The 55,297-nt window shown below is 70.4% G+C and carries 49 protein-coding genes (2 of these 49 running past the window's edge); 26 read left to right on the top strand and 23 right to left on the bottom strand.

Features of this window, described 5'->3' with window-relative positions; all coding sequences use genetic code 11:
• A protein-coding gene (locus AC2EBS_RS11805) for a fasciclin domain-containing protein (RefSeq protein ID WP_484728618.1) crosses the window boundary here: on the top strand, positions 1 to 436 show its final stretch. 485 nt of this gene lie to the left of the window's left edge; the window shows 436 of its 921 coding nt (coding positions 486-921); its start codon lies beyond the left edge, outside the window; its stop codon occupies positions 434 to 436.
• 46 nt (positions 437 to 482) lie between these two features.
• Here AC2EBS_RS11805 and AC2EBS_RS11800 read toward each other — a convergent pair whose 3' ends face one another.
• The gene (locus AC2EBS_RS11800; RefSeq protein ID WP_484728617.1) at positions 483 to 1,253 is read right to left on the bottom strand and encodes a substrate-binding periplasmic protein; all 771 of its coding nucleotides are present in this window, start codon (positions 1,251 to 1,253) and stop codon (positions 483 to 485) included.
• Positions 1,254 to 1,301: 48 nt separating this feature from the next.
• Here AC2EBS_RS11800 and apaG point away from each other — a divergent pair, with 48 nt between their 5' ends.
• Positions 1,302 to 1,676 (top strand): Co2+/Mg2+ efflux protein ApaG, encoded by a 375-nt coding sequence (gene apaG / locus AC2EBS_RS11795; protein WP_484728616.1) that lies wholly within the window; start codon positions 1,302 to 1,304, stop codon positions 1,674 to 1,676.
• Entirely contained in the window at positions 1,673 to 3,700 is a 2,028-nt protein-coding gene (locus AC2EBS_RS11790; protein ID WP_484728615.1) for a site-specific recombinase, read from the top strand. The genes apaG and AC2EBS_RS11790 overlap by 4 nt, the downstream gene beginning before the upstream one ends.
• A gap of 21 nt (positions 3,701 to 3,721) precedes the next feature.
• On the opposite strand, the gene AC2EBS_RS11785 is transcribed toward AC2EBS_RS11790, so the two are convergent.
• Entirely contained in the window at positions 3,722 to 3,874 is a 153-nt protein-coding gene (locus AC2EBS_RS11785) for a hypothetical protein (RefSeq protein WP_484728614.1), read from the bottom strand.
• On the opposite strand from AC2EBS_RS11785, the gene mltA reads away from it, so the two are divergent.
• The 3 genes from mltA (at position 3,873) to AC2EBS_RS11770 (ending at position 6,182) form a co-directional block, all read left to right on the top strand.
• The gene (gene mltA / locus AC2EBS_RS11780; protein ID WP_484728613.1) at positions 3,873 to 5,147 is read left to right on the top strand and encodes a murein transglycosylase A; all 1,275 of its coding nucleotides are present in this window, start codon (positions 3,873 to 3,875) and stop codon (positions 5,145 to 5,147) included. The genes AC2EBS_RS11785 and mltA overlap by 2 nt on opposite strands.
• Before the next feature lie 2 nt (positions 5,148 to 5,149).
• Entirely contained in the window at positions 5,150 to 5,431 is a 282-nt protein-coding gene (locus AC2EBS_RS11775) for a hypothetical protein (protein WP_484728612.1), read from the top strand.
• Between the two features lie 88 nt (positions 5,432 to 5,519).
• The gene (locus AC2EBS_RS11770) at positions 5,520 to 6,182 is read left to right on the top strand and encodes a hemerythrin domain-containing protein (protein ID WP_484728611.1); all 663 of its coding nucleotides are present in this window, start codon (positions 5,520 to 5,522) and stop codon (positions 6,180 to 6,182) included.
• 23 nt (positions 6,183 to 6,205) lie between these two features.
• Here AC2EBS_RS11770 and AC2EBS_RS11765 read toward each other — a convergent pair whose 3' ends face one another.
• From AC2EBS_RS11765 to AC2EBS_RS11755, 3 genes are all read right to left on the bottom strand, one after another.
• Positions 6,206 to 7,600 carry a GAF domain-containing protein gene (locus tag AC2EBS_RS11765; protein ID WP_484728610.1) on the bottom strand — a complete coding sequence of 465 codons (1,395 nt, stop codon included), beginning with the start codon at positions 7,598 to 7,600 and terminating at the stop codon, positions 6,206 to 6,208.
• A gap of 8 nt (positions 7,601 to 7,608) precedes the next feature.
• A complete protein-coding gene (locus tag AC2EBS_RS11760) occupies positions 7,609 to 8,097 on the bottom strand; it encodes a hypothetical protein (RefSeq protein WP_484728609.1) in 489 nt (162 codons plus the stop codon).
• Positions 8,098 to 8,197: 100 nt separating this feature from the next.
• Positions 8,198 to 9,553, bottom strand: coding sequence for a glutamine synthetase family protein (locus AC2EBS_RS11755; protein ID WP_484728608.1), 1,356 nt, complete (start codon positions 9,551 to 9,553; stop codon positions 8,198 to 8,200).
• 78 nt (positions 9,554 to 9,631) lie between these two features.
• Between AC2EBS_RS11755 and AC2EBS_RS11750 the strand changes: the two genes are divergently transcribed.
• The 7 genes from AC2EBS_RS11750 to AC2EBS_RS11720 all read left to right on the top strand — a co-directional run bounded on the left by AC2EBS_RS11750 (position 9,632) and on the right by AC2EBS_RS11720 (position 15,863).
• Positions 9,632 to 11,560 carry a B12-binding domain-containing radical SAM protein gene (locus AC2EBS_RS11750; protein WP_484728607.1) on the top strand — a complete coding sequence of 643 codons (1,929 nt, stop codon included), beginning with the start codon at positions 9,632 to 9,634 and terminating at the stop codon, positions 11,558 to 11,560.
• A gap of 23 nt (positions 11,561 to 11,583) precedes the next feature.
• Positions 11,584 to 12,147: a cysteine hydrolase family protein gene (locus tag AC2EBS_RS11745; RefSeq protein WP_484728606.1), complete on the top strand. Its 564-nt coding sequence runs from the start codon at positions 11,584 to 11,586 to the stop codon at positions 12,145 to 12,147.
• 68 nt (positions 12,148 to 12,215) lie between these two features.
• Complete coding sequence (locus AC2EBS_RS11740; protein WP_484728605.1) at positions 12,216 to 13,040, top strand: tetratricopeptide repeat protein; 825 nt, start codon at positions 12,216 to 12,218, stop codon at positions 13,038 to 13,040.
• Positions 13,041 to 13,070: 30 nt separating this feature from the next.
• Positions 13,071 to 13,913, top strand: coding sequence for a GNAT family N-acetyltransferase (locus tag AC2EBS_RS11735; protein WP_484728604.1), 843 nt, complete (start codon positions 13,071 to 13,073; stop codon positions 13,911 to 13,913).
• 139 nt (positions 13,914 to 14,052) lie between these two features.
• Entirely contained in the window at positions 14,053 to 14,979 is a 927-nt protein-coding gene (locus tag AC2EBS_RS11730) for a crotonase/enoyl-CoA hydratase family protein (protein WP_484728603.1), read from the top strand.
• Positions 14,980 to 15,040: 61 nt separating this feature from the next.
• Positions 15,041 to 15,361 (top strand): DUF2322 family protein, encoded by a 321-nt coding sequence (locus tag AC2EBS_RS11725; RefSeq protein WP_484728602.1) that lies wholly within the window; start codon positions 15,041 to 15,043, stop codon positions 15,359 to 15,361.
• Between the two features lie 109 nt (positions 15,362 to 15,470).
• Positions 15,471 to 15,863, top strand: a complete 393-nt coding sequence (locus AC2EBS_RS11720; RefSeq protein ID WP_484728601.1) for a VOC family protein — start codon at positions 15,471 to 15,473, stop codon at positions 15,861 to 15,863.
• Positions 15,864 to 15,905: 42 nt separating this feature from the next.
• On the opposite strand, the gene AC2EBS_RS11715 is transcribed toward AC2EBS_RS11720, so the two are convergent.
• Genes AC2EBS_RS11715 through AC2EBS_RS11695 form a run of 5 tightly spaced genes read right to left on the bottom strand, consistent with a single transcriptional unit; the run spans position 15,906 to position 18,274 of the window.
• The gene (locus tag AC2EBS_RS11715) at positions 15,906 to 16,358 is read right to left on the bottom strand and encodes an HIT family protein (RefSeq protein WP_484728600.1); all 453 of its coding nucleotides are present in this window, start codon (positions 16,356 to 16,358) and stop codon (positions 15,906 to 15,908) included.
• A 54-nt stretch (positions 16,359 to 16,412) separates the two neighbouring features.
• Positions 16,413 to 16,907 carry a YybH family protein gene (locus AC2EBS_RS11710; RefSeq protein ID WP_484728599.1) on the bottom strand — a complete coding sequence of 165 codons (495 nt, stop codon included), beginning with the start codon at positions 16,905 to 16,907 and terminating at the stop codon, positions 16,413 to 16,415.
• 26 nt (positions 16,908 to 16,933) lie between these two features.
• A complete protein-coding gene (locus AC2EBS_RS11705; protein ID WP_484728598.1) occupies positions 16,934 to 17,308 on the bottom strand; it encodes a VOC family protein in 375 nt (124 codons plus the stop codon).
• A gap of 4 nt (positions 17,309 to 17,312) precedes the next feature.
• Positions 17,313 to 17,723 carry a divalent-cation tolerance protein CutA gene (gene cutA / locus AC2EBS_RS11700; RefSeq protein WP_484728597.1) on the bottom strand — a complete coding sequence of 137 codons (411 nt, stop codon included), beginning with the start codon at positions 17,721 to 17,723 and terminating at the stop codon, positions 17,313 to 17,315.
• Positions 17,720 to 18,274, bottom strand: a complete 555-nt coding sequence (locus tag AC2EBS_RS11695; RefSeq protein WP_484728596.1) for a P-loop NTPase family protein — start codon at positions 18,272 to 18,274, stop codon at positions 17,720 to 17,722. The genes cutA and AC2EBS_RS11695 overlap by 4 nt, the downstream gene beginning before the upstream one ends.
• 134 nt (positions 18,275 to 18,408) lie before the next feature.
• Here AC2EBS_RS11695 and AC2EBS_RS11690 point away from each other — a divergent pair, with 134 nt between their 5' ends.
• A complete protein-coding gene (locus AC2EBS_RS11690) occupies positions 18,409 to 19,890 on the top strand; it encodes a M14 family zinc carboxypeptidase (RefSeq protein ID WP_484728595.1) in 1,482 nt (493 codons plus the stop codon).
• Here the strand turns inward: AC2EBS_RS11690 and AC2EBS_RS11685 are convergent.
• The 4 genes from AC2EBS_RS11685 to AC2EBS_RS11670 are packed head-to-tail and all read right to left on the bottom strand — an operon-like array spanning position 19,887 to position 28,024.
• Positions 19,887 to 20,495, bottom strand: coding sequence for a GNAT family N-acetyltransferase (locus AC2EBS_RS11685; protein WP_484728594.1), 609 nt, complete (start codon positions 20,493 to 20,495; stop codon positions 19,887 to 19,889). The two genes, AC2EBS_RS11690 and AC2EBS_RS11685, sit on opposite strands and share 4 nt — an antisense overlap.
• Before the next feature lie 5 nt (positions 20,496 to 20,500).
• On the bottom strand, positions 20,501 to 22,141 hold the full coding sequence (locus tag AC2EBS_RS11680) for an alkaline phosphatase D family protein (RefSeq protein ID WP_484728593.1): 1,641 nt from the start codon (positions 22,139 to 22,141) through the stop codon (positions 20,501 to 20,503).
• Positions 22,138 to 26,247 carry an alpha/beta fold hydrolase gene (locus AC2EBS_RS11675; RefSeq protein WP_484728592.1) on the bottom strand — a complete coding sequence of 1,370 codons (4,110 nt, stop codon included), beginning with the start codon at positions 26,245 to 26,247 and terminating at the stop codon, positions 22,138 to 22,140. The genes AC2EBS_RS11680 and AC2EBS_RS11675 overlap by 4 nt, the downstream gene beginning before the upstream one ends.
• Positions 26,213 to 28,024 carry an ATP-binding response regulator gene (locus tag AC2EBS_RS11670; RefSeq protein WP_484728591.1) on the bottom strand — a complete coding sequence of 604 codons (1,812 nt, stop codon included), beginning with the start codon at positions 28,022 to 28,024 and terminating at the stop codon, positions 26,213 to 26,215. Before AC2EBS_RS11670 ends, AC2EBS_RS11675 begins: the two co-directional genes overlap by 35 nt.
• 463 nt (positions 28,025 to 28,487) lie before the next feature.
• Between AC2EBS_RS11670 and AC2EBS_RS11665 the strand changes: the two genes are divergently transcribed.
• The 7 genes from AC2EBS_RS11665 (at position 28,488) to AC2EBS_RS11635 (ending at position 33,506) form a co-directional block, all read left to right on the top strand.
• Positions 28,488 to 29,051, top strand: a complete 564-nt coding sequence (locus AC2EBS_RS11665; protein WP_484728590.1) for a cytochrome b — start codon at positions 28,488 to 28,490, stop codon at positions 29,049 to 29,051.
• Positions 29,052 to 29,100: 49 nt separating this feature from the next.
• The gene (locus AC2EBS_RS11660; protein ID WP_484728589.1) at positions 29,101 to 29,685 is read left to right on the top strand and encodes a YceI family protein; all 585 of its coding nucleotides are present in this window, start codon (positions 29,101 to 29,103) and stop codon (positions 29,683 to 29,685) included.
• A gap of 68 nt (positions 29,686 to 29,753) precedes the next feature.
• The gene (locus tag AC2EBS_RS11655; RefSeq protein ID WP_484728588.1) at positions 29,754 to 30,326 is read left to right on the top strand and encodes a YceI family protein; all 573 of its coding nucleotides are present in this window, start codon (positions 29,754 to 29,756) and stop codon (positions 30,324 to 30,326) included.
• A 128-nt stretch (positions 30,327 to 30,454) separates the two neighbouring features.
• On the top strand, positions 30,455 to 31,897 hold the full coding sequence (locus AC2EBS_RS11650) for a sensor histidine kinase (RefSeq protein ID WP_484728587.1): 1,443 nt from the start codon (positions 30,455 to 30,457) through the stop codon (positions 31,895 to 31,897).
• Positions 31,894 to 32,316: a hypothetical protein gene (locus AC2EBS_RS11645; protein ID WP_484728586.1), complete on the top strand. Its 423-nt coding sequence runs from the start codon at positions 31,894 to 31,896 to the stop codon at positions 32,314 to 32,316. The genes AC2EBS_RS11650 and AC2EBS_RS11645 overlap by 4 nt, the downstream gene beginning before the upstream one ends.
• A gap of 10 nt (positions 32,317 to 32,326) precedes the next feature.
• Positions 32,327 to 33,178 carry a LytR/AlgR family response regulator transcription factor gene (locus tag AC2EBS_RS11640; protein WP_484728585.1) on the top strand — a complete coding sequence of 284 codons (852 nt, stop codon included), beginning with the start codon at positions 32,327 to 32,329 and terminating at the stop codon, positions 33,176 to 33,178.
• Positions 33,179 to 33,227: 49 nt separating this feature from the next.
• Positions 33,228 to 33,506, top strand: coding sequence for a hypothetical protein (locus AC2EBS_RS11635; RefSeq protein ID WP_484728584.1), 279 nt, complete (start codon positions 33,228 to 33,230; stop codon positions 33,504 to 33,506).
• Between the two features lie 19 nt (positions 33,507 to 33,525).
• On the opposite strand, the gene exaC is transcribed toward AC2EBS_RS11635, so the two are convergent.
• Positions 33,526 to 35,049: an acetaldehyde dehydrogenase ExaC gene (gene exaC / locus AC2EBS_RS11630; RefSeq protein ID WP_484728583.1), complete on the bottom strand. Its 1,524-nt coding sequence runs from the start codon at positions 35,047 to 35,049 to the stop codon at positions 33,526 to 33,528.
• A gap of 323 nt (positions 35,050 to 35,372) precedes the next feature.
• Here exaC and AC2EBS_RS11625 point away from each other — a divergent pair, with 323 nt between their 5' ends.
• Positions 35,373 to 37,325 carry a sigma-54-dependent Fis family transcriptional regulator gene (locus tag AC2EBS_RS11625; protein ID WP_484728582.1) on the top strand — a complete coding sequence of 651 codons (1,953 nt, stop codon included), beginning with the start codon at positions 35,373 to 35,375 and terminating at the stop codon, positions 37,323 to 37,325.
• Here the strand turns inward: AC2EBS_RS11625 and AC2EBS_RS11620 are convergent.
• The 6 genes from AC2EBS_RS11620 to AC2EBS_RS11595 all read right to left on the bottom strand — a co-directional run bounded on the left by AC2EBS_RS11620 (position 37,308) and on the right by AC2EBS_RS11595 (position 47,295).
• A complete protein-coding gene (locus AC2EBS_RS11620; RefSeq protein ID WP_484728581.1) occupies positions 37,308 to 38,003 on the bottom strand; it encodes a lysoplasmalogenase in 696 nt (231 codons plus the stop codon). The two genes, AC2EBS_RS11625 and AC2EBS_RS11620, sit on opposite strands and share 18 nt — an antisense overlap.
• Before the next feature lie 71 nt (positions 38,004 to 38,074).
• The gene (locus AC2EBS_RS11615; RefSeq protein ID WP_484728580.1) at positions 38,075 to 39,967 is read right to left on the bottom strand and encodes a putative bifunctional diguanylate cyclase/phosphodiesterase; all 1,893 of its coding nucleotides are present in this window, start codon (positions 39,965 to 39,967) and stop codon (positions 38,075 to 38,077) included.
• Positions 39,968 to 39,975: 8 nt separating this feature from the next.
• On the bottom strand, positions 39,976 to 40,524 hold the full coding sequence (locus tag AC2EBS_RS11610) for a YfiR family protein (protein WP_484728579.1): 549 nt from the start codon (positions 40,522 to 40,524) through the stop codon (positions 39,976 to 39,978).
• Positions 40,525 to 40,537: 13 nt separating this feature from the next.
• Positions 40,538 to 42,460, bottom strand: a complete 1,923-nt coding sequence (locus AC2EBS_RS11605) for a TonB-dependent receptor plug domain-containing protein (RefSeq protein ID WP_484728578.1) — start codon at positions 42,458 to 42,460, stop codon at positions 40,538 to 40,540.
• Positions 42,461 to 42,605: 145 nt separating this feature from the next.
• Positions 42,606 to 44,675, bottom strand: coding sequence for an ATP-dependent helicase (locus AC2EBS_RS11600; protein ID WP_484728577.1), 2,070 nt, complete (start codon positions 44,673 to 44,675; stop codon positions 42,606 to 42,608).
• 103 nt (positions 44,676 to 44,778) lie between these two features.
• Complete coding sequence (locus tag AC2EBS_RS11595) at positions 44,779 to 47,295, bottom strand: hypothetical protein (RefSeq protein ID WP_484728576.1); 2,517 nt, start codon at positions 47,293 to 47,295, stop codon at positions 44,779 to 44,781.
• A 133-nt stretch (positions 47,296 to 47,428) separates the two neighbouring features.
• Between AC2EBS_RS11595 and AC2EBS_RS11590 the strand changes: the two genes are divergently transcribed.
• Positions 47,429 to 48,973, top strand: coding sequence for an alkaline phosphatase D family protein (locus AC2EBS_RS11590; RefSeq protein ID WP_484728575.1), 1,545 nt, complete (start codon positions 47,429 to 47,431; stop codon positions 48,971 to 48,973).
• A 16-nt stretch (positions 48,974 to 48,989) separates the two neighbouring features.
• Here the strand turns inward: AC2EBS_RS11590 and AC2EBS_RS11585 are convergent, their stop codons facing one another.
• Entirely contained in the window at positions 48,990 to 50,042 is a 1,053-nt protein-coding gene (locus AC2EBS_RS11585) for a serine/threonine-protein kinase (RefSeq protein ID WP_484728574.1), read from the bottom strand.
• Positions 50,043 to 50,244: 202 nt separating this feature from the next.
• Between AC2EBS_RS11585 and AC2EBS_RS11580 the strand changes: the two genes are divergently transcribed.
• The 3 genes from AC2EBS_RS11580 (at position 50,245) to AC2EBS_RS11570 (ending at position 54,946) form a co-directional block, all read left to right on the top strand.
• Positions 50,245 to 51,231 (top strand): AEC family transporter, encoded by a 987-nt coding sequence (locus AC2EBS_RS11580; protein ID WP_484728573.1) that lies wholly within the window; start codon positions 50,245 to 50,247, stop codon positions 51,229 to 51,231.
• 211 nt (positions 51,232 to 51,442) lie between these two features.
• The gene (locus tag AC2EBS_RS11575) at positions 51,443 to 53,869 is read left to right on the top strand and encodes a S9 family peptidase (protein WP_484728572.1); all 2,427 of its coding nucleotides are present in this window, start codon (positions 51,443 to 51,445) and stop codon (positions 53,867 to 53,869) included.
• A 111-nt stretch (positions 53,870 to 53,980) separates the two neighbouring features.
• Complete coding sequence (locus AC2EBS_RS11570) at positions 53,981 to 54,946, top strand: Bug family tripartite tricarboxylate transporter substrate binding protein (protein WP_484728571.1); 966 nt, start codon at positions 53,981 to 53,983, stop codon at positions 54,944 to 54,946.
• A 23-nt stretch (positions 54,947 to 54,969) separates the two neighbouring features.
• Here the strand turns inward: AC2EBS_RS11570 and AC2EBS_RS11565 are convergent, their stop codons facing one another.
• Positions 54,970 to 55,297: the final stretch of a sensor histidine kinase gene (locus AC2EBS_RS11565; RefSeq protein WP_484728570.1), read on the bottom strand. The gene runs 2,213 nt beyond the window's last position; 328 of the gene's 2,541 nt are visible here — the last part of the coding sequence; its start codon lies off the right edge, out of view — the gene reads right to left on this strand; the stop codon is at positions 54,970 to 54,972.

Here is a 55,297-nt window from a genome sequence, read left to right as displayed (position 1 = left end):
CGTGCTGCTGCCGGCAGACAAGAACATCGTGCAGACCGCGCTGGCGGCGCCCGACTTCAGCATCCTGGTGGAAGCGGTGACGGCGGCCAACCTCGCCGGCACGCTCAGCGGCAACGGCCCCTTCACCGTCTTCGCGCCGACCAATGCCGCCTTCGCTGCCCTGTTGACCGAGCTGAATGTCACCAAGGCCCAGCTGCTGGCCGACACTGCACTGCTGACCAAGGTGCTGACCTATCACGTCGTGCCGAGTCGCGTGCTCAAGGCCGAAGTGCCGGTCGGCGCCGCCATCACCACGGTGCAGGGCCAGACCTTCAGCGTGGACGCCAGCCTGGCGATCACCGATGCCAACGGCCGCAAGGCAGGCATCACCGCCACCGACCTGCTCACCAGCAACGGCGTGATCCACGTGATCGACAAGGTGATCCTGCCGCGCTGAGCAGCTCATCGCCCGGCCCGACGGCGCGCCAGCCGCCCGTCGGGCTTCAAGGCAAGCGGTATCGCTCGGCCAGCTCGCGCAAGGTCCCGTTGCGCTCCAGTGCGGCCAGCGCGGTCTCGAGCCGGTTCCGCGTCGCGCCAGGCAGCTGCCGGCTGACCGCAACAAAGTGGCTGTCCTCGGACAAAGCGAGGTCCGAGATGCGCAGCCTGCCCGAGAACTCGGGCAGGCGCAGCAGCGGCGCCAGCGTCATGTCCTGCCCGTAGAGGACTTCGGCGCGATCCAGCAGCAGCATGCGCAAGCCCAGCAGATCGCTGGGCGCGCCTTCCACATGGGCCACCCCTTGCTGCCCCAGGTGCCGGGCCAGCACCGAGCCCTGCGCCACCAGCACCGGGCTGCGGCGCCCAATCTCCGCCAGACGCGCATAGCTGTCCACGACGCGGCGGTCCGCACTGCGCTGCACCACGACATGGCGCACCTGGTAGATCGGCACCGACAGGAAGTCGAAACGCGCGCGGCGCTCCGGCGTATCGATCATGCAGAAGAACAGGTCGATCTCGCCGCGCTCCAGCAACACTTCCACACGGCGCAGCGGCGCCTCCCTGTCCAGGCCCTGCACCTGCAGCTGCGGATCGAAACGTTGCACGGCCTGGGCCAGCTCGCGGCACAGGCCGGGCAAGCGGGATTCCGCGCCTGCGTACTTCACCGGAGCGCCCGCCTGCGCGATGCTGCGCAGCGTCTGGCCCAGTACGCCGCCAGGCGCGGCCGCGGCAAGCGCAGCCGCCGCGATCAGGCAAACGCAATGACGCAGCATGGCCATTGTTCGAGCATAGCGCCGGCACAGCGCGTCGCTCTCTAGAATGAACCCATGCCCAAGCCGCAATTCAGCTGCAGCGTCGAGGTGACGCCGCTGCCCGAGCAGACCGATGCCGCGCAAGGCGTGCACGCCTTCGCCTACACCATCACCATCGCCAACACCGGCGACATTGCCGCCCAGCTGGTCGCCCGCCACTGGCAGATCACCGATGCGCGCGGCCATACCCAGGAAGTGCGCGGCCTGGCTGTCGTCGGTCACCAGCCGCTGCTGCAGCCCGGCGAGCAGTTCAAGTACAGCTCCTGGGCCAGCATCGCCACCCCGCAGGGCAGCATGCGCGGCCGCTATCTGTGCGTCACCGAGGAGGCTGATGTGTTCTGGTCCGACATCCCCGAGTTCCTGCTCGCCGACAGCACGACGCTGCATTGAGCACAAAGACCGCCGCGTCCTCCGGCCGCCACGGCAGCTGGGATCTCACCGCCCTGCTCAATGCCGCCGACGCGCGCGCGCCGCTGGCCGCGCGCAATCTCTGGCTGGTGCGCCTGTTCGAATGGCTGCGCCATCCGGCCCGCCGCAGCGATGACGCCGGCGAGCCCGCCCTGGCACAGAGCGGCCGTCCGCTGCCGCTGCTGCGCCTGAGGCATCTGCTCAATGTGCTGGAGCGCCATCCCGAGCATGCGCGCGCGCTGTCCGCGCTGATCGCCTCGGTCTGGCGCGATGTCGATGCGATCGGCCTGTTCGCCGACGTGGGCTTCGCGCCCCGCGTGGCGCTGGGCGCCGAGCTGCTGCACCGCCTGCGCCAGCGCCTGCTGCCGGGCACGGTGGACACGCGCGAGCTGGCCGAGCTGTTCGGCCTGCTCTTCCCCGAGCCCGAAGATGCACAGTGGTTGGCGCAGATCGACGCGGCACTGCTCGAACGCATAGGCGCCTTGTTGCTCGACGGCGCCGCGCCAGCCGCCACTTCGCCCTGGCGCGAGCCCATCGAGGCCGCGCTCACCGTGCTGGTCAGCGCGGTGCATGCCGCCGGCCTGGCCGGCGCACTGCGCCAGCGCATGAGCGCACCTCTGCTGCAGGCGCGCCCCTTCGAGCTGCTGGCGGTGGCCGCGACCCAGTATGCCGAGGCCCTGCACGGCACGCCTGAGCGCCATGCCGCTGAAGTGCAGCTGCGCGGCCTGCTGACCGAGTGCGCCACCGCGGCGCGCAGCGTACCCGCGCATCTGGAGCAGTACGGCGTCTCGGTGGACATCGTCTTCGACGTCGAGCAGATGCTCGCGCGCATCGCACGCATCGAGACCCTGCTGGACTACCTCGCCGCAGCGACGCCGCAGCAGGGCCTGCCGCGCCTGCTCGCCCAGCTGGTGGAGGTGGTGCATGAGCGCCGCAGCCTGCGCACACTGTTCTCGCGCCACTACGCGCTGCTGGCGCGCAAGATGGCCGAACGCAATGCCGAGACCGGCGAGCACTACATCACCCGCGACCGCAGCGAATACCGCGCGATGCTGCGCAGCGCCGCCGGCGGCGGCGCGGTGATCGCCGGCACGACGTTCGCCAAGTTCGCTATCACCGCCCTCGCCCTGCCGGCCTTCTGGGCCGGCTTCTGGGCCGGCGCCAATTACGCGGCGAGCTTCGTGCTGGTGCAGCTGATGCACTGGACGGTGGCCACCAAGCAGCCGGCGATGACTGCGCCGGCGATGGCGCGCAAGCTCGCCGCGCTTGACCAGCAGCAGGGCGTTGAGGACTTCGTCGACGAGGTGGCGCATCTGCTGCGCTCGCAGATGGCCGGCATCGTCGGCAATCTCGCCGTGGTGGCGCCACTGGTGCTGGCGGTACAGCTGCTCGCGCAGCTGCTGTTCGGCGCTCCGCTGGTGGGCCGCGCCGATGCGGACTACGTGCTGCACGCGCTGACGCTGCTCGGCCCCACCGTGCTCTTCGCCGCCTTCACCGGCGTGCTGCTGTTCCTCAGCAGCCTGATCGCCGGCTGGGCGGAGAACTGGTTCGTGCTGCACCGGCTGGACGCGGCGATCGCCTGGAACCCGGCGCTGATCGCCCGACTGGGCCAGCCGCGCGCGCAGCGCTGGGCCGACTGGTGGCGCAAGCACATCTCGGGCCTGGCGGCCAATGTCTCGCTGGGCCTGATGCTGGGTCTGGTGCCGGTGCTGAGCGCATTCTTCGGCCTGCCGCTGGAGGTGCGCCATGTCACGCTGTCCACCGGGCAGCTGGCTGCGGCCGTCGGCGCACTGGGGCTGGACGCGCTGCGCAGCGGCGCGTTCTGGTGGTGCGTGGCGGCGATCCCGCTGACCGGCCTGCTCAATGTGGGCGTGAGCTTCCTGCTCGCCTTCAAGCTCGCGCTGCGCTCGCGCGGCGTGCGCATCGAGGACCGCGCGCGCCTGCGCTCGGCGATCTGGCAGCGCTTGCGGCGCGAGCCGCGCAGCTTCTTCCTGCCGCCGCGGTGACAATGCGGCCCGATGCGCCGCCTATGGCTGCGGCTTGTCCTCGTCCCGGCCGGTCTCGGCCTCCTGGTGATGGTGGTGTCGCTCGCCGCGTTTGCGGCCCGAGAACATGGTCCACCAGACGATGAAGATCAGCAGCAGCAGAGCGCCCAAGGCTTCCAGCAGTATCAGTCCCATGTTTCCTTCTTCGTCTGTTCTTGCCTTGCGCCGCCGGGTACTTGCTGTCGCGGCGCCGGCGATTCTAGGAGTACTCACCGGCTGCTCGACCAGCCATCTGCCCGACCCTACGACGGTCCCGGTCACTGCACCAACCGGCAGCGCCGCACAGCCGCAGGCTGTCACGCCAGCCGTGCCGGCCGCACTGGCGGAGCCGTCCACCGAGCGCGTGCGCGCCGTGCAGCAGCGCGAGCGCTCGCGCTGGGTGGCGGCCGACTGGTCCGAACTGCCGGGCTGGGGGCAAGACCGCGCGCTGGAGTTCTGGCCCGCGCTGGTGCACAGCTGCAGCCGCCCGGCGCCGGGTTGGGCCGCACTGTGCGCACGCGCCGCGCTGCAGCCGCCTGCCGACGACATCGACGCGCACCTCTGGCTGATGAAGCATCTGCAGCCCTGGCGCGTCGAGGGCCATGACGGCAATGCCACCGGCCTGCTCACCGGCTATTTCGAGCCGCTGCTCGCCGCCAGCCGCAAGCCGCAGGGCGCCTTCCGTCATCCGCTGCATGCGATGCCGCCACCCGACGTGCTGCGACGCCAGCCCTTGCCAACGCGCGCGCAGATCGAGCAGGACGCCGCGGTGCGCAACCGGCTCAGGCCTTACGAGCTGGCCTACCTGGCCGACCCGATCGATGCGCTGCTGCTGCAGATCCAGGGTTCGGGCCGACTGCAGCTCAGCGAACCCGACGGCCGCCAGCGCCTGGTGCGCCTGGCCTTCGCCGGCCACAACGAGCAGCCCTACCAGTCGCTGGCCAAGGCGCTGATCGAGCGCGGCGAGATCCAGCCCTCGGAAGCCTCCTGGCCGGGCCTGCGCGAATGGGCACGCCGCAGCCCGCAACGCGCCGCCGAACTCAGCGCCCAGCTCAACCCGCGCTATGTGTTCTTCCGCGAAGAGCCGCTGCCCAATCCCGAGCAGGGCCCGCGGGGCGCACAGGGCGTGCCGCTGACGCCCGGCCGCTCGGTCGCCGTCGACCGCCTGAGCATTCCCTACGGCACGCCGCTGTGGCTGGACAGCACCGAGCCTCTGTCCACCACGCCGCTGCGCCGCCTGGCGATGGCACAGGACGCCGGCGGCGCCATCCTCGGTGCGGTGCGCGCCGACTTCTTCTGGGGCTGGGGGAACGAGGCCGAGACGCAGGCCGGCCGTACCCGGCAGGCGCTGCGCCTGTGGGTGCTGCTGCCGCGCGACAGCGGCCGCGAGACCAGCCGCAGCGGCAACAGCAAGCCGGGAGGTGCCTGAGCATGGCCAGCAGCCACGGCGCAGCGCCGCTCAAGCGCTACCACTGCCATCGCGGCCGCGACATCTTCATCACCTCTGGCTCCACCCGCGGCCTGGCACCCGGCAGCTTCGGCGTCTGCGCGATCGGCGGCGGCGCCGAGGGCTGGTCGGTGGTGCACATCGGACCCGACGGCGACGCGGCCGACCTCGGCGGCGAGTACTACTTCGCCACGCCCGAGGAGGCGCTCGCCTTCGTCAAGGAGCTGATCGAGCTGATGCCGCCGGCGCCGTTAGCAAGTTCTTAGCAAGGCGGCAAGCAAGATTTAGCAGCGGCGCGGGCGCGTCCTCGCCACCATGGAGGCTCTGTCATCACATGCATCAAGGAGCCTCATGATGAACAACACCGCCCGCTACGACATCTACGCCTTCATCCACAAGGGCCTGCGCGCCTTCATGGCGCACACACTGGTGCGCGTCGGCCGCCTGGACCCCCATGACGCGGCCGAGGTCGCCGAAGTCGGCGCAGAGCTGCGCGCGCTGCTCGCCACCTGCCAGGGCCATCTGCAGCACGAGAACGACTTCGTCCATGCAGCAATGGAAGCGCGCTCGCCGGGCTCGTCCTCGCGCATCGCACACGAGCATCTGGAGCATGAGGAATCGATCGCGATGCTGGGTACCCTGCTCGACCGCCTGGCCACCGAACCCGCGGCGGCGCCGCGGCTCTATCGCGCGCTGGCCGCCTTCGTCGCGCACAACCTCGAGCACATGTCGGTGGAGGAGAGCGAGCACAACGCCGTGCTCTGGGCGACCTATAGCGACGAGGAGCTGATGGGCATCGAGCAGCGCATCGTCGCCAGCCTGAGTCCGGAGGAAGGCGCGCTGACGATGCGCTGGATCCTGCCCCACCTCAGCCCGGCCGAGCGCGCCGGCATGCTGGCCGGCGTGCGCGCGCATGCACCGGCCGAAGCCTTCGACGGCATGCTGTGCATGGTGCGTCCGCTGCTGGGCGGGCGCGAATGGCTCAAGCTCAGCCAGGCGCTGGCACTGCCCGCCTAAGCTCCACCCGGCACTGCTGCCAATCAGGCCTCGGCCACTTCCACCAGGTTCAATGCCTGGTGGACCCGCAATCTGAACAGGCCACGGCCGGTCTTCTCCAGCGCCAGCTGCGGGCAGCGCTCGGCAAGCCGGCGCTGCAGCAGGATCAGCCGCGCCTCCAGGTTGTCCACCACCTCGGGCAGGCCCAGGTCGGCGCACATGCGCAGCTCGCGGTTGCTGAAATCCACGCGGCCGTTCGCACGCCACTCGCGCAGCAGCTTCCACAGGATCGCGCCGGGCACACCCTTGATCAGGTAGTCACCGCCGATGAAGATGCTGTCGTTGACCGCGTAGTGGCGCAGCTCCAGCGGCGGCGCATCGCTGCCGGCGCTGGAGGCAGCCTGCGCGCGGCTGCTGCTGACGAGCTCGGCTTCGCAAGGCGCAGCCTCCTGCAACGCAGCCATGGCGAGGCCCAGCTGGGCCGCCAACGTGACCAGCGCGTCCTCGTCGTCGTAGCTGAAGCGCAGATCCTGCAGGCTCTCAACACAAAGCACGCCGATCAGGCGATCGTGCGCCACGATGGGCACCGCCAGCTGGCTGTGCGGCTCGGGCAGGCCGGGAAATGGAATGCTCGCCTGCGCCATCAGGTCCTGCGCCAGGCCAGCTTCGGCGCCGGCTGCAGCCTGGCCGTAGCGGTACTCCATGGTCATGTGGTTGATGCGGATCGGCGTGCGGTACTGTGCCGCCACGCCGATCACGCCGTCGCCATAGGCGATCTCGGCGCCGACACCGGTGGCCGCATAACCGCGGCTGCCCACCATGTAGAGGCAGTGCCGCGACTCGTCGGCCATCAGCAGCATCGCATGCGGCATGTCGAACTCGCTGGCCAGCCCGGCCAGGGTCTGGTCCACCAGTCCGGCGAGGTCGCAGGCCTCGCCTGCGATGCGCGCGCTGACGCTGCGCAGCGCTGCCAGCAGATTGCGCCGCGACGCTGGTCTATCCAGCTCGACGCCGGGCAGACGCTCGACGGACAGCACGCGGTACACGTCTGCCCCCTGCAGCTTGAACACATCGGCCATGCCGCTGTGCGAGGCCACGCCGGCCAGCTTGGCCTTCAGGCTCTGGAACAAGGCGCCGGCGGTTTCGGTGCGCAGGTAGAGCAGCTCCAGCCGGTAGCTGATCGAGCTGACCGGATCGACCACCAGGGCCGCGGCCTGCGGATTGGCCAGGATGTTCGCGCGGGTCTTGTTGAAGAACTGGAAGGACAGGGCCACATGCCGCGCATCCACGTACATCATCTGCGACACATAGGTCGCATTGGGCACGCCATCGGCCGAGCAGGTGGCGACGGTGGCGGGGATGGCACCCTCCAGGCAATGGCGTACTGCATCCAGGCTGAGCTGGGCAGCGGGCTTCAGCGGGGCGCTCGCGGCCGACATTGCCGGGCTCACAGGGCCTGGCCGGCACTGGGGCCAGGGGTCTGCACGAAGCCGGCCTCGGGCAGGAAGCGCAGACCGACCAGATGGGACGGCTCGCGCCAGCACAGGGCATCGGCAAAGGCCGGACTCCAGCCCAGCTGCGCGATCTCGATGCCGAAACGGTCCAGGCTCGCACGCGCTACCGCCAGGTCCTGCGCGCTGGCCGGCACGGGCCGCGCCGCACCGGACTTGAGCTGCACCGTGCGGTGCGTGCTGGGCTGGTTGAAGCACACCGCGATGCGGCCATTGGCTGCGATGTCATGCAACAGCGGGCCGGCCGCATCGGAAAACAGCAGCACCGTCACCTCGCGCCGCGCCTCGTCGACGCGACAGGCCACGGCGCGCGCGATGGACGGCACCAGCCGCTCGCCGCGTGCGGCCACGGTAATCGACAGGCCCGACTGGATGAAGCCGGCCACGTCCTCGCTCAGCAGTGCTGCCTGGGTCTGCGTTTCCATGAGGCCCTGATGCTAGAAGCGGCGCCCCTGTGCGTCGATAGGGCTGCGACGGAAGGTCGAAAACGCACCGCCAGCCACGCCAGCGTCTTCCGCACCCGGCTCAGGCCTGCGGCAGCAGGTAGCGCCGCTCCCATTCGCCGATCTCGCCGAGGTAGTCGTCGTACTCCAGCGCCTTCACCGCCAGGTAGGCGTGCACGAAACCGGCCCCCATCAGGCGCGGCGCCACGCTGCTCTGCGCCATGCGCTCGTGCGCGACCAGGAAGGTGCGTGCCAGCTGCTGGCCAGCATGGCCGGCGGCGTCGTCGGCAATGGGCGCGCTGGGCTTCAGGCCTTCGTCCATGCCTGCCAGTCCGGCCGCCAGCGTCGCCGCGATGGCCAGGTAGGGGTTGGCATCGGCACCGGCGATGCGGTTCTCCACCCGGCGCGCGGCCGGGCCGCTGAGCGGGATGCGCAGACCGGTGCTGCGGTTGTCCTCGCCCCAATGCAGGTTCACCGGCGCCTGCGCGCGCGCCACATAGCGCCGGTAGGAGTTGACGAAGGGCGCGTAGACCAGCATCAGGTCCGGGGTGTAGGCCTGCAGCCCGCCGATGTACTGCGCGAAGGCCTCGCTGGCGCTGCCGTCCTCGCGGCTGAAGATGTTGCGTCCCTGCGCATCGAGCACGCTCTGGTGCAGGTGCATGGAGCTGCCCGCCTGCCCCTTGATCGGTTTGGCCATGAACACCGCATTCAGGCCATGCTTGAGCGCGATCTCCTTGGCCGCGTACTTGAACAGGAAGGCCTGGTCGGCCACCGCCAGCGCGTCGCCGTGCAGCAGGTTGATCTCGTACTGCGTCAACCCGACCTCGTGGATCCAGGTATCGCTGGCGATACCCAGCGCATCGAGCGCGGCATGAAACTCGTCCCAGAAGGGCGCCAGCTCGTTGAGCATGTTCAGGCTGAAGGCCGACTGCCCCGCCTCGGCGCGGCCACCGCGACCGCGCGGCGCCGTGAGCGGCTGGGCCGGGTCGGTGCAGGCCGCGGTCAGGTAGAACTCGATCTCCGGCGCCACCACCGGCGTCAGGCCGCGCTCGCGGTAGCGCGCCAGCACGCCCTGCAGCACCGAGCGCGGCGCGAAAGCGCAGTGCTCGCCGTTGAGCTCCAGGCAGTCGTGGATGGCCAGGTAGCGCGGCACCGTGCTCCAGGGCACGCGCTTGAGCGTGGCCATGTCGGGCACCAGGCGCACATCGGGGTCGGCGTCCGGGAAGATAGGGTCGTAGGAGTACTCGCCGGTGACGCACTGCATCGGGATGGCCTGCGCAATGCGCAGCTCGGTGCCCCTGGCAAAGCTGGCCGCCGGCATCAGCTTGCCGCGCGGATAGCCCGACACATCGGGAAAGATGCACTCGACATCGCGCACGCCCTCGCGGCGGAAGCGTTCGGCCAGCCCGGCGCCTTCAGCGCCACTCGAAATGCTCATCGGTGATTCCCGGAGTTGCTGGCGCCATTCTCCACCGCCCGATACGCCTGCCCGGAAGGCCGCTGGCAAAATTCGCCGATGTCCGTCGCACCGCAGCCCATGCCGCGCGTGCTGAGCCTCATCCCGCCGATGACGCAGCTCAACACGCCGTATCCGTCCACCGCCTACCTGACCGGTTTCCTGCGCTCGCGCGGGGTGGACGCGCGCCAGCAGGACCTGGCGCTGGAGCTGGTGCTGCGCCTGTTCTCGCGGGCCGGCCTGGCCCAGCTGCGCGAGGCCGCCGAGGCGCTGCCGCCGGCCCGGCACAGCCGCCAGGTGCAGCAGTTCCTCGCCGAGTACCCGCGCTACGAAGCGACCGTCGAGCGCGTGATCGCCTTTCTGCAGGGCCGCGACGCGACTCTGGCGCACCGCATCAACACCCGCGGCCTGCTGCCCGAGGGCGCGCGCTTCGCCTCGCTGGATTCCTACCTCAGCCACGAGGACGGCGAAGACCCGCTGGCCTGGGCCTTCGGCGCCCTGGGTCTGCAGGACCGCGCGCGGCACCTGGCCACGCTCTACCTGAACGACCTCGCCGACGTGCTGCGCGACGCGGTGGACGAGCGCTTCGAATTCGTGCGCTACGCCGAGAAGCTGGCCACCAGCCAACCGACCTTCGACCCGCTGGCCGAGGCGCTGGCCGCGCCGCCCAACCTGGTGGACCGCACGCTGCAAGACCTGACCCTGGCCGCGCTGGACGCGCACGCGCCGGATGTCGTGCTGCTCTCGGTGCCCTTTCCGGGCGCCGTCTATGCAGCGCTGCGCATCGCGCAGACCATCAAGCGCGCCAACCCGCGCATCGTCACCGTGCTGGGCGGCGGCTTCGTCAACACCGAGCTGCGCGAACTGCGCGAGCCGCGCGTGTTCGAGCACATTGACTACATCACGCTGGATGCCGGCGAGCGCCCGCTGCTGGCGCTGCTGGAGCACCTGCAAGGCAGGCGCTCGAAGCAGCGCCTGGTGCGCAGCTTCCTGCGCGAGGACGGCCAGGTCCGCTACATCAACTTCGGCGGCGAGCCGGACATCCCCTTCGACGAGGTGGGCACGCCCACCTGGGACGGCCTGCCGCTGGACCGCTATCTGTCGCTGCTGGACATGCTCAACCCGATGAACCGGCTGTGGAGCGACGGACGCTGGAACAAGCTGACCGTGGCGCACGGCTGCTACTGGAAGAAGTGCAGCTTCTGCGATGTGAGCCTGGACTACATCTCGCGCTACGAGGCCGCCTCCGCCGAGGTGCTGGTGGACCGCATCGAGGCCATCGTGGCCGAGACCGGCCAGACCGGTTTTCACTTCGTCGACGAGGCCGCGCCGCCCAAGGCGCTGAAGGCGCTGGCCGCCGAGCTGCAGCGGCGCGGCACGGCGATCAGCTGGTGGGGCAATGTGCGCTTCGAAAAGACCTTCACGCCCGAGCTGGCGCAACAGCTGGCCGACAGCGGCTGCATCGCGATCTCCGGCGGGCTCGAAGTGGCCAGCGACCGGCTGCTGAAGCTGATGAACAAGGGCGTCTCGGTGGAGCAGGTGGCGCGTGTCACCAAGGGCTTCGCCGATGCCGGCGTGCTGGTGCATGCCTACCTGATGTATGGCTTCCCCACGCAGACCGTGCAGGACACGGTGGACGCACTGGAGTACGTCCGCCAGCTGTTCCTCAACGGCTGCATCCACAGCGGCTTCTTCCACCGCTTTGCCTGCACCGTGCACTCCCCCGTCGGCCAGCGCCCGCAGGACTATGGCGTCAGCCTAATCCCGCTGCCCGACAGCCCCTTCGCCAAGAACGACGTCGGCTTCGTCGACCCCACCGGCACCGACCACGACATGATGGGCCGCGCGCTCAAGAAGGCGATCTACAACTACATGCACGGCATCGCGCTGGACGAGGACGTGCGCATGTGGTTCGAGGAGATCCGCGCGCCCAAGCCGACGGTGGGGAAGCATCGGATTGCCAAGGCGCTGGCACAGACGCTGCAATAGGCCTTCCACTGGAGAACCGCACCATGGCCACCATCCGCCCCGGAACCAGACATGTCCTGATGGTCGTCGACGTACAGGTCGGCGTGATGGCCGAGGCCTGGGAGGTGCCGCGCGTCGTCGCCAGCATCGCCCGTGCCGTCGAGCGCGCCCGTGCGGCCGGCGTGCCGGTGGTCTGGGTGCAGCACGCCGACGACGAAGAGCTGCCCATGGGCAGCGCGCCCTGGCAGTGGGTGCCCGAACTGAAGCCCGCGGCCGACGAAGCGCTGATCCACAAGCGCTACAACTCGGCCTTCGAGGACACGGCGCTGGATGCGGTGCTGGCCGAACTGGGCGCCGCGCACATCGTGCTGGCCGGCGCGATGACCAATGCCTGCATCCGCGCGACCGCCTACGGCGCGCTGGACCGCGGCTACGACCTCACGCTGCTGAAGGATGCGCACACGACGATGAGCTTCGAGCTCGGCGAAGGCCGCCGGCTGGAGGCCGAATCGGTGGTGACCGACCTGAACCTCGCTATGCGCTGGCTGCAGTACCCGGGCCGGCGCAATGCCGCGGTGGCGGTGGACGAGTTCGCCTTCGGCGCATGAACCTGCGCCGTCTCTGTTCGGCGCTGCTGGCGCTGGCCCTCTTCGCGCATGGAACCGCACACGCAACGATGGACATCCAATCCCTGTGGGACTTCGGCCAGCCGGCCCTGAGCGAGCAGCGTTTCCGCGAGGCGCTCAAGGCCCTGCCGCCCGGCAGCGACGAGGCGCTGATCCTGCACACGCAGATCGCGCGGACCTATGGACTGCGCCGCGACTTCGACGCCGCGCGCCGCGTGCTGCGCGAGCAAGTCGAGCCGCGTCTGGCCCAGGCCGGCGCCGAGGTGCGCGTGCGCCATGCGCTGGAGCTGGGGCGCAGCTACGCCTCGGCCACGCATCCGCCCGAGCAGCGCACGCCGCAGAGCAAGGCCCAGGCCCGTGAGGCCTTCGAGCGCGCACTGCGCCTGGCCCGCGAGGCCCGGCTCGATGGACTGGCGGTGGACGCCATCCATATGTTCGCCTTCGTCGACGAAGCGCCCGCCGAGCAGGCGCGCTGGGCCGAGCAGGGGCTGGCCATCGCGCTGGCGTCCAATCAGCCGCAGGCGCGCAACTGGGAGGCCTCGCTGCGCAACAACCTCGGCGTGGCCCTGCACCAGCAGCAGCGCTTTGATGAGGCGCTGGCGCAGTTCCGCCTGGTCGTGCCGCTGCGCGAGCGGCTGGGCGACGCCTACCGCTGGCGCGTCGCCCGCTGGATGGTGGCCTGGACGCTGCGCAGCCTGGGCCGCATCGACGAGGCGCTGCAGATCCAGCTGCGCCTGGCGCAGGAAAACGCCGCGGCCGGCACGCTGGACGAGCATGTGCACGCCGAGCTGGAGGCGCTCTATCGTGCCAAGGGCGATGCGGCGGAAGCGGACCGCCAGGCCGAGCTGCGCCGCCAGGTGGCGGCGCCGCGGTGAATCCCGACGACGAGTGCCAAGACCTGAACGATGCGACTGCACGCCACCGACACGATAGCCCCCGCAGCGCTGCATCACGCGTTCACGCAGGCCTTCGCCGACTACGTGGCCGGGCCCTTCGAGCTGCCGCTGGAGCAATGGCCCGGCTTCCTGGCCCGCCAGGGCGTGGATCTGAGCCTGGGCCGCGCCGCGGTGGATGACGGCGGCGCGGTGCAGGCCTTCGCGCTGGTGGCGCCGCGGCCGGCGCTGGCACGCTGGCGCCTGGCGACGATGGGCGCGCTGCCAGCGGCGCGCGGCAATGGCGCCGCCGTCGCACTGCTGCAGGACTTCATCGCGCGCGGCCGTAGCGCCGGACTCGCCGCGCTGGAGCTGGAAGCCTTCGCACAGAACGAGCGCGCCCTGCGCCTGTACCGCCGCCACGGCTTCGTCGAGCGCCATGCGCTGCGCGGCTTCCGCCGCGAGGCTTCGTCGGCGCCGGGTGAAGAAGGCGCGCCAGCCCAGCTGCTGGCACAGGCCGATGCGCTGGCCTGGCTGCAGGCCAGCGAGCGCGAAATCGACGACCTGCCGCTGCAGGTCAGCGCCCCCGTCGTCGCCGCGCTGCCCGTGCCGTGGACGGCCTGGCGGCATGGCACGGCGCAGCTGGTCTTCAGCGGCGACGATCGCCAGGGACTGCTGCTGCGCTCGCTGGTCGATCGCGATCCGGCGCAGACCGACGCCGAGGCCTTGCTGCACAGGCTCTGCGCCACCTACCCCGGCGCGACGATACAGATGCCAGCGCTGCAACGCAGCGACCTCGGCGGCGACGCGCTGCTGCGCTGCGGCTTCGCGCACCAGGCGCTCTACCAGTGGCTGATGCGCCTGGACCTGCGCTGAGCGAGGAAGCCGCCAGCACGGCGCCGACGCCGCGTGCACTGTTGTGCAGGCGACAGCGGCCGGCGCACCGAGGCGCGATGATCGGCGAGCGACGCCAATAGCACCGCGCCGAAGAGCGCCCACGTCACAGGAGACCGCCATGCCCAGCTTCAGCACCCTGCGCATCGAAGCCGACGCGCAATCGCCGCGCGTCGCGCGCCTGCTGCTCAACCGCCCCGAGCGGCTGAACGCGATCAACGAGGCCATGCCCGGCGAGATTGCCGCGGCGGTGGACTGGGCACAGGCCAACCCGGAGATCCACGTCATCGTCGTCGAGGGTGCCGGCAAGGGCTTCTGCGGCGGCTACGACCTGGCGGCCTTCGCCGAGCAGCAGATCGAGCATCCCTGCCAGCAGGAGAAGACGCCCTGGGACCCGATGGACGACTACGTCTACATGAAGCGCAACACCGAGCTCTTCATGAGCCTGTGGCGCTGCAGCAAGCCGACGATCGCCAAGGTGCATGGCTTCGCTGCCGCCGGCGGCAGCGACATTGCGCTGTGCTGCGACCTGCTGGTGATGGCCGACAGCGCGCGCATCGGCTACATGCCCACGCGCGTCTGGGGCTGCCCGACCACGGCGATGTGGACCTTCCGCCTCGGCCCCACGCGCGCCAAGCAGCTGATGTTCACCGGCGACACCATCGACGGCCGCAAAGCCGCCGACTGGGGCCTGGCCAACGAGGTGGTGCCCGAGGCCGAGCTGGACGCCGCGGTGATGCGCCTGGCGGACCGCATCGCCGGCGTGCCGCGCTCGCACCTGGCGATGCACAAGCTGGTGGTCAATCAGGTGATGCTGAACATGGGCCTGGAGCAGGCGCAGACCCTGGCCACGGTATTCGACGGCATCACCCGCCACAACCCTGAGGGCCTGTGGTTTCGCCGTTATGCGCAGGCCGAGGGCTTCAAGGCCGCGGTGCAATGGCGCGACAGCGGCAAGCCCATCCCCGAGGGCGACGAGGCGCGCGCGCTGATCCGCGAGATGGACGAGGCCGCGCGGCGGCGCCAGAGCCAGGGCGACAGCGACTGATGCCAGCCAGGCACAATGCCGGCCCGGACCTCATCAAGACTCCATCGTTTCCCTATCCACCATGAGCTTCGCCGACAACCTCAAGCAGCTGCCCGCCGTCACCCACCTCGCTGAGCTGCAGCTACTCGACGACGCCGGCGCCGTGGTCGCCCGCATCGAGAACAAGCCCGGCAAGGCCGGCTCGCTGGCCGTCTATGCGGCGCTGGCCGCCCGGCACGGCGGGCGCATCGACGTGGCTGCGGCCGAGGAAGGGCTGGGACTCTTCGCCGAACACACCGAAGCGGCCCGCGGCCATCGCGGCAGCCATCCGAATATCGACCGCCTCTTCGACATCATCGCCAGCGGCAGCAGCTACGCGGTGAAGCTGGTTCCGGCCGCCTGAGGCCGGCGCTGCCGGCAGCGATGCCCCGGGCCGCCACGGCACATGCGCGGGCCGCTAGCATCGCCACGCCATCCACCGATCAACACAAGGACAGAGGAGAGAGACGACCATGTTCAATCACGTGATGCTGGGCTCGAACGACATCGAGCGGTCCAAGCGCTTCTACGACGCGGTGCTGGGCGTGCTCGGCGCCGGCGAGCCGGTGCGCAACCAGGCCCCCACAGGCCACACCCGGCTGTTCTACCGCCACGACGGCAGCACCTTCTGCGTGACCGAGCCGATCAATGGCGAAGAAGCCACCTACGCGAACGGCGGCACGCTGGGCTTCAAGTGCAGCTCGGCTGAGCAGGTGCAGGCCTTCCACGACGCCGCAGTGGCCAACGGCGGCACCTCCATCGAGAACCCGCCCGGCCTGCGCCAGGGCAGCATGGGCGCCATGCACCTGGCCTATGTGCGCGACCCCGACGGGCACAAGCTCTGCGCGATCTATCGGGTCAAGTAGCCTGTCAGGCCTGCCAAGGCACATGGCCGTGGCGGTAGCGCATCATCGCGGCGCCCGCGCCAGTTCGTCGCGCAAGCTGGCCGCGTAGGCCTGCAGGATCTCGGCCGGCGGATCCTTGCGGGGCCAGCTCAGGGCCACGCCGTCCTGGGCGTGGCGCGGCAGCACATGCAGGTGGAAATGGAACACCGTCTGCTCGCCTTCGCGGCCGTTGGCCTGCAGCAGCGTCAGGCCGGGCGGGTCGAAGGCAGCCCGGGCCGCCTTGGCCACCCGCTGCGCCGTCTGCGCCACCGCGGCGGCTTCTTCCGGGCTGATGTCGAACAGCGTCGCTGCATGGCGCTTGGTGGCGACCAGCACATGCCCCGGATTCACCTGCCCGATGTCCATGAAGGCGATCGTCAGCGCGTCTTCATGCACGATGGCGGCCGGGATCTCGCCGGCAACGAGACGGCAGAAGATGCAGTGGCCGGGCGGCGAGGTATCGACAAACATGGGCATGCGCAAGCTCCATCAATCAAGTGTCCGGCACTGCACCATTTCAGGCCGGGTTCATCAGTTCCTGGCAGGCTCGCACGCCGCCGCGCCGTTGTCGAACACGACAAGCCAGCGCCCTAACGCCGCATCGAAGCGCCAGGTCGAGTGGAAGCGCGCGATGACACGTCCATCCGGCCCACGCACCGGCCCCTCGGTGTAGCCCAGCTGGCCGCCGGCCAGCACCTCGGCCTGCTCAGGCTGCCAGGCGAAAGGCGCCGGCGTGCCGGGGGCGAAGAAGCGCTGCGTCCAGAAGGCCAGCACTTCGGCCTTGCCGCGCAGCGGCTTGCCGCCGTTGACGAAGACGGCATCGTCGGCGATGAAGCTGGCAAAGGCGGAGGCGTCGCGGTCGGCCATGCTCTGCGCAAAGGCGGTCTCGCTGGCGCGCAGCGAAGCAGCCGTGCCAGCCAGGCTGGGCGCTGTAGGACTGGTGGCGGCACAGCCGCCAAGCAGCCCGGTGAGCGCCGCAGCCGCTGGCAGCGCCGCACTCAGTCTTCGTTTCGTCATCTTGTTCATCTTCTCCTCCCCTGTCCCGATCGACCTTATCGTCGCTCTTCCATCAGCGCCAGCAGATGCCCGTCCGGGTCGCGGAAGAAGCACATCCACAGCTCATGATCGGGCAGCTTGGCCACGCAGTGCGGCTCGGCGACGAAGTCCACGCCCAGCGCACGCAGCTCGGCCACGGTGCGTTCGATCTGTCCGACGCGAAAGTAGTGGCAGCAGGCATCGCCCGGCTGCACCACCGCGGCCGGGCCCGCGCTGCCGTCGAGCATCAGGCGCAGGCCGGCGCAGTCGAAGAACACCAGCGGCCCGGCGCGGAACAGCCGCGGCAGGCCCAGCCGATCGCCGTAGAACTGCTCGGCGCGGTCGACGTCGCTGACCTTGAGTGCAATCTGGCCCAGGCTTGCCAATGGCATCGTGCTATCCCCCCGCTGCAGGCTTGTCTCTCATCTCCACCGACTCGCGCACCCAGTCCGCGTATGGTCCCCAGGCCTGCGCCACGGCCAGCGCGTGGATGGCCGGCAGCTCGTAGCCATGCAACTCGCGGATGGCGGCTTGCAGCGCAGGGTAGCGCGCCGCCGTGGTCTTGCACATCAGGCGTTGCTCGCAGTCCTGTTGCACCTGCGCCTGCCAGCGGTAGACGCTGCGGATCGCGTCGATCTGCACGCAGGCGGCCAGGCGGCGCTCGACCAGGGCCCGGGCCATGCGCTCAGCGTCCTCCAGTGTGGCCACCGTGGTGCAGACCGCCAGCAGTGCGTCGCCTGCCGCCGGTTCCGGACCTTCCGCAGCTTGATGGCCCTCATGGGCCTGAGGGACAGGGATGTTGCTCATATGCCCAGGATATCGGCGCGCGCCAGGATCTCGGCCGTCAAGGCTTCCCTGATCCAGAGCTTGCGGCCGGTGTGCGCGGCAAACACCGCCTGATGCGCCGCACGGCCCAGCTCACCCTCGCGCTCGTCATAGCCCCGAACCCAGTCGATCAGCATCGCCAGGCGGCTGTGCTGCTCGTCTGCACTGGCGTACTTGTGCGGCTCCCAGGGCCTGGCGCGGCAGTGTGCGATGCAGACCTCGACCCCAGGGTCGAGGAAGAGCAGGCAGGCCTCGGGCCAAGCCTTCAGCGCCGCCTGGGCGAGCTCGGCGTAGCAGCCCTCGATCACCCAGCGCTCATGACGGGCACAGAAGCCCTGCACATCGTCGCGTGCCCGTTGCGGATCGCGCGGCACGGCGATCTCCCCCGGCTCCCAGGCCACCGTGTCCAGGTCGAGGCAGGCAGCGCCGCTGCGACTGGCCAGCCACTGCGCCGCTGTCGACTTGCCCGACCCCGAGTTGCCCAGCAGCACCCAGCGCTGCGAGTTGGGGCGCGCCTCCTGTTCCGCATGCATCCCTTGTCGGCTCCGATTCATGCGCCGGACGACAGCCGGCGCTGGGGACAGTATCTACCGCGACAACGCCAGCACAGCGCGAGAATGCGCTGGCCGCTACAGGTTCATCAGGCTCACAGCTGCAGGGAGGCGCCATGACGAGATCGGCAGCACACACCAGGCGCGCCGTGCTGGCCTGCGGCCTCGCGCTGCTCGGTCTCTTCGCAGCTGCGGCCCATGCCGGCCGGCCGATCTCCTACGCCCAGATGCAGGCGCAGCTCGACGCCCTGCCCAAGGGTGGATTCATCACCGTGACGGAGGAGGGTCGCAGCGTCGAAGGCCGCCGGCTGATGCTGGTGCGCCTGAACCGTGGCGGGGAGCAGGCGCGGTTCAAGGTGCTGTACTACGCCCAGCAGCATGGCAATGAAGTCTCCGGCAAGGACGCGCTGCTCGCCCTCGTCGCACGCATCGCCCGCCAGCCCGAGCTGCTGCCCGAGGACATCGACCTCTATGTGATGCCCATGGTCAACCCCGACGGGGCCGAGGCAGGCACGCGCAGCAATGCAGCGGGGGCCGACCTGAATCGCGACCATCTGCTGCTGGCCCAGCCCGAGACGCGCGCACTGCACCGCGTCGCGCACCGGGTGCGGCCACACCTGGCGGTCGATGGCCATGAGTTCGGCATGGACAGCGACCACCTCCTGGCCAAGGGCTGGCAGGCCTGGCCCGAGATCACGCTGGACGCGGCCAATCACCCGCTGATCTCGCCAGCGCTGCGCCGCGAGGGCGTGCGCACCGTCGAGCGCATGGCCGGCGAGCTGCAAGGCGCCGGCTTCAGCTACCGCCGCTACTACGTGGGCGGTCCGCCGCCCGAGGTGGAGATGCGCCCCTCGTCGCCGGAAGCCGACGACGGCCGCAATGCCCTGGGCAGCCTGGGCGCGCTGTCCTTCATCATCGAAGCCGGCATCTACCGCAAGGCGCCAGACCCGCAGGCCGACCTGGAGCGCCGGGTGCAGGCCTACCTGGCGCTGTTCCAGGCTCTCTGGGGCGACCGGCCGTGGCGAGACGAGGTGCGCCAGCTGGCGCAGCAGGCCCGCGACGCCGCTCTGCCGCCCTTTCTGTCCACCAACACCTTCTGGGGCAATGTGGATGGCATGAGCGCGAGCATCCGAGTGGTGGACCGACGCACGCGCCAGCCCCTGGACGTGCCGACGGCCGCGCTGATGACGGATCTGGTCGTCAAGGGCAGCGTGTCCACGCCGCTGGCCTATGCCGTCGCACCGGCCGCGGCGGCCCGCTTCGCAGCGCTGCTGCGCGCCCACGACGTGCAGTTCGAGATCCTGCGGGAGGCGCAGCCGGTCAGCGCCGAGCGCGTGACGCTGCTGCGCATCGAGACTGACTTCGACGAGGTCTACCAGCGCTACGAAGGCCGGCACATCACGCGGCGCGCGGCACGGGCAGCGCACACGCTGCCCGCCGGAAGCCTCCTCGTGCCGCTGGCGCAGGCGCAGGCGATACGGGCCGTGCAGCTGCTGGAGCCGGAGTCCATGCACGGCATGTATGTGTACCCGGGCTTTGCGCCGCTCGCGCGGCCGGGCGAGGCCTTGCCGGTGCTGCGCGTGTACGCCCAGCCTTAGGGCAGTACCGACCCCGGCTGGTCGCGCGGCACCTGCTCGAGATAGGCCTCGATCTCAGCCGGCGCCTCGCGCAGCGGCTTGAGCCGCACGCTGATGTCGTTGATGCGCCCGCCGGTGTCCACGCCCTCGCGCCGGCGCAGCTCGACGAAGCCCTGCCGGTTCCAGAACGCCTCTGCCCGCGCATTGCCCACCACCACGCCCAGGCGCAGCCAGCGTGCGCCCTGCTCGCGCATCCAGTCCTCCAGCGCCTGGTAGGCCGGGCCGGCCACGCCCTGGCCATGCAGCCGCGTGGCAATGAGGAACAGCGCGACATGCCAGACCGCCGGCGCGCACAGGTCAGCCACGACGATGGCCACACCGGCCAGTGGCGCGCCCGGGGCATCCTTCTCGTACAGGCCCAGCGTCCACTGCCGCGTGTGGCTCAGATGCGGCGGCGGGCGTTCCTCGAATTCAACGCGCGCCAGGTCGGCATCCGGCTTGCGGCCGTTGACGGCGAGGAAGTACTCGGGATTGGCATCGAACAGCGCCTGCAGCGCGGGCAGATCGGGCTCGGCCAGCTCATGCGCCAGCAGCGCAGCGGAAGTGAACAGCGGCTCGTCCATCATCTGTCTCAGCGCAGCGGCAGCAGCGCATCGGGCGGCGGCAGGCTGCCGCCGCTGTCGTGCAGCGCGCGACTGGCGCGGTCGAACCACAGTGCCAGCGCATCGTCCTGGCGCCGCAGCAGCGCAAAACCGTCGCCCGGATGATCGACCCAGGCACCGACGCTGCAGCTCAATTCCACGCCGTCCGGGCCAGCAAAGACGAAGCGCTCCGGCGCGGCGAAGGACTCGGCCTTGCTCACCGCGAAGGGCCAGGGCGCATACAGCGCCGAGCTGTGGATGGAGTGCAGCTGCACCGCGCGCTCGGGCTCGGCGCCATCGGCCCGCGTGATGCTGGCGCTGACCAAGCCGGAGCGGTGCTCGTCGCCGGAGAGGAACACCACGTTGCACGCACGCTGCCGCCAGAGCTCGCCCAGCAGCCAGTGCAGCGTGGCGGGGTAGCCATCCCAGGCATCGGAATGCAGCGCGCTGGCCGCATGCTCGGCGGTGGCCAGCCGACGCGGCAGCAGCATCGAGCCGGTCAGCACGAAACGCGGCCGGCCGGCGGCCGTGCTGCGCGCGAGCCATTGCGTGAAGGCCGCGCGCTGTGCAGCGCCGATCATCTGCGCGCCCATCAGCCGGGCCAGCGGACGCGGTTCGCGTTCGGTGCGCGAGTCGCCGATGAAGAAGCTCGCGCCGCGCCAGTCGAAGTGGTGCCAGAAATGCTCGTGCACGCCGTCGCGCTCGCCAGGCTCCCAGCGTGCGGCCCAGGCGGCGGCCATGGCTTCCTGGGCCCAGGGTCCTTGCTCCCAGCCGCCATCTGGCTTGAGCACAGGCTCCCAGTTGTCCGCGATCTCGTGGTCGTCGGGCGCGTGGACGATGCGCTCCAGCGTCGGCGGCAGGTGCCGCACCAGGCCGGCCTTGAGGGCGCGGTAGGGCACGGCGTAGCGGTCCACGCTGTTCGCCGCATCGGCCACGCCGCCGCTGGCGTCGGCATAGATCTGGTCACCGGCCAGCAGCAGCAGGGACACCTCGGCACCGGCCGGATGATGGCGCGTGAAGGCCAGCAGCCGCGCCAGCGAGGCATCGGCCGGACCGGCACGCCGCGCGTCGCGCTCGGCGCCCTGGATGGTGTCCAGCAGCCCAGGCGGGTACTGGCAGGCGCCGAAGACGAAGCTCAAGGCGCCGGCGTCAGCGGCCTCCGCCGGACGGGTGACGAAGGCATGGCGCAGCGCCACCGGATCGACCGCCAGCGCCGCGCGCAGCGCCAGCTCCAGACCAGGCTGCTCGTGAACGCCCTCGATGCGCAGCTCGCGCTCATCGGCATAGACGAACAGACACAGCAGGCCGCTGCCGGGAGCGGCGGGCAGCCAGTCCAGCGGCAGGCTGCCGCGCAGGGCTGCACCGGGCTCGCCCTGCTGCGGCATGAAGGCCTGCAGCCTGACCTGCGCATGCAGCGGCTTCGCCTCATCCAGCGCCCTGAAGCGCCCCGTCTGCGCATCCTCGCGCACCGGCAGCCAGGCCCAGGCGCGCGGCCAGCCCAACTCGGGACGCAGCGCGGTGAGCACACGCAGCTGCTCGCCACCGGCTTGCTCGGGCTGGCGCTCGATGACGCGCTCGACGCGATGCAGCGGCGGCGCTGCACTGCGCAGCTCGCGCTCATTGAGGCTCATGGCAGCGCCTCCTCGAACAGGAAGTCCAGCACATGGACAAACACCTTGCGGCGGATATGCCGCCCGATCAGACAGTCCTGGTGGCCATGCTCGAGAATCGTCTTGAAGCGGTAGCGCCCTGGCGCCACCTGCTCGTAGAGGTCTTTGGTGAGCTCACCGCTCTCGGCCTGGCACAGCCCGTTGTCCTGGCCGTGGATGGACAGGATCGGAAAGGCCTCCAGCTGCGCCAGCACCTTGGCCATGTCGTCGAGATAGAGGCTGGCGCCGCGCCAGTCGGTGATCTCGTTGACGCGCGCGAAGTGGATGGCCTGGGCGACGGTGTCCATGTTCAGCGGGCCGAAGTGGTCGTCGATGAAATCGAACACCGCCTGGTCCACATTGCTGATCGCGAAGTCGCGGCCGTAGAGCAGGTCCATGCGGTGGCGCGTCGCCACCCAGGGCGTCTTCTTCAGGCTGGGGAAGGGCGGGTTCTCGATATCGAACTCGGCGTCCGGATAGGGCAGGCTGCACAGCAGGCGGTCGATCAGCTGGTCCTGCAGCGTGCGCTGGCCTTCGGGTCGGAAGGCGTAGTCCTGCAGCATCGGCAGCCAGGGGCGCAGATAGAGCATGAGGTGCGCGCGCAAGGTGTTGGTCGGCGACATGATCATCTTCGGCGTCACCTGCGAGATCACCAGGCGGCGGATGGGATGCTCGTGCATCAGCTTCTCGCGCAGCGGGAAGAAGTGCTCGACGCCCTGTTGCTGCTTGGGCTGCAGCAGCGCCATCTGCAGCATCACCGAACCCATGCAGTGCGCGAACACGTCGATCTTGTCGCGGCCGGTGGCGCGGCGTACCGCATCCACCGCCACCGGGATGTCGTTGAGCGCACATTCCTCGAAGGTCCAGGGCAGGCGCGCGCTGTCCAGCCCCGCGCTGGTGCGCATGTCCAGCACCCAGACATCGAAGCCGGCATCCCACAGCAGCTTGGCCGGCCCCGGCTGCACCGAGTGGTGCGCAAAGGTCGTACCGCTGGCGCTGTAGCCGTGGATCATCAGGATGGGCTGGCCGGCGGCCCAGCGGCCCTCAAAGCCAGCCGGTGGGATGCGCTGGTCCTGGCGGTAGCGCGTCAGCCGGATGTGCACCGGCTCATCGTCATCGTCGCGCGGCTTGCGGTCCACCGGGCGACGCTCGAGACCTGCTTCACCGCGGCGGCCGACAGCGATCTCGCTGATCTCGGGCGCCGGCAGCCCCGGCACCGCACCGGGCAGGCGCTGGGGCGTGCGCGGCGGCGCTTCGTCGGGCAGGCGGAAGGTCCAGACATGCACCTGCGCGAGCAATCGCGTGACATAGGCCATCAGCTGGCCGACATCGCGGATCACGCTGGGCAGATCCTGCGCGCGGGTGATGCGCAAGAGCGGCTGGCGCTGCCGCGCCAGGTAATACAGGTCCAGCTCCAGCACCGGCGCCGAGCGGCCGCTGACCGCGCGCAGCGGGCCGCTGACATCCAGCGTCAGCGTGCTGAGCTGCTTCCAGGGATTGCCGCGCCGCGTGTAGCTGATGCGCTTGCCGCCGGCGAGCTTCAGCCCCTGCAGCGGCCGCGCCCAGGCGGGCGTGTCGCTCGGGCCCGCGCCGATCTCCAGCGTGTAGTCCATGCGCCGCACCTGGCCGGCATGCGAGGCCAGGTTCCAGGCATTGATGGCCAGCGCCTTGAAGCGCTGCCAGCCGCTGGCCTGCCCTGCCTTGGGCGCCTTGCGCTGCGTCCAGGCATCCTGCAACGCAAAGACGCTGTCGCGCCAGCCGCGGTTCATGAACCAGGCCCACAGGCCGCGCGCGCGGCGCCGCCAGTGGCCGCTGGGCTCGCGGTGGAACACCGCCAGCTCGGCGCTGCGCAGCGGCGCGATCCAGCGCGCATGCGCATCGGCGCGCTCGGCATGCATCCACAGCTTGCCCTGGCCGCGCACGCTGTCGGCCTTGACCACCATGTAGCGGCCCGGCGCATCGGGGTCGGGCCAGGCGTCGAACAGGCGCAGCCGGCTCTCGCCGTTCGGCGCGCAGCGCAGCCGCCGCTCGGGTCCGGCGGACAGCAGCTGGCGCACCGGCAGCGGCTCGTAGACCAAGGTCAGCTCCAGATACTTGATATCGCCGCCCGGCGCGCCAGGCAGGCGCACGAAGCCGCCCAGTCGCTCGCGGAACTCGGCCTCGGTGGGCTGCTGCGGCTCCGCGCTGTCCACCGGGATGCGGCGGAACACCGGCCGCGGCCCGGGCTTGGGCAGCGGGGTCAGGTCTTGCGGTTTCTCCTGCAGGCCCCAGAAACGCCGCAGCGAGGCCAGCGCGCGCAGCGCCAGCGCGGTGATGGTCAGCGCCGGGTTGATGCCCAGCGCGCCGGGCACGATGGCGCCGTCCAGCACCACCAGGCCCTCGTGCACCGCGCTGCCGCTGCGCCCGGCATAGACGCGGCCGAACTCGTCGACCACGCCCAGCGCGGCGTCGTCGCCCATCGCGCAGCCGCCCAGCGGGTGCACGGTGATCATCGGGCCCTTCTGGTCATCGATCAGAAACGCCATGTCGGCCGGCAGCAGCCGCCACAGCGGATTGGGGATCAGGTGCGCGCCGAGCGGCTTCAGCCGTCGCTCCAGCCAGTCGTGGCGCTGCTGCACCGCGGGGTCGTCGCGCGCGCCGGGCCAGTGCACGGTCAGCGCACCGGGACGCTCGGCGTCCTCGGGCAGGCGCAGCTCGCCGCTGGCGCTGTCCAGACCCATGAGGGCCAGCGGCAGCATGCGGCGGCTGCGCTCGGGGCGGATGGTCAGCGGGTCGTCGAAGGCGACGCCGGCCTCGTGCCGCGAGCGGTCGCCGCCCACCAGCGATTCCAGCGTCTCGGCCAGCGCGAAGCTCTCCTCGAAGGTCCAGCTCAAGGGGCCGGGCACGGCCAGGTCCTGCATGATGAAGTGGCTGCCGTCCAACGCCTGGCCACGCGCATCGAGCATCGCGGTGATCGTCGGACCGGCCTCGCGGGCGTTCGGCGCCTGCTGCTCGTCGGCCAGCGCATGCAGGTCCACCGGCGCCTCCACCGCCGCGGCGATCACGTCGCCATTGCCGCTGAACTGCCGACCGAGACGGTCGGACAGCGCCAGGCCCGCATCGCGCGAGCGCATCAGGATTTCGGTGGAGCCCAGCGTGCCGGCGGCCAGCACGACGCGCCGTGCGGTCAGCACGGCCGGGCCGCTCTCGCGCCGGCGCAGCACGTCGCTGCTGTGTTCGACCCACGCGCGCCAGCCCAGCGTGTCGTCCTTCTCCAGCCGCAACACGCTGGCGCCGCTGACCAGGCGCACGCCACGCTGCTGCGCCTGCACGAGCAGATTCGTGTCCAGCGATTGCTTGGCGCCATGGTTGCAGCCGGTGGCGCAGTCGCCGCAGGCGATGCAGCGGTTCAGGTCCAGGCCCGCGGGGCTCTGCGGCTGCGCATCGAGCGCCACGGTGATCGGCACGCGGCGCGCCGGCGCCTTGGCGTCGGCCAGGCTGGCGACGAAGTCGGCGCGGCGCGGCTTGAAGCCCGCGAGCCGATCGATCGTGTTCGGTGCGCCCTGAGCGTCCAGGCTGCCCAGCGCGCGGCCGGCGTCCTCGTACCAGGCGCGCATCTGCCCTGGGTCGCGGCGCAGGCTCTCGGGCCAGTGCGGCGCGGCGAACACCTCGTCGCGCGCCGGCAGCATCACGCCGGCATTGATCAGCGAGCCGCCACCCAGGCCGCTGGCCTGCGCGACCACCATGTCGGGGCCGAAGCGCAGGTCGAACAGCCCGTCGCCGAAACCCATCGCCTCGCCGGCGGGGCCGACCACGCGCACATGGCCGGTCAGCTCGGAAAAATGCTGTGGGAAGCTGCCGGGCAGGTACTCGCGGCCGCGCTCCAGCACCGCGATCTTCAGCGGCCGACCCTGCTCATCGCTGCAGCGTGACAGGCGCTCGGCCGCGGCCGCGCCGCCATAGCCGCTGCCGACGATCAGCAGGTCGAAGTCAGGCTGGCCGACGGGCGGCGGCGCAAGCAGACGCTCGTGCAGCAGCACCTCGAGGCCGGCGCTGAGCCAGCGCGTCGCCCGCTCAGGCCTGGGGGCGGGTGCTGGCGGTGGCGTCACGGCTTTCCCGGATCGAAAAGGCGATGGCCGACAGCAGCTGGTCGGTATCGACCGGCTTGTGCAGCAGCAACAGCCCCGCCGCATGGGCTTCGCGCAGGCGTTCCGGCGCGGTGTCGCCGCTGATCAGTACCGCAGGCAGATCGGGCAGCGCCGAACGCAGCGAGCGCACCGTGGCCAGGCCGTCGTCGCTGCCGCGCAGCCGCAGGTCGGCCAGCACGATGTCGGGCCGCTTGCTCAGCGCCACCACCATGGCTTCACGCGTGCCGCCGGCGGTCAGCACCTCGCAGCCGTAGCTGGACAGCAGGGCCTGCATGGCCACGCGCACCGGCTCCTCGTCGTCGACCACCAGCACGCGCAGGCCCTGCAGCAGCTGCAGATCAGGCGCCTCGGCCGGCAGCTGCGGCTGCACTGGATCGACCGCGGTGATGCTGAGCGTGAAGCAGGAGCCCACGCCCGGCTGAGACTCCAGCGCCAGGCTGAGGTCCAGCAGGTCCACCAGCCGGCTGACAATGGACAGGCCCAGGCCCAGGCCCTTGGCGCGGTCGCGCTCGGGGTTGCCGACCTGGTAGAACTCCTCGAACACTCGCGCCTGCTCGGCCGGCGCGATGCCGACGCCGCTGTCCAGTACGCTGAGCCTCCACAGCTCGTCGTCGCGCTCGACCTTCAGCTCCACCGTGCCCTGCTGGGTGTACTTGATCGCGTTGTCGATCAGGTTGCGCACCACGCGCTCGAGCAGCACCGGGTCGGTCTCGACATGCGCGCCGGGCGGGCATTCCAGCATCAGCGTCAGCCCCTTGGCCTGCGCCGAAGGCTGGAATTCCTGATGCAGCCGGCGCAGCCAGCTGCTCAGCGAGAACACATCGGGCTTGACCTGGATGACCTGGGCGTCGAGCTTGGAGATGTCGAGCAGCGCATCCATCTGCGTGGCCAGCGAACGCAGCGCCACGTTCATCTGCCGCGCCAGCTCGTTGCTGGACGGGTCGAGCTGGCGCTTCAGCAGCGCCGAACCCAGCAGCGACAGCGTGTGCATGGGCTGGCGAAGATCGTGGCTGGCAGAAGCGAAGAAGCGCGTCTTGGCGTCGATGGCCGACTCGGCGCGCTGCAGCGCGACGCGCAGCTGCTCGTTGCTGCGCTGCTGCTGCATGCGGATATGGATGGAGTCGACGAAAACCCGCCAGGCGTCGCGCCCCAGGCCCATCAGGATGGCGCCGAAGGCGATGATCAGCAGGCCCAGCGTGAGCTCCAGCCAGGTCACGTCGTGCGCACCACCGCCGCCTGAGGCCCAGCTCAGCGCGCTGGCCAGCGACACCGGCGCGACGAAGGCCAGCAGGATGTTGCGATGCCCGGCCGTCGTCGCCACCGAGCCGGCGCACAGTCCCAGCAGCAGGATGGTCTGGACCATGCGCTCGTAGTCGCCGAGAAAGGGCGTGAAGCCCAGCGAGAGCGCGAACATCGCGCCGTTGAGCCCGCTCAGGCCCACCGCCCAGTGCACACGCTGCGCCAGACTGCGCTGCGCCATCAGCGGCAGCCGGCCCAGCAGCCACCAGCGCAGCGCCAGCACGGCGACAACCCCGGCCAGCCACAGCTCGGGCAGCCACCAGCCGATGCCGTCTGCGGCCATGAAGGCGATCATCGCCGCGGCCAGCCCGACGGGATAGGGCACGCGCCGCCCCTGCTTGGCCAGCAATGCCAGCAGCTCCTGCTGGATGGCCGCGTCTTCGGCGTCGCCGATCGCGGCGGCAGCCGCTGCCGCCTGCTGCGCCGGCTTGTCAGTCATCGCACCCCTCCACGGCGCCGGCGCCGCCGGTCGCGGCCCTGCCCCTTGCTGCTGCTGTCTTGCGCATCCCGCGTGTCGCCATCTTGTCGTTGTCTTGGTGGACCGATGGGCGCGGAACATACCACCGCCTCTGCATCGCCGGGCCGCACGACCGGGCCGGTGCTGGAAAACCACGAGCCCCGCCTGCACCGCAGAAAATGCAATGCCGGCCACCTCGACCTGCACGACGCAGGACCCGGTGGCCGGCACGGCACCCTCCCCCCAATTTGCACCGCGCGTCGAGGTCCAGGCGACGCCAGGTGCGCACGCAGTATCGGATGAGGGCCGCGCGCCCGCCCATCCCCCTGCGGTGGGACATCGCCCTGGCGAAAACCCTGGGACGCGGCGGCAGTTCAAGCCGCTTGAATCCAGCCGTCAAGCCCGGTGAACCGCCATTGCGGCATGGCTGCGCACACTGCTGCCCATGCCCTACCAGACTCATCGCACCGACGGCGCGGTCCTGCAGCGCTACGGCAGCACCGCGATCGCACTGCACTGGCTGCTCGCGCTGGCCATCGCCGCCAACTTCGCGCTCGGCCTGTACATGACCGAGCTGGCGTTCTCGCTGACGCGGCTGAAGCTCTACAACTGGCACAAATGGGCAGGCATGGCCATCCTGGCGCTGTCGGCGCTGCGTCTGGCCTGGCGTCTGCTGCGCCGGCCGCCGGCGCTGCCGGCCGGCCCGGCCTGGCAGCAGCGCGCCAGCCATCTGGTGCACGCGCTGATGTATGCGGCTTTCTTTGCCGTGCCGCTGACCGGCTGGGCCTACAGCTCGGCGGCCGGCTTTCCCATCGTCTGGTTCGGCCTGCTGCCGCTGCCCGACTTCGTGCCAGTGGACAAGGCGCTGGCGGCCGGCCTGAAAGAGGCGCATGAGATTGCCGCCTGGCTGCTCGCCCTGCTGGTCGGCCTGCATCTGGCGGCGGTGCTCAAGCACCAGCTGGTCGATCGCGACCGCCTGCTGCTGCGCATGCTGCCCGGCGCGCGCTGAGCCCCTTGGGCGTTCTGATTTCCTTCGCTCCGAGCCCGCAAACAACACCATGCCAAGAACCGTTACATCATCCCTGTCGCGCCGTCTGCTGCTGGGCCTGAGTCTGGCCGCGCTGACCGGTGCCGCGCACGCCCAGGCCAGGCTGGTCCCTGCCGGCAGCGAGCTCGGCTTCACCTTCCGCCAGATGGGCGTGCCGGTCGACGGGCACTTCAAGCGCTTCGACGCCCAGCTCGCCTTCGACCCGAAGAAGCCCGAGGCCGGCAAGGTCAGCTTCAGCATCGACCTGGGCAGCGTCGCCCTGGGCGCGCCCGAGGTCGAGACCGAGCTGGCCAAGCCGCTGTGGTTCGACAGCCGCAAGAACGCGCAGGCCAGCTTCCAGAGCAGCGCGATCAAGCCCGCCGGCAAGGGCCGGCTGGAGGTCAGCGGCAAGCTCAGCATCAAGGGCCAGACCCGCGACATCAGCGTACCGGTGACGCTGACGCAGAGCGGCACACAAACCACCGCCAGCGGCAGCTTCACGATCAAGCGGCTGGACTACCGCATCGGCGAAGGCGAGTGGAGCGATGTCTCCATCGTCGCCAACGACGTGCAGGTGAAGTTCAAGCTCAACTTCAGCGGCATCGGCCCGCTCTGAGCCGCAAGCCGCGGCCACCGACCCGAGTCCCCCTCCCTTTCAACCCACCCTGAATGGAACAACGCACCATGAAGAAGACCCTGCTCGCCGCCCTGGCCCTGGCCGCCGCCTCCACCGGCGCCATGGCCCAGCCCGTCAGCTACGCCATCGACCCGACCCACACCTTCGCGACCTTCGAGATCGGCCACTTCGGCACCTCGACCAACCGCGGCCGCTTCGACAAGAAGGAAGGCATGGTGCAGCTCGACCGCGCCGCCAAGACCGGCAAGGTGGAGATCACGTTCGACATGAACGCCATCAACACCGGTACGGCAGCCTTCGACAAGCATCTGCAGGGCGATGACTTCTTCGCGGTGGCCAAGTTCCCCAGCGCCAAGTTCGTCGGCGACAAGTTCGTCTTCAACGGCGACAAGGTGACCGAGGTGTCCGGCCAGCTGACGCTGAAGGACAAGACCAACCCGGTGACGCTGAAGGCCACCCAGTTCAACTGCTACCAGAACCCCATGCTCAAGCGCGAGGTCTGCGGCGGCGACTTCGAGACCACCATCGACCGCACCCAGTGGGGCATCGACTACGGCCTGGCCTGGGGCTTCCCCAAGCAGGTCAAGCTGATCATCCAGGTCGAGGCAGTGCGCCAGTAAGCCAGCGCGCCATCGGACTGTCGGCCTCCGCTGCAGTTCATCCTCCGGTCCGGCCGGCGTATCGCACGCGGCTGGGCCGCCACTGCCGGCTTGCGTACAGTGCGCAGCAACGCAAGGTCCGGCAGTCCATGAATCCAAGCCCCTCCACCCCCAGCACCCCCACGCCATATCAGCGCTGGCAGAAATTCTCTGCCCGGCTGATGCGCGGCTTCCACATCTACGCCACCTGGCTGGTGGGCATCAGCTGGAAGCGCTTCATCCTGCTGTCCATCCTGGCGCTGATCGGCGCCAACATCCTGCAGAACCTGCTGCCGAGCTGGCGCATCACCGAGACGGTGGAAGGCACGCCGCCCCCGCCCAAAGCCACCAAGCCGGCCGAGCCCAAGCCGCCGACTCAGCCCCGGGCCGCCGCGCCCAAGGCCAGCGGGCCCATCCACTACGAGATCACCATCGACGAGCGCGGCATCCGCGTGCTGCCGCGCGAGCCGGCCAAGGCCGCGTCCGCGCCGGCATCCGCCGCATCGGCCGCGTCGGCCGCGTCGGCCGCAGGCGCAGCGGTGGATCCGACCCTGCCCGCGCTGGAAATCCGCCTGCCCAAGTCCGTGCAGACCGAGGAAGTGCGGGAGGCACTGGAGAAGGCGCGCGAGGATATCGAGGACGCCGTGCGCCAGGCCCAGGAAGCCCGCGAGGAGGCCGAGGCCGCCCGCCAGGAAGCCGAGGAAGCCCGCGAAGAGGCCCGCAATGCCGCCACCGGCGCACGCACCAAGGTGACGGTGGTCAGGTTCGGCGACTTCATCGTCGACCTGGCGGTGCTGCTGGTCTTCGCCTCGGCCATCATCAAGGCCAGCTACAAGGGCCGCTTCCAGGCCGAGGTCAAGGCCGCGCAGGCGGCCGAGACGGCCGAGGCCGAGCAGCTGCGCCGCCAGGTGGTGGAAGCGCGCATGGCCGCGATGCAGGCCCAGGTGGAGCCGCACTTCCTCTTCAACACGCTGGCCTCGATCGACCACCTGATCGAGACCGACCCGCCGCGCGCCTCGGCGATGCAGAAGAACCTGATCGCGCTGCTGCGCGCGTCGATGCCGACGATGCGCGAGACCCATGCCAACGGCGTGCGCGAACTGGCCCGCGAGCTGGCGGTGATCCGCCCCTACCTGGAGATCCTCAAGGTGCGCATGGAAGAGCGGCTGCAGACCGAGATCGACGTGCCCGAGGGCCTGCTGTCCGCCGAGTTCCCGCCGATGATGATCCAGAGCCTGGTCGAGAACGCGATCAAGCACGGCCTGGAGCCCAAGGCCGAGGGCGGCAGCCTGAAGGTCAAGGCCGAGATCGTGCACGGCAAGCTGGTCGTCACCGTGGCCGACACCGGCCTGGGCTTCGGTCGCGCCGGCACGCAGGGCACCGGCGTGGGCCTGGCCAACATCCGCGAGCGGCTGGCGCTGCTCTACGGCAGCCGCGCGAGCGTCACCGTCACCGAGAACAAGCCCAGCGGCACCGTGGTCGCGATCACCGTGCCCTACACCAGCGCCCACAAGGACGATCCAGCGGTTGCGCAGCCAGGAGCCCCGACATGAAGCGCCTGTTTTTCACTTCACTCATCGCCATCATCGTGCTCGCTGCAATGGCCGCTGTGGGCGGCGTGCTGCTGTGGCAGGAGGTCGCCAGCCATCCCGAGCTCAGCTTCAGCATCAACGGCGAGACCATCCCCATTCACGAGATGGACGTGGCCGACTGGATCGGTGCCGTGTTCGGCATCGGCCTGGCGATGCTGATCGTGCTGTTCGTCGTGCCGCTGAGCCTGATCCTGGGCCTGGGCCTGCCGCTGTTGATCGTCGGCGCTGCACTTGCCGGCGTCGGCGTGCTGATCGCAGCGCCGCTGCTGCTGCCGCTGCTGCTGCTGTGGTGGCTGCTGCGCCGCGACCGCCGCACGCTGCGCCGGGCCTCGGGCAAACCCCAGCCACCACTGGCCGCCGGCCCTGGCGCAGACGCGTAAGCTCGTCCCCATGAACCCGAGCAACACCACCCCCTCCCCGAGCGCCGGCCGCGTGCGCGCCGTGCTGGCCGACGACGAACGCCTGATGCGCGAACAGCTGCGCAGCCGCCTGACCGAGGTCTGGCCCGAGCTGGACATCGTGGCCGAGGCCAAGAACGGCCTGGAAGCCGTGGAACTGGTGCGCGAGCACCGGCCCGACATCGTCTTCCTCGACATCCGCATGCCAGGACTGACCGGCGTGGATGCGGCACGGCAGATCGCGCAGCTGCCGGAGGACGACGACTGGCTGGTGCCCGAGATCGTCTTCATCACCGCTTATGACCAGTACGCAGTGGAAGCCTTCGAGCAGGGCGTGGCCGACTATGTGCTCAAGCCCGCCGAGCGCGAGCGCCTGCTGGTGACGGTGGCGCGCATCAAGAAGCGCCTGGCCGCGCGCCAGGATGGCGAAGGCGCCGAGGCTGCCGCGCCCGCCGGCGCACCGCTGCAGCAGCTGCTGCACCGGCTCTCCGCCCAGCTCAACCCAGGCAGCGCGCCGCAGTACCTGCAATGGATCCAGGCCAGCGTGGGCCAGGCCATCCAGATGATCCCGGTGGAGGACGTGCTGTTCTTCATCAGCGACGAGAAGTACACCCGCGTGCAGACCGCCACGCAGGAGGCGCTGATCCGCAAGCCGATCAAGGAACTGGTGGACGAGCTGGACCCGCAGCTCTTCTGGCAGATCCACCGCTCCACGCTGGTCAACGTGAAAGCCATCGCCGGCATCACCCGCGACTTCCGCGGCCGCCAGCTGGTGGGCATCAAGGGCAGCAACGAGAAGCTGGAAGTCAGCCGCAGCTACACGCATCTTTTCAAGAGCATGTGAGCGGACGATCCCTGGGGCTATGCTCTGCTAAAGGACCGAGTCCCGCACCATGACCAAGCCTGCCACTGTCTCCGCGATCGTCGCTGCCGCGTTGACCGCGGCCGCCTTCCTGCTCAATCCATCGCCCGAGAAGCACCGGGCGAAGATCAAGGAAGCCATTGCCGAGCGCAGCCCCTTGGCGGGAGCGCTCGGCGTTGGTGCCCTCACGGCCTTCGTGTCGACCTACCACCCCTTGGGCGTGGCGTCCTACACCACGGTCGACGACCGCACCGTCTCGGTTGGTGCGTTTGGCGTGGTCATCGTCCTGCAACCCAAGCAGGACCGGTAGCGGTCCTGCCGCAGGGCCGTCAGAAGAAGCCCAAGGCGTTCGGCGAGTAGCTGACCAGCAGGTTCTTGGTCTGCTGGTAGTGGTCCAGCATGGCCTTGTGCGTCTCGCGGCCGATGCCGGATTCCTTGTAGCCGCCGAAGGCCGCGTGCGCCGGGTAGGCGTGGTAGCAGTTGGTCCACACGCGGCCGGCCTGGATGGCGCGGCCCATGCGGTAGGCGCGGCTGCCGTCGCGGGTCCACACGCCGGCACCCAGGCCGTAGGGCGTGTCGTTGGCGATCTGCATCGCCTCGGCCTCGGTCTTGAAGGTGGTCACCGCCAGCACCGGGCCGAAGATCTCCTCGCGGAAGATGCGCATCTGGTTGTGGCCCTTGAACAGCGTCGGCTGGATGTAATAGCCGCCGGCCAGCTCGCCGCCCAGCTGCGCGCGGTCGCCGCCGCACAGCACCTGCGCGCCCTCCTCCTTGCCCAAGGCCAGATAGGTCTGGATCTTGTCCATCTGCAGCGCCGAGGCTTGCGCGCCCATCATGGTCTCGGTGTCCAGCGGGTTGCCCTGCTTGATCGCGGCCACGCGCTTGAGCGCGCGCTCGATGAACCTGTCGTAGATCGATTCCTGGATCAGCGCGCGGCTGGGGCAGGTGCAGACCTCGCCCTGGTTGAAGGCGAACAGCACCAGGCCCTCGATGGCCTTGTCCAGGAAGGCATCGTCCTCGGCCATCACATCGTCGAAGAAGACGTTGGGGCTCTTGCCGCCCAGCTCCAGCGTGGCCGGGATCAGGTTGGTGGCGGCGGCCTGGGCGATCACGCGGCCGGTGGCGGTGCTGCCGGTGAAAGCGATCTTGGCGATGCGCTTGCTCTCGGCCAGCGGCATGCCGGCTTCGCGGCCGAAGCCGTTGACGACGTTGAGCACGCCCGGCGGCAGCAGGTCGGCGATCAGCTCGGTCAGCACCAGGATGCTGATCGGCGTGCTCTCGGCCGGCTTGAGCACCACGCAGTTGCCCGCACCGAGCGCCGGCGCCAGCTTCCAGGCCGCCATCAGGATGGGGAAGTTCCAGGGAATGATCTGGCCGACCACGCCCAGCGGCTCGTGGAAGTGGTAGGCGATGGTGTGGCCGTCGATCTCGCTCAAGGCGCCTTCCTGTGCGCGCAGGCAACCGGCGAAGTAGCGGAAGTGGTCCACCGCCAGCGGGATGTCGGCATTGAGCGTCTCGCGGATCGGCTTGCCGTTGTCCACGGTCTCGGCGTAGGCGAGCACTTCCAGGTTCTGCTCGATGCGGTCGGCGATCTTCAGCAGGATGTTGGCGCGCTCGGCCGGCGCCACCGCGGCCCAGCCGGCGGCGGCGGCATGGGCGGCGTCCAGCGCCAGCTCGATGTCCTCGGCGCCGGAGCGCGCGGCCTGCGTGTAGACCTGGCCGCTGATCGGCGTGATCACGTCGAAGTACTGGCCCTTCAGCGGCGCGACGAAGCGGCCGTTGATGAAGTTGTCGTAGCGCGGCTTGTAGGCGATGCGGGCGTTGGGCGTGTTGGGGGCGGCGTAGATCGTCATGGCGTTTGTCTCCGGTTTCTGGATTGCTTGGTTTGGCGAAACGGTGCGCGAGCGCATCCGGGGGCAGCCCGTTTGCGAAGACCGTGCCAGCGCCGGTTTGCGCAGCAAAGGCGGCCGGTACCGCAAGAAAGCCGTCAGCGCCGCGGCCCACACTGCGCCAGCAGCTGCGCGGCGTGACGTCACTGTCACGTTTTGGCGCAGTAGGGCTGGCGGTTTCTGCTCGAATGCTTCGCGCGGCGACGCGGCCTGCTAAGGTGGAGCCACGACGACGAGGCCGGAGCAGCGCGCAAGCGCGCGCCACCGGCCCGCAAGGAGACAAACGCATGGCGCATGCGAATCCCAGCTGGGCCCTGGCCGCCCGCCTCTCGCCGCAGCAGCTGCGCGAGGCGCGCCGCCGCCTGCTCGCCGAGGGCAGCCTGCCCCAGAGCCTGCCCATCGCCCCGCAGCTGCAGGCCAGCTGGCAGCGCAGCCAGCGCTTCGGCTTGCAGCCCGATGTGCGCGCGCCCGGCGCGCCGCATGCCTCGGCGCAGCAGCTGGCGCGCGCGCTGGAGCACCGGCGCGCCTTCGTCGCGCAGGCGCGGCCGGTGATGGAGTTCGTCTTCGAGCAGATCCGCGACAGCGAGAACCTGGTGATCCTGGCCGATGCGCAGGGCATGCTGCTCGAGGCGCTGGGCGAGCCGGCCTTTGCCGACAAGGCCGCGCGCGTGGCGCTGCGGCCCGGCGCGATCTGGCACGAGCAATGGCGCGGCACCAATGCCATCGGCACCGCGCTGGCCGACGGTCAGGCGGTGGTGGTGCACGGCGCCGAGCATTATCTGGAGCGCAACGCCTTCCTGACCTGCGCGGCCGCACCCATCGTCGATCCGGCGGGACGGCTGCTGGGCGTGCTGGACATCTCGGGCGATCACCGCAGCTACCACCGCCACACGCTGGGCCTGGTGCGCTCGGCCACGCGCATGATCGAACACCAGCTCTTCGAGGCCCGCCACGGCAGCGAGCTGCGCCTGCACCTGCATGCGCGCGCCGAGGGCCTGGGCACCGTGGCCGAAGGGCTGCTGGCGCTGTCGGAGGACGGCTGGATCGTCGGCGCCAACACAGCGGCGCTAGAGCTGCTGCGCCTGCCGCGCAGCGCGATCGGCGCGCTGCCGCTGGAGCAGGCGCTGGGTCTGGAGCTGCGCACGCTGCTCACTCAGGGCCGCGCACCGCGCAGCGTGCAGCTGGCCGACGGCCGGACGCTGTGGCTGCGCCTGGAGCCCGGCCGCAGCGGCCTGACGCTGCCCGCCGGCGCCGCGCTGCGCCCGGCCGCGGCCGCACGCGATGCGCTGGCCGCGCTGGACAGCGGCGACGCCGCGCTGCAAGGCCAGATCGAGCGCGCCCGCCGCGTGATCGACAAGCCGATCGCACTGCTGCTGCAGGGCGAATCGGGTGTCGGCAAGGAGCTGTTCGCGCGCGCCTGCCACGACAGCAGCGCGCGCCGCGGCAAGCCCTTCGTCGCGCTGAACTGCGCCGCCCTGCCCGAGGGGCTGATCGAGGCCGAGCTCTTCGGCTACCGGCCCGGCGCCTTCACCGGCGCGGCGCGCGACGGTGCGCCGGGGCGGCTGCGCGAAGCCCAGGGCGGCACGCTCTTCCTCGACGAGATCGGCGACATGCCGCTGGCGCTGCAGGCGCGGCTGCTGCGCGTGCTGCAGGAGCGCCAGGTGCAGCCGCTGGGCGGCGGCGCCGCGGTGCCGGTGGATTTCGCGCTGATCTGCGCCACCCACCGGCCGCTGCGCCAGGAGGTGGAGGCCGGGCGCTTCCGCGAAGACCTCTACTACCGCGTCAACGGCCTGGCACTGCGCCTGCCGCCGCTGCGCGAGCGCAGCGACCTCGCCGCGCTGGTCGAGCGGCTGCTATCAGAGCTGGCGCCGGGTCGCGGCCTCGCGCTGGCCGAGGGCCTGCTGCAGGACTTCCGCCGCTACCGCTGGCCCGGCAATGTGCGCCAGCTGGCCAATGCGCTGCGCACCGCCTGCGCGCTGCTCGGCGACGAGGAGACGTTGATCACGCACGCGCAGCTGCCCGAGGACCTGCTTGACGAGCTGCGTGCCAGCACGCCGCTGGCCGCGCGGACGGTTCAGGACGAGGACGCTGACCTGCGCGTGCAGGCGCAGCGCAGCATCGAGCGCGTGCTGCAGGACTGCCAGGGCAATGTCACCGAGGCGGCACGCCGCCTGGGCATCAGCCGCAACACGCTGTATCGCAAGCTGCGCGGCAGCGCAGGCTCAGGCAGCAGCGCCTGAGTCGCGCGGCGCCAGCCAGCTGGCGATGCACCACTGCGCCGACCAATAGGTGAGCAGCACCCACAGCGCCGCCAGCGGCAGCGGGCCGGCGAACTTGTTGGTGGCCAGCAGCGCATCGGAGCAGAGAAAGAGGAAACCGCCCAGCGCCAGCACGCCGCCGCGCCGACGGGCGCCGGCATCGGCGCTGTTGTCGCGGCTGCGGCGCCAGACCACCATGGCCTGCGCAGCCATCGCCGCCAGGCACAGCACATAGGCGATCACCGGCGGACGCAGGCCAGCGGGCACGCCGGGCCAGAGCTGGCTGAGCACCAGGCCGGCCAGCGCGCCGTAGCCGACGAAGGCCCAGGGCCAGGCGGCCAGGCGCTGCACACGCGTGAAGGCCCACAGATAGGCCAGGTGCGCAATCAGGAAGGACAGCAGGCCGATCACGAAAGCGCTGTCGCCGAACATCAGCGCCACATCGCCGCCCAGCGAGAACACCAGGCCCACGATCACCCAACGCCGCAGCAGCGGCTCGTCGCGGCCGCGCGGCCAGGCGTGCAGGATGATCAGCACCGTGGTCAGCGGCTTGAACAGCCAGACCAGCCAGGGCTGGCCGGCCAGATTGCCGGTGATGGCCAGCGCGGCGCTGAGCGCAACCAGCGCGGCAAGGAGGGGAGTCGTCAGCAGGCGTGTCATGGCGCGCAATGATGGCAGAGCCCCTGCCCGCGGCACATGCTCGCTTGCCCGGGGACGCGACGCGCCTCCGCTCAGTCTGCCGCGTACCAGGGCTGCTCGGCCGACACCACCGCCCGCGCGCCGGCCTGCTGCGCCTGCAGCAGCGCGCCGGTCTGCTCGGGTGTCAGCGGACGCGACAGGCCGAAGCCCTGCAGCATGTCGCAGCCCAGCACGTCCAGGCAGTCGCGATCGGCCGCAGTCTCCACGCCTTCTGCCACCACCTGCATCTGCATCGAGTGCGCCACGCTGACCATGGCGCCGACCAGCGTCTGCGCATCCTCGCTGCTGGCAATGTCCTTGACGAAGAAGCGATCGATCTTGAGCTTGCTGCAGCGCAGCCGGCGCAGATAGGCCAGCGAGCTGTAGCCGGTGCCGAAGTCGTCGATCGCGAGCGCATAGCCACGCTGCTGCAGCAGGCTCACCATCGAGTCGTCGTTGCCCAGGTCCTCGAACAGCGCGCCTTCGGTGAGCTCGAACTCCACGGCCTCTGGCCCCAGGCCCAGCTCGCGCAGGGTCTCCAGGAAGCGCTCGCGCTGCAGCGGGCGGCGGCACTGGCGCGAGGACAGGTTCAGCGCCACCGGCGGACAGGCCAGCCCCAGCTCCAGCCAGCGCCGGCGGTCGCGTGCCAGCGTTTCCAGCAGGCGCAGCCCCAACTCGTCGATCAGCCCGCCGGACTCGGCGATGGCGACGAACTCGGACGGTGGCACCGCACCGCGCAGTGCATGCTGCCAGCGCGCCAGCCCTTCCAGCCCCTGCACGCGCCCCTGGGCATCGAAGAGCGGCTGGTAGGCCAGCCGCACATGGCCCATCAGCAGCGCCTCGCGCAGATCCAGCTCCAGCCTGTGGCGGGCACGCTGCGCATCGCCCAGCGCGGCAGTGAAGAGCTGATAGCCGTCCTTGCCCATGCGCTTGGCCTGGTACATCGCGGCATCCGCCACCTGCATGGCCTCGTCGGCGCGGCTCGCATGCTGCGGCAGCAGCGCCACACCCACCGAGACGCGCACGCGAAGCGCCTCGGCGGCATCGTCCACCGGCTGAGCGAGCAGACGCACCAGGCGCCCGGCGGTGCGGGTGGCCAGCTCCTCGTCCATCGGCGCGCGCAGCAGCAGCGCGAACTCGTCGCCGGCCAGGCGGGCGGCCAGATCGTCGGCGCGCAGCAGGCTGCGCAGGCGCTGTGCCACCGCCTGCAGCAGGCGGTCGCCGGCGGCATGGCCGTGGTCGTCGTTGATCTGCTTGAAGTTGTCCAGGTCGATGAAGAGCAGCGCCGCGATCTCGCCCTGCTCCCGGCCGCGCTGTGCCGCAGCTTCCAGCGCCACGCGCAGGCTCTCGCGATTGGGCAGTTCGGTGAGCGGGTCGTGCAGCGCGAGATAGCGCATGCGCCGTTCGGCCTCGCGCATCTGGGCGCGCAGCTCGTGCGAGGCCAGCCAGGCCAGGCCCAGCGCCGCGACCAGCAGGCCCAGCGAAGTGCCGACGAAGCGGGCCAGGTCCTGCCACAGGCGCAGCCGGCTGGCATGGACGAGCAGCTCGCCCACCTCCTCCTGCCCGGCGATCACCGGCACGCTGAGCCTCTCGATGCCCGCCCATTCGGCAAAGGGGCCGAGCGCGTCGACATCGCGCGTATAGGCGGCAACGACGAGCCGGCTCTTGTCCAGCAGCAGCGCCTGCTGGATGTCGGGCGAGCTGCGGAAGGCAGCGAGGATCTCGCGCGCATCGTCGCTGTTGTCGAAGAGCACGGCTGCCGCCGCGGTATCGGCGACGATGCGCGCATTGGTCTGCAGATCCTGACCGAAGCGCCGATCCAGTTGCACGTACTGCGCCAGCGCCAGCAGGATGGAGAACAGCACCAGCGCGGCCAGCGCCAGCAGCGCCTCGCGCTGCTCCATCAGCAGCTGTTGCAACCAGCGCGGCATGCGGAGCTTTGGCATGCGCTTGCTCAGCCTTTCTTCACGAAGCGCGCCAGCCGCAGCAGCTTGGCACTGATGTCCAGGCCGGCGCGGCGCACTGCATCCAGGCCCACGTCGAAGACCACCCGGCCGTCCTCGACCTGCAGGCTGAACATCAGCCCACGCTCGAGCAGGCCGGGCTCTTCACTCACCCACAGCATCGCCGGCTGTGCCGGAAACGGCAGTTGCGCCTCGCCGGCCAGCAGCACATGGCAGGCCGCGAACTGCCGGTTGCGCACGGCGCGCACCTGCAGCGGGTTGCGGGCCAGGGACTGCCCGTCGAGCGCGCGCAGTTCCTGCGCCAGCGCCGACTCGTCGCTCAGGCACAGCTGCAGCGGCTGCCCCGCAGGCAGGGCGCTGGCCGGCCATTCGACGAAGCGCAGCGCCTTGACCAGCACCTGCGCCTTCAGCCGTGCCTCGACCTCGCCCTGTGCCTGTGACTGCGTCACTGCCGGCGCCAGCAGCAAGGCCGCAGGCAGCAGCAGGACAGCGACCAGGCGTCGGCCATTCAGCAGCAGCGGGGCAGCAGGGCTGCGCATGCGTATCGATTCCTCAGAAGTTGATCTGCCAATCCACGCGCAGGTTGCGCCGTTCCTGCGGCACGCGCAGCAAGGCCGCATTCTCGGGCCCGGCAGGGTCCCAGTGCCGGCGATCGGCGATGTTCTTCACGCGCAGACCCAGCACCTGCTGGCGCCAGCCGGTGTAGCGCAGCAGCAGATTGGCCGTCGCCTGGGCAGGCACGCTCTGCACCCCATCGCGCCGCCCCATGCCCTGTGCCTCCAGGCCCAGCGACCAGTGGGGCGCGAGCGGGGCGATCAGATGGCCTTTCAGCAGCCAGCGCGGCGAATTGCTCAGGCGCTGCCCGCCGCTGCGCGCATCGACAAGCGACAGATCGGCCCGCCACTGCCAGTCGCCCGCCAGGCGCTGTTCCAGCCCGAGGTCCAGTCCGCGCGTACTGACCCGCGAAAGGTTCTCGTAGCGACCCGGGCCGCCGTCAGCCGGCATGCCCATCTCGATCATGCCGCGCAGCTGCGTGTGATAGGCGTGCACGGTCAGCGCGGTGCGCGCATCCAGGCTGCGTTCCCAGGCCAGCTCCAGCGTATTCAGGTGCTCGGGCTTGAGCGCCGGGTTGGCGACCTGGGAGCTGGCGTCGTCGTAGAAGCGCTCGGCCAGATTGGGCGCGCGGAAAGCGCGGCCAGCCATCAGCTTCAGCGCCTCGCCAGGGCGGGCGCGATAGACCAGCGCCACGCGGGGCGACCATTCGGCGGCGAAGCTCTCGATCGCGTCCAGCCGCAGGCCGGTGGTCAGCTGCCAGGACTCGGACAGCCGCCACTGGTCCTGCAGGTAAAGGCCCAGGCTGCGGGTGCGCTTGTCGCTGTCGAGGATCAGACGGTAGGGCTGCTCGTCGTAGTTGCGCTGCATCCCCTCGGGCACGATGCGCGCGTCCAGGCCCAGCATCAGGTCGTGGTTGAGCCAGCCGCGCCACTGCAGCCGCGCATCGACGCTGATCCAGTTGGTGCGCGCCTGGTCGATGTTGCTCAGCTCGTCCTCGAACACATAGCGCCCGCTGAAGCTGCTGTGGGCCAGACCGACGCGCAGACTGCGGCGCAGCTCGCGGCTCCAGCCTTCGTCATAGGCCAGTTCGGCGTAGGCATAGCGGTCGCGATAGCCGGTGCCCGCAGCACCGGGCACCGAACCATAGGGCGCGGTCGCCACGTCCTTGTCGCGCTGCATCGCCGACACGGTGGCCCGCCAGACGCCCAGCCGGTACTTGGCAAACAGGCTGGCATAGCGCGTGCCGTCGAGCCCGAAGACCTTGCCGTCCGGCGTGCCGAGTTCGGGCAGCTCCAGGTTCTCACCATCGCTGCGCCACAGGTTCAGGCCGACGAAGAGATCGCCGCCGGCCGCATTGGTGCTGCCGTACTGCGCCATCGCCCGGCGTGTGCCGAAGCTGCCCAGCGAGCCCAGCAGGCGCAGCCCCGGCGCATCGGCTCCGTCCATGGTGACCAGATTGACCACGCCCAGCAGCGCATTGCCGCCATAAACCGAGGAGCTGGGCCCGTGCACCAACTCCACCCGCTTGACCCATTCGGCCACCAGCGGGAATTCATACTGCGGCAGTGCCTGGTCGTAAAGCGCGTCGTTGACACGGAAGCCGTCGATGGCCATCAGCAGCCGCGCGTTGTAGTCGCCCGGGCGGCTGAAGCCGCGCATGCCCACCGTGCTGTACTGGCGCGAGTCGCCGATGTAGATGCCAGGCAGGCGGCCCAGCATCTCGCCCACCGTGGCATGGCCCAGCAGCGCCGACTCCTTGCGCCCGAACACACTGACAGCTGCCGGCGCATCGAGCAGGCTCTGCGCGTAGCGCGACGGGCCTTCGACCTGGCGTTGCAGCAGGGCTTCGAGCCCGTCGTCGTCATCGGCTGCCGCGCCCGCGGCGCAGAGTGCTGCGGCCGTCGCCACCAGCAAGCGCATGCCACGGGTGCTTCCCGCTCGCTGTCCATCCCAACGCATATCGCATCCCCATCGCATATTTCATGGAAATGCTAAACGTGATACCGGCTCGGCTATCGGGCCGCGCGCAAATTTCGCCGGAAGACGGCAGAACTACGCAACAAAGTCAGGACTTGAGCGCCTGCTGTTGCGCTGCGGCACTGGCCGCGGCCTTGGCCGCGAACTGCTCGCGCATGCGCTTGAGCTTCTCGCGCGGGTCTTCCTTGATGCCGCTCTCGTGCAGCTTCATCTCGGCGATGAAGCGGCTGGGGATGCCGGCCACGGTCTCGCGGCCCTTCTTGCGCCGGCGCAGCGTGGAGACAGCCAGCGTGCTGCGCGCACGGGTGATGCCGACGTACATCAGGCGCCGCTCCTCCTCCAGGCGCTCGGGCGTCATCTCCTCGTCCTCGCTCTTGAAGGGCAGCAGGCCCTCGTTGACGCCGGCGAGGAAGACATGCGGCCACTCCAGGCCCTTGGACGCGTGCAGCGTGGTCAGCGTGACCTGATCCTGCTCGTCGCCGCGCTCGGCCAGGCTGATGATCACGCTGATGGTCTGCGCGACCTGCAGCACGCTCTGCTTCTCGGTCTCGAAAGTGCTGCCGCCGTCCTGGGTGATCTCGCCGCCGCAGCGCTTGGCCACCCAGTCGACGAAGTCCAGCACATTGCCCCAGCGCGCCTGCGCGACCTTCTCGTTCTCTTCATTCGCGAGCAGGTGCTCTTCGTAGCCAATGTCCTGCAGCCACTCCATCAGCAGCGCGCGCGCTTCCTGCGCACCGACGGTCTGGCGGGCGCGGTACTCGAGCTCGTTGATGTAGCGGCCGAACTCGTGCAGGCCGGCGATCGCCTTGCCCGACAGCGCCGTCCCCAGGCTCTCGGCGAACAGCGCCTCGAACATGCTGCACTTCCACTTCGCCGCGAAGGACGACAGCGCGCCCAGCGTCTGGTGGCCGATGCCGCGCTTGGGCGTGGTCACCGCGCGCAGGAAGGCCGGGTCGTCGTCCTGGTTGACCAAGAGGCGCAGCCAGGCGCACAGGTCCTTGATCTCGGCGCGGTCGAAAAAGCTCTGCCCGCCGCTGACCTTGTAGGGGATCTGCGCCTGGCGCAGCTTCTGCTCGAAGACACGCGCCTGGTGGTTGGCGCGGTAGAGGATGGCGAAGTCGCTGAAGCGCAGCGCGCCCGCTTCGCCGCCGCCATTGGCGCGGATCGACTGGATGCGCGCCACGGCGCGCTCGGCCTCGTGCTCCTCGCCGTCGCATTCGACCAGGCTGATCGGCTCGCCCTCGCCGTACTCGCTCCACAGCTTCTTCTGGAAGAGCTTGGGGTTGGACGCGATCACATTGTTGGCCGCGCGCAGGATCGCGCCGGTGGAGCGGTAGTTCTGCTCCAGCGGAATGACCTTCAGCGCAGGGAAGTCCACCGGCAGGCGCTTGAGGTTCTCGATCGTCGCGCCGCGCCAGCCGTAGATGCTCTGGTCGTCGTCGCCCACCGCGGTGAACATGCCGCGCTCACCGACCAGGGCCTTGAGCAGCTCGTACTGCACGGCATTGGTGTCCTGGTACTCGTCCACCAGCACATAGCGCAGCGTGTCCTGCCACTTGCCGCGCGCCTCCTCGTCGCGGCTGAGCAGCGTCAGCGGCAGCGAGATCAGGTCGTCGAAGTCCACCGCCTGGTAGGCCGAGAGGCGCTCCTGGTAGCGCTCCATCACGATGGCCGCGACGCGCTCGTCCTCGTCCTTGGCGGCGGCCAGCGCCTGCTTCGGTGTCAGGCCCTGGTTCTTCCACAGCGAGATGGTCCACTGCCAGCGCTTGGCCTGGTTGGCGTCCACGGTGCCGCCGGCATCGCGCAGCACCGACAGCACGTCATCGCTGTCGAGGATGGAGAACTGCTCCTTCAGCCCGATGCGCGTGCCCTCCTCGCGCAGGATGCGCACGCCAAGGCTGTGGAAGGTGGAGATCACCAGGTCCTTGGCCGCGCGCGGGCCGATCAGCGCCTTGGCGCGCTCGCGCATCTCCTGCGAGGCCTTGTTGGTGAAGGTGATCGCGGCGATGTTCTTGGCCGCATAGCCGGCCTGCAGCAGCCGGGCGATCTTCTGCGTGATCACGCGCGTCTTGCCCGAGCCTGCGCCGGCGATGACGAGGCAGGGGCCGCCCAGGTGGTGGACGGCTTCGAGCTGGGCGGGGTTGAGCGTGTCGGCCATGGCTGCTGGAACTGCGGGGCGGCGCAGGATAGCAAAGCCGCAGCGGCCGGATCCGTGCTAGGCGACAGGTCCATGCGGCCAGCGCCGCGAGTTCAGCCCAACTTCAGCGCGATGGACGCGGCGGCGCCACCGGCGGCGGCAGCGCGCGCAGCCCCAGGGCCAGCAGGGTCACGCACCAGAACAGCAAGGCCACGCGCGGCGCGTCCAGCAGGCTGTCGAAGAGCCCGACGACGAGAAAGCCCAACAGCGCGCCGGCCAGCGCCGGCGCCAGCGCGTGGCTGCGTGCATGGCCCAGCGTGCAGCGCCACAGCGCCGCCACCGTGATCAGCGACGCCAGCGCGAGGCCGAGCAGGCCCTGTTCGAAGAGCAGATGCACGGCCAGGCTCTTCGCATGCCAGGGCATGTGATGACGGTCGCTGGAGAAGAACCAGCGCGCCATGCCCTGCGAGAAGTCGCCGTTGGCGAGCAGCGCACCCTGCGCGTCGCGCAGCTCGACCTCGTCGATATCGGCCGAGGCGCCCCCGCTGCCCAGCGCCAGCGAGAAGGCCACACGCCGCGGCGCCCACCAGTGGCCGCCCATGGCCGGCGCCTTGCCCAGCGCCAGTTCCACCGGCTGCCAGCGGCCGGCTTCGCCTTTGAGCGCCAGCTCCTTGACGACGCAGCTGCCGGTGTAGAGCAGGTGCTTCTCGCAGACATCGGCATGCAAGGTCAGGTCGCTCGTGCTGCGCACGCGCAGGCGCAAGGTCAGCTCGCCGCTGGGCGCAGCGATGCGCTGCGTGATGCGGAACAACTCGCCCCAGCCCTGCACATGTTTGCCGCCAGTCAGGGTCAGGTACTGCTGACCCGGCTCCGTGTCGCGCAGCCGGTAGTCGCCCACCTGCTGGCTGCGATCGCCGCCGAAGAAGAAGCTGGCCGGGAAGCGGCCGCTGCCCTTGCCGAACAGCCAGTCGTCGGTGCCCTGCAGCAGATCCAGCGAGAGCCGCCAATGGTCCAGCCGGCCCTGGATGTCGCGCTTCGCCGTCGACGCGCGGTCACCGATGTACGCGCCGCCGCCCAGACCGCCCACCAGCGCGGCCAGCACCAGCAAGCCGGTCCAGAGCAGGGCCTTGTCGCGCCAGCTGGTGCGCGGCAGCCACTCGCCGATCTCGCCCGGGGCCAGCTGCAGCAGCAGCCAGGCCACCAGCAGGCCCAGCAGCGGCAGCACGGCCGCCTGGCCGGCCAACTCGCCGCCCCAGCTGGCGCAGACCACGCCGACCAGGCCCAGGTTCCACAGCCAGGCCGCCAGCAGCGCGGCCTGCTCGCGCTGGCGCCGGATGCCGGCGCGGTTGCGCCACAGCAGCAGCGCGGTCAGCGCAAACGAGGCGCTGTAGCTGAGGTACTCGCCCTTGGGCACCCAGGCCGACAGCACCCCGCACAAGGCCGTGCCGAGCAGCGCCGCCAGCAGCGCAAGGCTGATCAGCAGCAGGCGCTGCGCGCGCGTCTGCACCAGCGGCAGGCGCAGCGGCGGCAGCGCGAAGAACAGCAGCGCATTGCCGCACAGCGCGAGCAGCGCACGCCAGCCACCGCCAGGAAAGAGCAGCGCCGCCGCCGCCCCATAGGCCGCGAGCACCGCCAGCAGCAGCAGATGCCGCTGCCAGCCTGGGGCGCCGCCTGGCGCGACAGGGTCGGCTGCAGCCCAGCGTCGCTGCCGCAGCGTCAGCAATGCGGTCAGCGCCAGGCCCAGCGGCAGTGCCAGATAGACGCCACGCGAAAAGGTGGTCAGCGCCGCATAGGCACCGAGCAGGTTGATGCCCAGCAGGGCCACGAACCAGGCCGGCCGTCGCTCGCGCAGCAGCCAGGCCAGGGCAAAAGGCAAGCCCAGCGCCAGCGCACCGTCCAGCGCCGCGCCGCCGACATGCATCTCCCAGAACGGGCCGGTGGTGCGGTAGTCGGTGCTGAAGTTGAGCAGGCCGGTGTAGGCCAGTCGCTCCTGCAGCGCCGACAGCGCACAGAACACCAGCACCGCAGTCATCGCCGCGCCGAAGTTGCGCTGCAGCCGCTGGGGCGGCCGCGTCTCGCAGGCGGCGCGCCACAAGGGCAGCAGCAGCGCCACCGCGAAGAAGGCCTTGGCCAGGCGCAGGCTGTTCATCGGCTCGTGGTAGCCCTGATACCAGCCGAAGCTCCAGCCTCCGGCATCCTGCACGCCGCGCCAAGTCGCGAGCGCCAGCGCCAGCGCATAGGCCAGCATCAGCAGCCGGCTCAGGCCCGACCAGCGCAGCGGACGCTGCCAGGCCGGCAAGCGCTCGGCCTGCGGCGCGCCGACTTGCATCGCCCAGCCTGCATAGCCGCCGGCGGCGCTGGCCAGCACCAGCATGTCCATCTCCTCGAAGCTGATCCAGCCGGTCCAGGGCGCCAGGCCCAGCAGCGGCAAGGCCGCCGGCAGCAGCAGCGGCCACTCGCGCCACCAGCGCCAGGCCAGGGCTGCAAGCGCTGCGCACAGCAGCACGGCCAGCTGCGGCTGCAGCGGATGATGGGCGGCCAGGGCTAGCGCGAGGCCGGCGCAGGGCAGCACCGGCAGCACCGGCAGCATCGGCAACAGGGCGGCCCGCGGGCGCGCAGCGGCAGAATCGGTGGCGGTCATCGTCGGGCCCGGGAAGTTCGCGGCGATGATAGCCAGCCACCCTGCTCGAGGCGCATACCCGGTGTGCGGGGAGCGCCACCCATCCAGGGCCGGCGTCGCACTGCCGTCACGCCGGCTCGCTATGCTGCCGTGCATGAGCATCCCGCCTTTCCGCCCCGACTCGACCCGACGCCGCAGCCTGCTGCAGGCCGCGCTGGCCGCGGCCTGTGCGCCGGCCCTGCTGCGCCACGCCGACGCGACGCCCGCGCCGCTGTTCACGCTCGGCGTGGCCTCGGGCTGCCCACGAGCCGACACGGTGGTGCTGTGGACACGGCTGACTGGCGAGGCGCTGCCCGCAGCCGTGCCGGTCGCCTGGGAGATCGCCAGCGACGAAGGCTTCAAGACCATCGTCGCACGCGGCGAGGAAAGCGCCGAGGCGGCCTGGGCGCACAGCGTGCATGCCGAGCCGCGCGGCCTGGCGCCGGACCGTTGGTACTGGTACCGCTTCAGCGCGCTGGGCCAGCGCAGCGTCAGCGGACGCACACGCACCGCACCGGCCGCCGAGGCGCCGGTCGAGACGCTGCGCTTTGCGATCGCCTCCTGCCAGCGCTGGGACCACGGCCACTACGCCGCCTGGGGCGAGCTGGCGCGCCAGGAGCTCGACCTGGTGCTCTTCCTCGGCGACTACATCTACGAGTACCCCACCCTGCTGCCGACGGCGCCGCGCCGCCACATCGGCGGCCTGTGCCGCACGCTGGACGACTACCGCCAGCGTTATGCGCAGTACAAGAGCGACGCGCAGCTGCAGGCGATCCACGCCCATGTGCCGTGGATCTGCATCTGGGACGACCATGAGGTGGACAACGACTACGCCGCGGGTCAGTCGCAGAGCCTGGAGGCGGACTTCGAGCGCCGCCGTGCCGCCGCGACGCAGGCCTACTGGGAGCACATGCCCTTCCCCAAGTCGCTGCGCCCGCGCGGCACCGAGCTGCGCGTGCATGACAGCTACGACTGGGGTGCGCTGGCACGCATCATCACGCTGGACGACCGGCAGTGGCGCGACGTGCAGGCCTGCCCCAAGCCCGGCCGCGGCGGCTCCAACACCGTGAACCTCAAGGACTGCCCCGAGCTGCTCGACCCGCGGCGCAGCCTGCTGGGCCCGGCGCAGGAGCAGTGGCTGGCACAGCGCTGGGATGCAAAGCGGCCCTGGAACCTGCTTGCCCAGCAGACGCTGATGGCGCGGATGAACTCGCAGCCGCCCGGCGACGGCCCGGGCCGCTACTGGACCGACGGCTGGGACGGCTGCCCCGCTGCGCGCCAGCGCCTGCTGCGCGACATGCTGCAGCAGCGTGCACGCAATCCGGTAGTGCTGGGCGGCGATGTGCATGCCAACTATGTGGCCGATCTGAAGCTGGACTTCACCGACGCGCGAGCGCCGGCGATCGCCAGCGAGTTCTGCGGCACCTCGATCAGCAGCAACGGCTTGGCGCAATCGCGCCTGGACGCGGCGCGTCAGCACAACCCGCATCTGCTGCATGCGCGCAGCGACGAGCGCGGCTATATGCGCTTCGAGCTGCGCGCCGAGCGGCTGGATGTGGAGCTGCGCGCCGTCGACAAGCCGCTGGACGCCGACAGCGCGCTGCACACGCAGGCGCGTTTCACGGTGGAAGCCGGCAGGCCGGGCGCGCAGCCGGCCTGAGCCGGGACCGGCGCGTTCAGCGGCGCAGCCAGGCCAGCGCGCGGTGCACCAGGCCGCGAACGCCGCGCGGCCGCGCCGGATCGACCGCGCTGCCGTCGAAGGCGGCGACGAACAAGGGCTGGATCGGATCGCTGCCGGCCGTTTCGTCATTGGCGGCCGGCATGGGCATCGGGGTGAGCGTCAGCGCCGAGGAGTTGCGGCCGGCCAGCCAGGCACGCAGATCCTCGCCGAGCTCGCGCACCGAGGGGTGACGCTGCGCCGGCTGAACTGCGATCGCCTTGCGCAGCAGCGCTTCCAGGCCCAGCCTTTCGGCCGCGTTGAGCCCGGCCACTGCGGCGCTGGACTGCAGCAGATGCTCATCGTGTCGGCGCAGCGCCCGGCCGTTGGCCAGCCAGCAGGCCAGCATGCCGGCGGCATAGCTTTCGCTGGCCAGACTGGGCGCCGCGCCCTGCTGCAGCTCGGGACTGACGAAGGGCTGTGCGGCCAGCGTCCAGCGCGAACCCTGGGCCGCGGCCTCGTCGGCCAGATCCGCCAGACCCAGATTCATCAGGCGCAGTTGCTGCCCCGCCGCCAGCCACAGCAGGCCGGGGTCGAGCTCGCGCAGCACCAGGCCATCGGCACGCAGTGCTTGCAGGCCATCGCAGAGCTGCAGCGCCAATTGCAGGCGCTGGCGCAGCGGCAGCTCGGCACTGGCCGCGAGCAGCGGCTGGCCGTCCAGCGGCGGGAAAACTAGATAGGGCAGGCCGTCGGCAGTGACGCCGCTGTCCTGCGCGTTGACGAACAGTCCGCCGCCGAGGTCGGCCGCCAGGCCCGCCTGCTCGGCCATGCGCAGCAGCAGCGGCATGCCCTCCTCGGGGCGCTGAAAGACCAGCACCCGCGCCGTCTGCTCGCTCGCCAGGCTGTGCTCCACCGCATACCAGCGGCCGGACTCGCAGACCGGCAGCGCAGCGACGACCCGCCACACGCCCAGGCTCTCGCCGGCGCGCAACTGCAGCGCCTGCGGCAGGGCGGCATCGGCGGCGGCGGCCGGCGCCGGAAACAGGGCGGAGAAACGTACGGCTGCGGACATGGTTTTGCGGCGCCCGCCCGAGGGAGCAGCGACGCCGGTGCCGGCATATTAGGCGGTACGGCCGGCCGGGCACACAGTCACGGCCCCTCATCAAAGGGGGCTGGGCCGACTTCAAGCGCGCCCAGCGCCAAATTGTGCGCACTGCGCCACCGCGCACTGCTGTCAGCGCCGCAGCCCCTGTCGCTTGCGATACTCGCGCCCCATGCAGGCCATCCTCGCCGTCACGCTGCCCTTCTTCGCGCTGGTGCTCTGCGGCTATCTGGCCGCGCGGCGCGGCCTGCTGGCCGAGAGCGCCATCCCCGGGCTGAACGGCTTCGTGCTCTTCTTCGCCCTGCCCTGCATGCTGTTCCGCTTCGGCATGAACACGCCGGTGCTGGAACTGCTGAACCCGACCGTGCTGGGCGTCTACATCGCCGCACAGCTGCTGATCGTCTTCTTCACCATTGCGCTGACGCTGTCGGCCCGCGTCAGCCTGAAGGACGCCGCCTTCGGCGCCCTGGTCGCTGCCTTCCCCAACACCGGCTTCATGGGCGTGCCGCTGCTCGCGGCCCTGCTGGGCGCGGCGGCCGCCGGACCGGTGATCACCACGGTGCTGGCCGATCTGTTCATCACCAGCTCGCTATGCATCGCGCTGGCCCGCGCCCATGAGGCCCTGCAGTCCGGCGGCCACGAGGGCGGACGTGCCGCCCGGCAGGCGGCGCTGCAGGCGCTGCGCGGCGCGCTGTCCAACCCGCTGCCCTGGTCGATCGCGCTGGGCGCGCTGGCCTCGCTGATGCAGTGGCGCCTGCCCGGGCCGGTGGACAGCGTGGTGAAGATGCTCGCCGATGCGGCGACACCGGTGGCGCTGTTCACCATCGGCGCGGTGCTCTGGCGCGCCGGCCGGCATGCGCACACGCGCACGCCGGTGGAGCTCTACCTGCCGGTGGCACTGATCAAGCTCTTCGTGCATCCGGCGCTGGTCTTCGCGCTGGGCGCCGCGGCGCACGCGCTGGGTGCGCCCTTGTCCAGCTTCCAGCTGCTGGTGCTGACGCTGGCCGCGGCACTGCCCAGTGCCAGCAATGTCTCGCTGCTGGCCGAGCGCTATGGCGCGGACAACGGCCGTGTCGCGCGCATCATCATGGCCTCCACCGCGCTGGCCTTCCTCAGCTTCACCGGCCTGGCCTGGCTGCTCGGCGCCAAGCCGGTGTGAAACGCTCCCCCCCCTACGGCCTTCGGCCGCCCCCTCAAGGGGGCACGTCCGAGGGACCGGCAGAGCCGGATCCCTGGACGCCGCTCGGGAATGCATTCGGTTCGTCCGACGAAAGTGCCTCACAGTGGCGTGGAGGACTGAGATGGTCAGCCGCGACGATGCGCTATCGTTGCGCAGCTCTCACCTCCTGCACGCGCCAAACCGCCCGCCCATGCGCCTGATGTTTCCGTTGCTGGCCGGCCTGCTTGCCCTGGCCGCTATCCCGCCTGCCGCTCAGGCCTACCAGCAGCCCTCGCCGGCGATCCGCGAGGTGCTGGATGCGCCGGCCCTGCCGCGGCTGCTGCCCTCGCCGAACCGACAAACACTGGCACTGCTGGAGCAGCGGCGCTTCAACAGCATAGACGAGCTTGCACGCCCGACGCTGCGCCTGGCCGGCCTGCGCTTCGACGCGGTCAGCAATACGCCGACACCGCTGGCCGCGGTGCAGCGCCTGCGCCTGCGCGCGCTGCTCAATGCCGATGCGCCCGAGCGGGTGGTCGAGCTGCCGGCCGGCGGCAGTTTCCACAGCTTCGCCTGGTCGCCCGATGGCCAGCACTTCCTGCTCGAGCGGCGCACCGACAGCAGCAACGAGCTGTGGGTGGGCGACAGCGCCAGCGGACGGCTGCGCGTCGTGCCGGGGTTGCGCCTGAACAACCTGCTGCTGCAGGGCGACTACGCCTGGCTCAATCCGCGCGAGCTGGTGGTCACGGCCCAGCCCGAGCGGCGCGGCCCGGCGCCGCGACTGCGTCCGCAGCCAGTGGTGCAGGAGAGCGGCGCCCAGGCTTCGCCGGAGCGCACCTATCCGGACCTGCTGCGCTCGCCGGACGATGAGGCGCAGTTCGAATACCACGCCCGCGCCCAGCTGACGGTGGTGGACCTTGGCAGCCTGAACACCCGGCTGATCGGCGAGCCGGGGCTGTATTCGAGCGTCAGCACGGTAGGCGACGGGCAGTACCTGCTGACCGAGCGCCTGGCCCGCCCCTTCAGCTACCAGCTGACCTGGGAAGACTTCCCGACCATCGTCGAGCTGCGCCAGCGCAACGGCCGCCTGCTGCGCGAGCTCGCGCGCGTACCGATGCGCCAGGGCGTGGCGATCGACGGCGTGCTGCCGGGACCGCGCGTGTTCTACGCCTCGCCGACGCGCGACGCGGCGATCTACTGGGTCGAGGCGCTGGACGGCGGCAACCCGGCGCTGCGCGTGGCCTTCCGCGACCGCGTGATGCGTCTGGACCCGCCCTATACCGGCGCGCCGCGCGAGGTGCAGCGCATGCCACACCGCTTCACGCGACTGCGCTTCCTGGACGATGGGCAGCACGCCATCCTGACCGAGACCGACCGGCTGCGCGCCTGGACGCGCAGCTATCTGCTGCCGCTGGGTGGCGAGCAGAGCCGGCCGCTGTTCGAGCACTCGGTGCGCGAGCGCTACCGCCATCCCGGCACGCCGCTGATGCGCACGCTGCCCACCGGGCAGAAGGTCATCCAGACCAGCCGCGACGGCGGCGCGATCTACATGATCGGCCAGGGTGCGGGGCCGCGCGGCGAGCGGCCCTTCCTCGACCGCCTCGCGCTCGCCGACGGCACGACGGCACGGCTGTTCCAGTCCGACGATCGCAGCTACGAGCAGCCGCTGCTGCTGCTCGACGGCAGCCGACTGCTCACGCTGCGCGAGTCGATCAGCGAGCCGCCGAATCTCGTGCTGCGCGACAGCCAGCAGCCCCAGCTGATGCAGGCCCTGACGGCACTGAAGGACAACAGCCCGCCGCTGCGCCGGCTGCGCCGCGAGCTGGTCAGCTTCAAGCGTGCGGACGGCGTCGAGCTGTCCTTCTGGCTCTACCTGCCACCGGACCTGCGCGAAGGCGAACGGCGGCCAGCCCTGATCTGGGCCTATCCGCTTGAGTTCAACGACGCGGCCGTGGCCGGGCAGCTCAGCGGCTCACCGAACCGCTTCCTGTCGCCCACCGGCATCAGCCCGCAGCTGCTCGCGCTGGATGGCTACGTGGTGCTGGCCGACGCCACCATGCCGGTGGTCGGCGATGCGCGCAGCATCAACGACGGCTTCCTCGAGCAGATCGCGATGAACGCGCGCGCCATCATCGACAAGGCCGAATCGCTGGGCATGGTGGACACGCGGCGCCTGGCCATAGGCGGGCACAGCTACGGCGCCTTCATGAGCGCCAATCTGCTGGCCCACACCGACCTGTTCCGCTGCGGCATCGCGCGCAGCGGGGCCTACAACCGCACGCTGACGCCCTTCGGTTTCCAGAGCGAGCGGCGCTCGCTGTGGGACGCGCGCGAGACCTACCTGAAGCTGTCTCCGCTGCTCTTCGCCAGCGAGATCAGGGAGCCGCTGCTGCTGATCCACGGCGAGGCGGACGGCAACTCCGGCACCTTTCCGCTGCAGAGCGAGCGGCTGTTCCAGGCGCTCAACGGATTGGGTAGCAAGGTGCGCTATGTGCTGCTGCCTCATGAGGGTCATGGCTACACCGCGCGCGAATCGGTCGGCCACACGCAGTGGGAGATGAGCCAGTGGCTGCGCGCCTGCCTGGGCGAGCCGCGCCAGGCCGCCGCCGGCACCGGCGCAGCGCGCAACCCCTCCTGAAGGCCGGCGCCAGCTTATCCATAGGCTGGATATCGCTTATCGGCACCGCTGTATTGATGGATAAGTCGCCGACCGCGACACTGCCCTCACTACAACAGGAGACAGCCTCCCATGAAACGCATCCTCGGCATCGCCGCACTGGCCCTGGCCTATGCCACCGCACCCACCGCTCTTGCGCAGGCCTGGCCGAGCAAGCCGGTCAAGGTGGTCGTCAACTTCGCACCCGGTGGCGCGGCCGACCAGCTGGCGCGGCTGATCGGCCAGCCGCTGCAGGAGGCGCTGGGCCAGCCGGTGGTGATCGAGAACCGCGGCGGCTCGGGCGGCAACCTCGGCGGCGACGCGGTCGCCAAGGCGCCAGCGGACGGCTACACGCTGCTGATGAGTTCCGGCGGCATGGTGTCGGTGAATCCGCACATCTACCCGAAGATGCCCTTCGACCCGGCCAAGGACCTCACGCCGGTGGCGGCGGTCGCGCGGGTGGGCGTGTACCTGCTGGTGCGCGATGACAGCCCGATCAAGGACTTCAAGGGCTTCCTCGCCGATCTGAAGGCCAATCCCGGCAAGCGCAGCTTCGGCAGCCCGGGCAACGGCAGTTCGCCGCACCTGGCCACCGAGATGCTCAAGAGCATGACCGGAACCTTCGCGGTGCACGTGCCCTATCGCGGCGCTGCGCCGGCCTTGAACGACCTGCTGGCCGGGCAGGTGGACTTCCTCTTCGATCCCGGCGTGGGCCTGCCGCATGTGCGCGCCGGCAAGCTGCGCCTGCTGGCCGTGGGCAGCCCCAAGCGTGCCGCGCAGTTCCCCGACACACCGACCGTGGACGAGATGGGCCTCAAGGGCTTCGACGCGGACACGGTGTTCGGCTTCTACGCGCCTGCAGGTACGCCGCCGGCGGTGATCAACCGGCTCAACAGCGAGATCAACCGCGTGCTCGCGCAGGCGACGGTACGCGAGCGCATCGCCGCGCTCGGCGGCGTGCCCACGCCGATGAGCCCGGCGGAGTTCCGCACCAAGGCCGCAGACGACTCCAAGCGCTTCGGCGCCATCATCCGCGAGCGCAAGATCGTTGGCGACTGATTGCCTGTACCCGGCCCGGCCGCTCAGACCGTGGCCGGGATGGTGTCCAGCGACAGCGGCACCGTCTCGCCAGGGAATGGTGACGGCAAGGTGATCTCGAACACCGCACCGCCGCCGGCACGGTTGGCAGCGTGGATGCGGCCGCCATGGATGGCGATGATCTTGCGGCAGATCGCCAGGCCCAGGCCGGTGCCCCCGGAGCCGTCCTTGGTCTGACTGGATTGCACGAAGGCTTCGAAGATGGACTCCAGCTCGGCTGGGGGTATGCCCGGCCCATGGTCCGCCACCGCCAGGCGGATGTCGCCGAGCATGACCTGCTCGGCCTCGATCTCGATCACGCCTTGCTCCGGC

It is taken from the genome of Roseateles sp. T103, assembly GCF_057219915.1.
Note: the sequence above shows the minus strand (reverse complement) of the source record. Positions and strands in the feature narration are given on the sequence as shown.

Excerpts from the sequence above, each read along its gene's own strand:
- AC2EBS_RS11730 (WP_484728603.1), top strand. The coding sequence starts at position 14,053 with ATGCCCAGCTTCAGCACCCTGCGCATCGAAGCCGACGCGCAATCGCCG.
- AC2EBS_RS11615 (WP_484728580.1), bottom strand. The coding sequence starts at position 39,967 with ATGCCAAAGCTCCGCATGCCGCGCTGGTTGCAACAGCTGCTGATGGAG.
- AC2EBS_RS11650 (WP_484728587.1), top strand. The coding sequence starts at position 30,455 with ATGAATCCAAGCCCCTCCACCCCCAGCACCCCCACGCCATATCAGCGC.
- mltA (WP_484728613.1), top strand. The coding sequence starts at position 3,873 with ATGTTTCCTTCTTCGTCTGTTCTTGCCTTGCGCCGCCGGGTACTTGCT.
- AC2EBS_RS11605 (WP_484728578.1), bottom strand. The coding sequence starts at position 42,460 with ATGCGCTTGCTGGTGGCGACGGCCGCAGCACTCTGCGCCGCGGGCGCG.
- AC2EBS_RS11580 (WP_484728573.1), top strand. The coding sequence starts at position 50,245 with ATGCAGGCCATCCTCGCCGTCACGCTGCCCTTCTTCGCGCTGGTGCTC.
- AC2EBS_RS11745 (WP_484728606.1), top strand. The coding sequence starts at position 11,584 with ATGGCCACCATCCGCCCCGGAACCAGACATGTCCTGATGGTCGTCGAC.
- cutA (WP_484728597.1), bottom strand. The coding sequence starts at position 17,723 with ATGAGCAACATCCCTGTCCCTCAGGCCCATGAGGGCCATCAAGCTGCG.
- AC2EBS_RS11755 (WP_484728608.1), bottom strand. The coding sequence starts at position 9,553 with ATGAGCATTTCGAGTGGCGCTGAAGGCGCCGGGCTGGCCGAACGCTTC.
- AC2EBS_RS11735 (WP_484728604.1), top strand. The coding sequence starts at position 13,071 with ATGCGACTGCACGCCACCGACACGATAGCCCCCGCAGCGCTGCATCAC.
- AC2EBS_RS11750 (WP_484728607.1), top strand. The coding sequence starts at position 9,632 with ATGTCCGTCGCACCGCAGCCCATGCCGCGCGTGCTGAGCCTCATCCCG.
- AC2EBS_RS11740 (WP_484728605.1), top strand. The coding sequence starts at position 12,216 with ATGGACATCCAATCCCTGTGGGACTTCGGCCAGCCGGCCCTGAGCGAG.
- AC2EBS_RS11610 (WP_484728579.1), bottom strand. The coding sequence starts at position 40,524 with ATGCGCAGCCCTGCTGCCCCGCTGCTGCTGAATGGCCGACGCCTGGTC.
- AC2EBS_RS11595 (WP_484728576.1), bottom strand. The coding sequence starts at position 47,295 with ATGACCGCCACCGATTCTGCCGCTGCGCGCCCGCGGGCCGCCCTGTTG.
- AC2EBS_RS11725 (WP_484728602.1), top strand. The coding sequence starts at position 15,041 with ATGAGCTTCGCCGACAACCTCAAGCAGCTGCCCGCCGTCACCCACCTC.
- AC2EBS_RS11705 (WP_484728598.1), bottom strand. The coding sequence starts at position 17,308 with ATGCCATTGGCAAGCCTGGGCCAGATTGCACTCAAGGTCAGCGACGTC.
- AC2EBS_RS11775 (WP_484728612.1), top strand. The coding sequence starts at position 5,150 with ATGGCCAGCAGCCACGGCGCAGCGCCGCTCAAGCGCTACCACTGCCAT.
- AC2EBS_RS11620 (WP_484728581.1), bottom strand. The coding sequence starts at position 38,003 with ATGACACGCCTGCTGACGACTCCCCTCCTTGCCGCGCTGGTTGCGCTC.
- AC2EBS_RS11645 (WP_484728586.1), top strand. The coding sequence starts at position 31,894 with ATGAAGCGCCTGTTTTTCACTTCACTCATCGCCATCATCGTGCTCGCT.
- AC2EBS_RS11760 (WP_484728609.1), bottom strand. The coding sequence starts at position 8,097 with ATGGAAACGCAGACCCAGGCAGCACTGCTGAGCGAGGACGTGGCCGGC.
- AC2EBS_RS11690 (WP_484728595.1), top strand. The coding sequence starts at position 18,409 with ATGACGAGATCGGCAGCACACACCAGGCGCGCCGTGCTGGCCTGCGGC.
- AC2EBS_RS11695 (WP_484728596.1), bottom strand. The coding sequence starts at position 18,274 with ATGCATGCGGAACAGGAGGCGCGCCCCAACTCGCAGCGCTGGGTGCTG.
- AC2EBS_RS11570 (WP_484728571.1), top strand. The coding sequence starts at position 53,981 with ATGAAACGCATCCTCGGCATCGCCGCACTGGCCCTGGCCTATGCCACC.
- AC2EBS_RS11600 (WP_484728577.1), bottom strand. The coding sequence starts at position 44,675 with ATGGCCGACACGCTCAACCCCGCCCAGCTCGAAGCCGTCCACCACCTG.
- AC2EBS_RS11800 (WP_484728617.1), bottom strand. The coding sequence starts at position 1,253 with ATGGCCATGCTGCGTCATTGCGTTTGCCTGATCGCGGCGGCTGCGCTT.
- AC2EBS_RS11665 (WP_484728590.1), top strand. The coding sequence starts at position 28,488 with ATGCCCTACCAGACTCATCGCACCGACGGCGCGGTCCTGCAGCGCTAC.
- AC2EBS_RS11680 (WP_484728593.1), bottom strand. The coding sequence starts at position 22,141 with ATGAGCCTCAATGAGCGCGAGCTGCGCAGTGCAGCGCCGCCGCTGCAT.
- apaG (WP_484728616.1), top strand. The coding sequence starts at position 1,302 with ATGCCCAAGCCGCAATTCAGCTGCAGCGTCGAGGTGACGCCGCTGCCC.
- AC2EBS_RS11770 (WP_484728611.1), top strand. The coding sequence starts at position 5,520 with ATGAACAACACCGCCCGCTACGACATCTACGCCTTCATCCACAAGGGC.
- AC2EBS_RS11640 (WP_484728585.1), top strand. The coding sequence starts at position 32,327 with ATGAACCCGAGCAACACCACCCCCTCCCCGAGCGCCGGCCGCGTGCGC.
- AC2EBS_RS11660 (WP_484728589.1), top strand. The coding sequence starts at position 29,101 with ATGCCAAGAACCGTTACATCATCCCTGTCGCGCCGTCTGCTGCTGGGC.
- AC2EBS_RS11585 (WP_484728574.1), bottom strand. The coding sequence starts at position 50,042 with ATGTCCGCAGCCGTACGTTTCTCCGCCCTGTTTCCGGCGCCGGCCGCC.
- AC2EBS_RS11720 (WP_484728601.1), top strand. The coding sequence starts at position 15,471 with ATGTTCAATCACGTGATGCTGGGCTCGAACGACATCGAGCGGTCCAAG.
- AC2EBS_RS11765 (WP_484728610.1), bottom strand. The coding sequence starts at position 7,600 with ATGTCGGCCGCGAGCGCCCCGCTGAAGCCCGCTGCCCAGCTCAGCCTG.
- AC2EBS_RS11685 (WP_484728594.1), bottom strand. The coding sequence starts at position 20,495 with ATGATGGACGAGCCGCTGTTCACTTCCGCTGCGCTGCTGGCGCATGAG.
- AC2EBS_RS11715 (WP_484728600.1), bottom strand. The coding sequence starts at position 16,358 with ATGCCCATGTTTGTCGATACCTCGCCGCCCGGCCACTGCATCTTCTGC.
- AC2EBS_RS11655 (WP_484728588.1), top strand. The coding sequence starts at position 29,754 with ATGAAGAAGACCCTGCTCGCCGCCCTGGCCCTGGCCGCCGCCTCCACC.
- AC2EBS_RS11635 (WP_484728584.1), top strand. The coding sequence starts at position 33,228 with ATGACCAAGCCTGCCACTGTCTCCGCGATCGTCGCTGCCGCGTTGACC.
- AC2EBS_RS11625 (WP_484728582.1), top strand. The coding sequence starts at position 35,373 with ATGGCGCATGCGAATCCCAGCTGGGCCCTGGCCGCCCGCCTCTCGCCG.
- exaC (WP_484728583.1), bottom strand. The coding sequence starts at position 35,049 with ATGACGATCTACGCCGCCCCCAACACGCCCAACGCCCGCATCGCCTAC.
- AC2EBS_RS11575 (WP_484728572.1), top strand. The coding sequence starts at position 51,443 with ATGCGCCTGATGTTTCCGTTGCTGGCCGGCCTGCTTGCCCTGGCCGCT.
- AC2EBS_RS11785 (WP_484728614.1), bottom strand. The coding sequence starts at position 3,874 with ATGGGACTGATACTGCTGGAAGCCTTGGGCGCTCTGCTGCTGCTGATC.
- AC2EBS_RS11670 (WP_484728591.1), bottom strand. The coding sequence starts at position 28,024 with ATGACTGACAAGCCGGCGCAGCAGGCGGCAGCGGCTGCCGCCGCGATC.
- AC2EBS_RS11710 (WP_484728599.1), bottom strand. The coding sequence starts at position 16,907 with ATGAACAAGATGACGAAACGAAGACTGAGTGCGGCGCTGCCAGCGGCT.
- AC2EBS_RS11590 (WP_484728575.1), top strand. The coding sequence starts at position 47,429 with ATGAGCATCCCGCCTTTCCGCCCCGACTCGACCCGACGCCGCAGCCTG.